We start from the raw sequence: 57,671 nt of genomic DNA, 5'->3' as shown, positions 1-57,671 counted from the left end.
ATCCCCAGTCGTACTTGAGCGGTTTATTATCAGGTTTGCTTTTTGCGCCGACCACCATCTTCGCTATGACCTGGGGCGTAGCCTTTTTTCAACAAGACCGGTCAATGTCATATCAGTCCGCTGTCTTTGTTTGTTCCATGGTACCGCTTGGATGGGTCATCGGCTGCCCACTGTTAGGATGGGTTTCAGATATGATCGGAAAGCGTAAAATAGTTCTTATAGGAGGTATTACCATCATGCTGTTGGCTTTTGGCCAGCTTGTCTATTTACCCGGAATGATCTTACCGGCTGCATCCATGATCATCTTCGGAGTAGCTTCGGGCGTCGCGATGATACCTTACACAATTATAAAAGAAGCGAATCCGGACCAGGTCAAAGGCAGTGCTACCGGAGCAATCAACTTTCTGACCTTCAGCATCACAGCGCTATTGGGGCCAATATTTTCCAGCAAATATGGAAAGTCGCTCATGCATACGCCTGAACATGCAAAGCACTTTCAGGCAGCTGGATTATTTATAATCGGTATCACCGTTTTTGCACTTTTTATCAGTCTGATCATCCGCGAGACCGGAACTGGTAAAAAAACTCCAGGCGCCTCCATCGGCCATTAACAGGATAGCTAAAACGAAGCAATATGAAAAAAATATGCACCACCGGATTGTTGTTTTGTTTCTTCTTAACTGGAGTAATTCCAGCTTTTGCGCAGGGCGGCTCTCCAAAGTATAAAGATGGCATGACTTTAAAGCTGGATAGTTCGGGCCATAAGTACATTCGTTTCTTTAGCTGGGCCACATTCTGGGCCAGGCAGACGAACGCAAATCCCGGGACCGCTGTGAACGGTGTAGCCAATAGCAATTACACGGATTTCAGTCTCCGACAGTTTCGGCTGGTAACTTTAAGCCAGTTATCGCCCCGTTACCTAATACTTGCAGACATCGGCATCGACAACCAGAGCTTCTCAAGTGGAGGAACAGCAGGAGGCGGAAATACCGGAAACGGAGGGCCCACCTTTGCGGGTACGCTTGGCAAAAAATCTGAACTTTATGTACATGATTTATGGAATGAGTACGCTATTTATCCTGATAAAGACCCAGTTACCGGCCAGGCTAATAATGCCACACTTTACATCGGCACAGGCCTGCATTATTGGAATGGCATCAGCCGCATGACAAGCTCGGGTTCCGCAAACTACCTGGCTGTGGATGTTCCCCTGTATAACTGGCCATTGGTTGATCTTTCCGATCAGTTTGCCCGGCAACTAGGTATATATCTGAAGGGTAATATCGGCCGGTTATCTTACCGTTGGGCGGTGAACAAGCCTTTTACTGTTTTGTCGACTCCCGCCGTATTTTCCACGACGATGCCAGACAGCGCTTTTGCTGTAGACGATAACGCAACGGGCAAGATGGCCACGACAGGTTACGCGGCATGGCAATTTTTCCAAAAAGAAAACAACCAGCTGCCTTATACCACGGGGACATATGTTGGAACCATGAAGGTTTTCAATATTGGTGCAGGGTATTACCATACACAGGACGGCACCGTTACTCAAAAAAACAACACCGTTAGCTCGACGCTGATTCGGCATCCGATCACTTTATGGGCAATAGACGCATTTGCAGATCTTCCGTTCGGAGGCGGCATGGCAAATTGGGCCATTACTGGTTATTCCGTTTATTATCACTATGATTTCGGACCGGATTATCTCCGCTATGGCTCAATTATGAACGAGAACGTAAGCATGGCACCAGGATTTACGGGAAGAGTATCCCAGGCTGGTTTCGGCAATTCAGCTCCAATTATCGGGAGCGGCTATTCATGGTTCAGCCAGGCAGGTTTGTTGCTTCCCAAAACACTTTTTGATGAAAAGATCCGTATTCAGCCGTTCGGGGAGTTCAGTTTACAGCAATTCGAACGTTTTGGGCCGACTAAATTTACTTACTGGAGTGCAGGAGGGAATATTTATCTTGACGGCCATCATGCCCGCATCTCTTTCAAATATCAAACGCGCCCGATCGTCATTAATAATTCACAGAATGGATCAAAAGGATCGTTTATCCTTGCGACGCAGGTCTATCTTTAGTAGCCTTATAGGTAAGAGATCCCGGGATCAAGTCGTTTTAAATATTATGTTCTTATATTTACGGCGGATATGTAAACCCGCGGCAAAATATCCCAACAGTTAAAATATGAAGAAAAAAATCCTGATCATTGAGGAGTCTGCGATTGAAACTGCCAGTCTGCAAGCGATACTGCAGGATCAGGGTTATGAAGTAACAGTCAGCACCTCTGCATTGGCCACTTTGATTTTGGGGGGCGAAAGAAAGCCTGATCTGTTATTGCTGCCGGTCTTTATTGCCAGTGATCCAAATGGATTGGAATTAGCCTGGGTCTGTAAAGACTTTTCGATTCCTTTTGTCTTTATATTACCGAACTCCGACCAGGAGACACTTGAATCCGCAAACAAAACCCAGCCTTACGGATTCATATCACGTCCGCTCCGTAAAAGGGATGTGGTCGCTACGATCGCTCTAGGCCTCTCGCTTCACCAGCACCATCAAAACTTCCAGTGCAATCTGAGTAAATGGCTAAATGGACTATTAGTCAGCATCATGAACTGTGCAGGTGATGATGAGCAAAGACTAATGTGGCTGATCAAGGCCTTCCAGCCCTTTATTCAATTTGATAATGTTATTGTTAACCTTGACCTAAAAAACGGAGGTAGGGACTCCGTTTACGCTTTTGAGCGGCTTGGATTAGATGAATATCGTCGCAAGGACCATATTTCTTATATCAGAAAAGCAAAATTGGAAGACCTGGATCTCCGTCTATACAGGAACAGGGCATTAGGAAAGGCTGGTGTATACGTTGAAAACGGCGAGCATTTTGATCAGGGCTGTCAACAGTTTCGCTTTGCGAGTAAACTCCGCGAATTTTACAAGATCAATTCTGAAATGACTATACCTCTAGTCAACGTAGAAAAAGAGCTCTATGCTTCCATCGGTTTTTACAGTACTGAAAATGCTCCGTTCACCCATGAGCAGGCGGATCTCTTAAGGTTGGCAGAACCATTCGTAAGCAACGCTATCGCGTGGATAAAAGAAAGTGGACTCGCACTGAACGCGACTCAAAAAGACGGCTACTCGATTGACCATGTCCGTGCGCCGGAAATTTTCAAAAAAATCGTGGGAAACAGTCTTAAGTTGCTGTCGGTACTGGACCAGGTAACACAAGTAGCCCCATTTGATACGACCGTTTTAATCACCGGGGAAACCGGAACCGGTAAGGAATTGCTTGTTGATGCGATTCACCAGCTCTCAACCAGAAATCAGCGCCCGCTTGTAAAAGTGAATTGTGCAGCCATCCCGGAGACGCTGATCGAGGCTGCATTTTTTGGTTACGAGCGGGGGGCATTCACTGACGCCAGTGAAAAAAAAATCGGATGGTTTGAAAAAGCGCATGGAGGCACAATATTTCTTGACGAGATTGGAGAACTGCCGATGCTGCTACAAAGTAAATTCCTGCGGGTTTTGCAGGAAAAGGAAATTCAAAGAATTGGCGGGACAGCAACTATAAAAGTGGATACACGAATAATAGTGGCCACCAATAAAAACTTGAGTGCTGAAGTCGCAGCCAAACATTTTAGGCCGGACCTTTATTTTCGTATTAACGTTTTCCCCATAGAGATTCCACCATTACGGGAACGGAAAGATGATATTCCACTTCTTGTAGCCCATTTCATTAATAAGTTCACTACTGAAAGAAACGTACCTTTTAAGACCGTAAGTCAGGAAGCGCTAAATGAACTGGTCAGTTATGAATGGCCCGGGAATATCAGAGAATTACAGTCTGTTGTTGAACGCACGGCATTAACAGTTCAGGGGACAGAAATCCAGGAATTCCTGCTTCCGGACAACACTCCGATGGATGATGAGCAGCGGGAGCAGGAGTACCTGGAAACTTACCAGGAAATGGAACGCAAACACATTCTCAAAGTTCTGAAAAGCTGTAAAGGCAAAATTAACGGCAAAGGCGGCGCAGCGGAAATCCTTAACCTGCCTCCCACTTCGTTGAGTGTAAAAATGAAGAAGCTCAAAATCAGCTGGCACCATACCTATTAATAAGGATAGCGATATATAACAGCCATTACAAGAAAAATCCCTTTATCATAAAGCAGGCAAACTCCATAGAAACGCATCTGCAATCACGCGACTTTCTACGCCACTTCCCTTCCGTGGTGTGTCTCATCTCTGCACGATTGCTGTTAAGGAAGATTATTCCGTTTCAATAACATTATAGAAAAACAATAGATCAGAGGGAATTGCTGTTGATCAAGCCTAACGTGTCTATAACAACATTCGTTTTACGCTATTTAGTATCTCTAGCAGTTGAAATACGAAATAAAGCAATAACAAACTCCCTGGACTTCAAATTAGTTATTGATTATCAGACCATTAATCGATGGCACTAAAATGGACTTTTATTGGAAAAAATGATTCAGTTGTCTGGTCCCCATTAGGCGGTTCGACGTGTATGTCTGATATAAAAGAACCAGACGCCGGTATATGCATCTCCAACACGGGGTAACGACTGATATTATACATCAATATTTTACAAATAAATAAAGTATCAATGACATATATGCAGATGTGGAAATGGCTGAAAATATCAGTGCTATCATTCGAAGAGCACGAGGAAATCATGCTAAAGCTACAGAGAAAAGCCTGACTGCTAACCTGGCCGTGATGAGCTTTGTTTGATCATGGTGTAAATTTTTCAGGCATGGAAACTTCGGGAATACCTGAATAACCGTCCCAAATCAATCATCGGAGTCTGAGCTTTCAGGTTCATTATTATCTCGAAATGAAAACGTTAACATTGATCTGCTTATTATTTTGCTTTAATCGGGTCTTCGCACAGGATACAGTAACCAGAGTGTTATCGCTAACGGAACTTTTTCAATTGACCGAAGCTAACAGTAAACAATTGCAGGCCTCGAAGCAGAACGTGGGCATTAATGAAGCCCGTACAGAAATTGCAAGGTTCCAGAGGCTGCCCGAAATTGTAACCTCGGCTGATGCAGGTTACCTTAGTACCATAGCCATCCTTAATCCAAATTTCTCCTGGTACACCAATGTAAAGACACCACATTTTACCAACAACTATTTTTTAGAAGCAAGTGAGACATTGTACAAGGGCGGGACTATCCGTTTGAATATCAAAAAAGGGCAGCTTAATGAACAACTGGCGGGACTTAATTTTGAAAAAGACCGGCAGGACATTAAGTTAGTGTTACTAGGCAGATACCTCGAACTTTTCCAGCAATATAATAACCAACGAATTTTCAATCAAAATATCCTCCTGGCCCAAAAAAGGCTTGATGACCTGACAAAACTTAAGCAACAGGGTCTGGTAACCCAAAACGATGTGATCAGAAATGAACTGCTAATTTCTGATTTTAAACTTGATCTTCACGAAACCGAAAATAATATCACCATCCTAAGCAAAGAACTACAGGTTGTACTTGGGCTACCCGGCGCGACACGTATATTGCCTGATACGACGGTAGCTGCCCAACCGGTCGAGGTGCGGAGCATCGAAGAATATAATACTTTAGCACAACACAATCAGCCAGCAATCGGTGCCAGCAGATTAAGTGAAAGAATTGCTGCCAAAAACATCGAATTAGAAAAAGCAACAAGACTTCCTGAAATTTCCTTATATGCCGGTGATGCCTTGCAGAGGCCATTTTTAAATACGCTTGAGCCTTTAAATATCTATTATAACGCGTATCAGGCCGGAATCAAAATCAAATATAATATATCGTCTATATATCATGCCAAAGATCGTATCCAGCTGGCCAGACTGGAACTGGAACAGCAGAAAACACAAACCATTTACCGGCAGCAGCAGGCAGAAATAGAAGTCACGACAGCTTTTACACGTTACCAGGAAGCAAGGGAACATTTTACAACTTTAAGTAAAAGCCTGGAACTTGCGAACGATAACTTTCGGGTGGTTCAAAAAAAATATATCAATCAGTTAGCGCAGGTTACCGATATACTGGACGCGAGTACAGCAAAGCTTTCAGCTGAGCTTCGTTTAAATAATGCAAGGATAAATATCATCAATCAGTGGTACAGATTACAAAAAGCATCCGGTAATTTTTAAAAATTTAACATACAGTAAATGGAAAATCCTGTCAACCAGCACGAATCGCCAGCAAAGCCTTCAGCCGCCGAATTAGCAAAAGAAAGAAAACGCAAACGCCGGATCATTCTGTTTAATATTATATCATTGATGATCGTTGTTTCCGCACTTGTGTGGGCAGCAGTTACCTATTTCCATCTGGACAATTCGGTTTTCACTGATGATGCCCAGGTCGAATCCTATATCAACCCAATTAACACCAGGATCACCGGTTATATAAAAGATATCAGATTTACGGAGCATCAACGTGTCAAAAAAGGCGATACCTTAGTGACAATTGATGATGGGGAATACAAAATACTGGTTGCCCAGGCCGAAGCAGTGCTTATGGACGCCAAAGCCGGTCGGCTGGTGGTTAACTCCTCTGAAGACGTCGCACGCAATGGAATAGATATTTCAACCGCTAATATATCAGAGATCAGGGCCAGGCTGACCAATGCAGAGGTCAATTATAAGCGATATGCCAGCCTAGTTGCAGACGACGTTGTATCGCAGTTTCAATTTGATCAGATTAAAACGGAGCGTGATGCTTTACGGGCGAAATACATTTCGTTACAAAGTGCACAGCAAAGTGCCCGTTTAACCACTAATGAGACACAAAAAAGATTTGCTGTAGCGGATGCTGCGGTTGCCAAAGCCAGCGCAGCTTTAGCATATACGAAACTAAATCTTACTTATACGGTGATAACTGCACCCTATGATGGCGTCGTTGGCCGGAAAACGATCGAAGAAGGCCAAGTGGTACAGCCCGGACAAACATTAGTCAGCATTGTACGCGGAAATGAGAAGTGGGTTACCGCCAATTATACAGAAACACAGCTGAGATACCTGAAAGTTGGACAATCAGTAGACATTAAAGTCGACGCCATTAAAGAAAAACATTTTAAAGGAGAAATCTTTTCTATGTCGGAAGCAACCGGAAGCCGTTACTCCGCTATACCTACCGACAACTCGACCGGAAACTTCGTGAAGGTCCAGCAACGATTTCCGGTCAAGATAAAATTATCATCAACTAACGACCCGGATGAGGTTGCCCGTTTAAAAACCGGCATGAACGCAGAAGTGGAATTGATCAAATGAAGAAAAATCATGCTGGAAAATAAGATCTTTTTTGAGTGGGTGCGAAAGGAATTGCATCTTTTATTGCTAGTTCTTTTGTTGATTCCGCTCGGCTTTACCGGTGGAATTGTCAGTAATGTTTCAGGATATATAACCGGAAGTCTCAGTGCCATACCAGCGGATATTACAATGGCCTCTTATGCACACACGATCGGTTTGATCATTGGCGTTCCGTTTGTCTTAAGTTTTAAGCAGATTATTACCAGCAAAAATCTGCTGCTGGGAGTTTTTTCAGGTCTAATCGTATTGAACCTGGTCATTCAATATACCGATCAACCGCTAATCCTCGTGATGGCCTCCTTCGTAGCCGGTTTTTTTAAGATCCTGGGACTGTTGGAAGTCTTTGCAACCCTGATACCGATACTTATGCCAAAGGGCGAACGTTACCGGCTTTACGCGGTTTATTACCCGGTTACGCTGATCGCGGCTCAGCTGACGACAATGTTCATGGCCTACGCTGCGGACCATCTGAACTGGCAATTTGGTCATTTCTTTTTGATGGTGCCATTGCTGGCCGGCATCGTACTCATATTGTTTTTCGTCCACCCCGAGTTCCCCGGTGAAAAAATACCACTTTATAACTTTGACTGGCTTGGCCTAGTGCTTTTTACGATCAGCATGCTCCTGCTAGATTACGTGCTTTCGTACGGACTCACTGAAGACTGGCTGAGATCCCGAAAGATCATCGTGGCTATTGTCGCCTGCTTGCTGACCATCACTTTATTACTTAGCCGAACGTATATTGTCCGCCAGCCTATGCTCAATCTTCACGTGCTACGCTACAAAAACGTACGCCTGGGGCTCGTAACGATGTTCATTTTAAGTTTGTTTTTTGCAGCCAGCAGCGTACAGAACAACATGATGAACCTTGTTTTCAAAGGAAATGCTGTCGAAATCACCCGGATTAATCTTTACATGATTCCGGGTTTTATTACAGCGACAATTATCGGTTACATGTATTATCGTAAATTTACCAGTTTCCGGTTCATGATCATTTTTGTCGTAGTTTGTTACACGATTTCTTTCGTCCAATTGTACTTTATCACGACACTTACAACAACATCTCAGGCCTTTTACTTGCCAATGTTCTTCCGGGGAACGGCGATTTTACTATCCTACATGGCAGTCGGAATCTACGTTGCCAACGGATTGCCGTTTCTGGAATTTTTTTCCGTAACCGTGTTTTATCTTGCCGTGAGAGTGTTTTTGGGGCCCGCAGTTTGTTCAGCTTACTTATCCTATTTTTATTACCACCGGCTAATACATAATGTCAACTTACTTTCTTCGAAAATGGATCAAACAGATCCATTGTTTGCGGCAGCCTATAGACCTGCCTATCATAGTGCTTTAACTGGCGGCCAGGCTTCTGATGAGGCTGTAAACTCAGGAATAAGGTCGGTTTTCACTAACGTGCAGAACCAGGCAGCGCTGTTGACCATACGGGAAACCTTCGGGATGATCATCGTCATTGCATGTCTTTTTATTGCAGCTCTTCTGATTATCAAAATATATCAGCGGACATCGGAAAACGGGAAAGAAGGGTTCACGCTAATCTGATTAATCCTGAGTTGTTCTTACCACCAATTACCTCCTTTTTAGAGCGATTTATCAAGAGGTAGTGCATCGCTTCAACAGTGTTCTGCTGATGATGTTCTTACCACCGGCACCTACTGGACGTTTTAAAAACACTGTGCTTTTAAAAGCCAGCCATTATCCCCTCACTGTAATATAGAGATTTATTAAGATCAGTTAATTTGTATAAAATAGAAAAGGCCCTCTGCATTACAGAGGGCACTGAAAAAGTCCCGTTAAATCGGATAAAAAAAGGGTTGTGCCATAAATCATGAACAACCCCTTTTCCTTACCCCAAAAGTGGGAATGACATAGCTCTGATTTGTATAAACGATTCTCAGAGCGTCAAATTGAATTTTTAACTGCCTTTTTCAAGCCTCAAATATTGAGGGGACTTTTTCAGTGCCCTCGCATTACCATGCGGCCTTTTTACTAGCTGAGTTGTTTTTATTTGGCTATTTTCTCAAGAATGATGGCCAGTGAATCAGGTTTCGCCAGGAAAGGTGAATGGCTTGTATTCAGCTGAAAGACGTTTTTAATACCAGCTGCCGCAACCATCCGCTTCTGCAGGTCATATGTGATCGCATGATCCTGTAAGGTATGGATATAATACTTTTGTACACTTCCGTAATTTGCCGCTGTGATAGTTGCAGGTTCTCCAAAAGGAATTCCGGGCTCTGTCCGATAGTTATTAAGGACTAAAGACTTCACTGCATCGGATCCGTCTTGGATAAAAATATCAGTGATCCTGCCATGAGGAAGATCAAGTATTATCCCGCCATCAACCTTTTCAATGCTCGGACCTAACAGAGACCCGGCATCAGTATTAGCAAGGTCTAACAGGCTTTGGTTATTAGCGGGAAGAAATGCGTTAACATAAACCATTTTTTCAATTTTTGAGGGGATCTTTTCAGCAACCTCTGTTATAACCATACCACCCATGCTATGGCCACAAAGAATTACTTTCGTGTTTAAACTATCGATTACATGGATTACCCTGTCCCTGTAAGTATCCAGGTGGATCGTGTTGAATGCAGTCTTGTCAGACCCGTGCCCTGCCAATTGTACGACCACTACTTTTTGGCCCTGGGCTTCCAGCTTACTTTTTACAGATTCCCATGCGTAGGGTGCAGACCAGGCACCGTGAACAATAACGAATGTTTTGACATCTACCGGTGGATTGGCATCATCATCTTTGGAACAACCTGAAAAGGTTAGTAATAAAATTGCTGCAAGAAATACAGCTGCTAGTGATTTTTTCATCTTGATGATTTTTAAATAAATAATTGAACATTTGCTTACGCCAGCTTACTTCAGTAGCATTTTAAACGCGTTAGATACACTCACCTTGCGAAACTAATGCCGAACAACAACTATTTGATTTACAGATTATTAATCCGAGACAAGGCGTTTAGCAGATACTTTATTTCATAAATCGACTATTCTTTATAACCGAATTCCCTGCATTGCGATCTTGCAGGCTCCCCGGGTCGCCATCGTGGCATAGTTTTTTTTTCTGGGCCCCACACCAGGAATAGACCGCCTTTTGCCAGTTGATCAACTCTTCATTTGAATTAGTATGTTTTGCCTTGCGGGAACGGAGAGGTTTTATACCCCAATTACAATCGATATATCGGGAGGCGTTTGCATCATAACGGATAGGAAAATAAACCGACATTCTTTTTGACAAAACTATTCAGGGAAATCGGTTTTCGACCGGTGATTTTCTCAACCCAGTCACTGGTTCCGGCAAGTATTCCATCCTGAATATCAATAAGGATAGCGAACATATGCTGTATAAAGTATGGTGAACATTGTGAATTTTCCATCAGGGTAATAAATGTTTTTCCGTCAATCGGTTTATAGGATATCTTCCGGTGAAGGTTATTACACAAGATCTCTGCCATTTCAATATGAGACAATTCAACGGGGCCGAAAAGCGGATAAATCTGGCCCATATGTGGTTCAGGATTCAATAATATAGCGGCGATCACCCTTCCCACGTCTTCCCCGGCTATAGGCGCATAACGGCAATCCCCAAATGGAGAAATAAATTGATTTTTTGACGTTAAATTATGATTGAGGAAACTCAGCCATTCGGCATATAAGATTGGTCTAAGGTGCGTAACAGGAGTTCCGGAGCGGTCAAAGATCCGTTCTGCAAACCAACGGTCTTTAGCCGCATTGCTTTTAGCCATTCTTCTGGAAGTGCATTGTGACAGGTTAACAATTAAGCGCACGTTTTCTTCCAGCGCCGCTTGTGCGAAGTAAACGGAAGCCTGCAGCAATCCTGGAGACTGAATGGGATATATAAATAAGGCAGCATCAACTCCTCTTAGCGCAATACTCAAGTTGTCGAAATTAGATAAATCGCCTTCAATGATCTCAACGCCGCGTTCGGCCAGGGCATCGGACCTGACATCAATCTTATGCACCATCGCCCTGACCGGTTCATTCAGTTCCAGTAAGCGGTCAATCGCATTCATGCCAGTTACGCCTGTCGCCCCGGTAATTAAAACTTTAGCGTCCATAATTTATGCTATTATCGTTAGCACAATGTGCAACTACCTCTTTTTTTTTTGCGTATGCGGCTGGTTAGCAATTAAAGCGAACATGCTACTATTTTTTGATAATTGATACAGCTCATTGCAGCACCATATGCATTGAAAACCGGCCTGCTTATAAACATGTTGATCACTGCGTTTTGACCTGACAGTTTGCTGCACCATGGCAGCCCGGAGCCGAAAAGCCGAATAATTAAAAGCTATATTCATATTCGTTTGTTAAGGTTTACGAAGCTAGCCGGAGGCCCGGCTGGTTTCCAGATATATCCAACATGATGCCAACAAGATAAATGACTAATTGACAATACCTTAGGTAAAAAATAAGGAAATACTACTTACTTTATATCATATTTAAACATTTGAAATATGATATAAAGTGAAAGAGACAGGAAAACTGCATTCGGTTCCATGATCAAAAGCCTGACTTGATGGACAAGATATTTAATCGAATCAACAGGCAACACCCTGGTGGCAGCTGCCATCTGGGAGCTCTTCCTCCAGGGAATTAATGGGTGGAAAGATGATCTTTACTGTGGTACCCTGGTTAACGGTGATACTCAGATCTCCACCCAGCTGACTTGACAATCCATACATCAAATTCATGCCCAGGGTATGCCCTGAATCACCCATAAAATTTTCAGGTATACCGCATCCGTCATCCGATATAGACAGGCAAATATTTCCCTTCTCGTTAAGATATACCTGCAAGCTGATGAACCCTTCTTCTTTAATCAAAAAGGCATGCTTAAAACAATTAGACATCGCTTCATTGATCAGCAAACCTAGAGGTACAGCCTGGGCTACATCAATTTCAATATGTTCAATTGCCAGTATGAGGCGAATTTTTTTGTCCGGGCTAATATTATCCTGCAAATAGCCGCCCAGCTCAGCAATATATGAACCGATATTGATATAGCACAAACCTTCAGATTGATATAATTGCTGATGTATAAGAGAGATGGAATACATTCTGCGTCTGCTGTTGCTAATAGCCTCCTGCGCCTGATGATTTGAGATATAAAAGGATTGCATATTTAGCAAGCTCATGGTAACCTGAAGATTATTCTTTACCCGATGATGAATTTCTTTAAGTAACCATTCTTTTTCTTTAAGTAACAGCGTAAGATCTTCAGCAGAGGTCATTAACTTTTTATGCTGATTATCAATTTCCAGTTGCTGGGATTGGAGGAGCAGATTACTTTCCTGTTTAAGCCGGTAGCGATTGTAACCAATGCCTGAAACGATCAGCAACATTATTGCGACACCAATCGTAAGGTTGCGTTTGACTTTCTCCTGCCTGAGGGTGGTGCGCTGCAATAGAGATTGGCGAGCGAGCATTTGGATATTCTTATTTTTCAGTAAGATGTTTTTATCTTTTTTCTGAGTTTCATACTGAATGTTCAGTAAGGATATTTCCCGGCTATTAGATTCGTTAAGCAAAGAGTCCTCGCCGCGTTTATAATTCTGGTAATGTTTTATGGCCGACAGATAGTTCCCTAATAAGGAGTCCGTTTTGAAAAGCCAATTTTCATGTTCTTTATTAAATATTTTAAGATTATTCTTTTTACAGAGATACTGATAAGCTTTGACAGCTCTAAAAGCAGCCTTGCTTTGTCCTGTCAAGTTATCGTAACGGATAATTCCGTTTAAAGCATCAAGCTGGTCAGTGAGTGCCAGTTCTTTTGATGCTGATAAATGGCTGAGTTCGAGAAAATAGGTCTCGGCACCTTTAACATCGTTCATATCCAGACATGTGTGAATCGATGTCGAAGCAAGCTTTTCACGGATATTGACAGGCAATTTAACATTTTTGTATTTTTTAAGCGTATTCAGAAGCCCCAGCGCTTTTTCCAGCTGGCCACTCTTGTTGCTGCGACGCAATTCACCAGCCGTATACATTCCATATTCAACCATGGTAACTGTATCTTTTAATTGTCCGATGCATTTAATTAAAGCTACGGCCTCGTCAAATTTATGATCGAACAGATAAGACATACCCATGTTAAAAGTTATTTCTAACATGGCAGACGTATCTTTCTGCATATAAGCCAGCCGTCTTGCTTTCACGTAATATGTATGAGCAGTGTTATAATTCAGGACCCGGTGATAGGCCATGGCCGTGGCATAAAAGATATTTCTTAGTACCGGGGAGGACGTATCACCGGATGCTTCGATATTTTTAATTGCGAGCAAGCTGTATTTTAATTCATTTACAAAATCACCTGTTCTGCTAAGGGCTCTACTGATCAGATAGTAAACTGAGCCCAGGTCTTTATCGTGCACAGATTCATACAATTTCAATGATGTTCTTAGGTTTTCGAGGGCCTCCTTGTTTTTACCGGCCAATAACTGGTTTTCACCAATATCTTTAAATGCATCGCCCGCACGCCTGACTGTTCCCGACTTCATAAATGCATCTGCTGCATTTCTGAAACATTCGATTTTCCGCTCAAAGCTTGCCGGCCGGTCATCGTATCGTTGCCCCATAAGGATATAGGTTTCACCAATGTCTAAGAAATCACTGGCCTCCATGAAGCATTTTAAAGCTTTGCGGGTTAACTGCAGAGCTTCCTGATTCTTTTTATTTTTAATTGCAATAAGTGCGGATCCAAGAACTGAACGGCCATAGCCTATCTTATATCCCTTCACATTACTCAACTTTTCCGCCTGTTCGACAAAATAAATTGCGCTGTCCACATTTGTCTTTTCGTTCCCTGGCTTATCCAGATATAATTTACCCAGCGTCAAAAAGACATTAACTTTTGCGGTATCAGCCTTAGCTTTACTTAACCCTATCCTTTGAACACCAATCTTATCGTTTTGAATCCCCTGACTAAAGGCGGTTTGCCAACAACCGAACAAAAACAAACAAGCGATTAAGGCTATTTTTTGATTCATGATAACAAGTTTATAAAGACCAAGTAATTCCATTGCCAAATCATGGTTAGTTAAAAATGCTGACCATCAAAACTTGCTTGTGTCAGGCGGTGAATTTTTTTACGATGCCTAGCTTGTTCATCTTTGAAATCAGGGTCGTAGGTGCCAGATCGAGCATTTCGGCTGCGCCCCCCGGACCGCCAATCCTTCCGCCGCATTTCTTCAGTACCGAAAAAATGTAGTCCTTTTCCATCTCCTTAAAAGTTTTAATGGGCGTATCGCTTGCATTTGCTGCAGCTTCCTGTAGTGTTTTTTCAGGCAGGTCAACGCGTGTGAGTACCGGGCCACTTGTAAGTAGTATACCACGTTCAATAATATTTTCCAACTCCCGGATATTTCCCGGCCATTCGTAAGCTTGTAAAGCGTAGCCGACCTGATCAGACATCGAAGTAACATTTTTACCCATTTTCTTGGACAGGTTTTTTAGGAAGTGTGCAGATAACTCAGCTATATCTTCTTTGCGTTTGCGTAAAGGAGGCAAAGTCAGTGGAAAAACGTTCAGGCGGTAATACAGGTCAAGCCGAAAACGACCTTCCGCTACCTCTTTCTCCAGATTGCGGTTAGTTGCGGCGATTACACGCACATCAGTTTTGATGATCTGGTTGCCACCCACACGAACAATTTCCTTTTCCTGTAATACACAAAGTAGTTTCACTTGCAGATCAAGCGGTAATTCGCCTATTTCATCCAGAAAAATAGTCCCGCCTATCGCCTCTTCAAACTTTCCTATCCGTCGGTTTATAGCGCTTGTAAACGCACCTTTTTCATGTCCGAAAAGTTCAGATTCCATGAGCGCAGCAGGTATGGCTGCGCAATTTACTTTTACCAAAGGTTTTGCTTTCCGGTCAGAGAGCCGATGGATAGCTTGCGCAACTCTTTCTTTTCCGGTCCCGCTTTCTCCGAGGATAAGTACAGAGATATCAAACGGAGCGACCACGCTCAGCTGTTCTTTTATATTATCAAAGGCGTCACTCGATCCTACCAAACCAAATTCTTCACTTTTTAACGAAGTCTCTACTGCAGGGACCAGCACTTCGTATACTGTGTCGTTCACCTGCTGAACCTCGGCGACTGGAGCATTAGTATGATAACTCAATAATTTGTCCCCCACCTGGATCAACAGGAGCTGCAACCGTTCCAACCAGGCTACATGTTCCTGTTTAAAGGCATGGCTGTCCCTGTTATAAAAAGAGCAAAGAAATTTTCTTTTTTTTGGCAGTTCAACGGGTTGCATTAATACCGATCCTAACTCGAATTCGCGGGCGATTATCTTTCTGAACGGATTTTGGTTCAGCATATATTCGAAGTCGTTACCCCCGTAATAAACTGCTTCCTCCGGAAAAACGCCACTTGCTTTTGCAGCGTAAAGCTCTTGCTCGGTCTTACCCACGCGTACAGCCAGCTCTTCAACTGACAGGAATTCAAAGCTGCCTCCGTCGTCCTTCAGGAAGGCAATCTCATTTTTGCCATGATTTTCATCTTCCCAGCAAACGGCGAAATAATCGAATGTAATGTGACGATGGAAAGCGGCCATTATTGCCGACATTTGGGATCGCCAATCATTTGAACTCTCCATAACCTGCAGGACCTCGGACTGCAGGGCAACCTCTTTGACCAATTTAGCTTCCAGGTTATTTTCGTGGCGATAAATTGCTATATCCAGTGCTACAAGGACATCTTTCTCTCTAAATGGCTTTACCATAAAGCCATATGGTTTTGTAGCTTTGGCAAGCTCCAAAACACTTTGATTAGAATTCGCAGATACGTAGATAAAAGGAATTTCAAGTTCGTTCAGCGATACGGCCAAATCAAGTCCTGTTAATTTTCCTGTTAATTGAATATCGACAAAAACCCAGGCGGGACGTTTCAGCTTTATAATTTCCAAAGCTTTGGGTACAGAAGGCGCGATCCCGCTGATCTCATAGCCAGCCTTTTCCAAAATTTTTCTGAGATCTTCAGCAATGATGAACTCATCTTCAACGATTAGTATTTTTCCGTTCATTTTAATATATCTTAAATTGATTATCTTTTCGTTCTAAGCTTGTATTAATTCATCCTTTTCCTTATTCACAGGTTTATTCGGGAACTTAGCATCCTGAAAAACCACGTCGATTTTAGTTCCCCGTTCACTGCAAATGCAAAATTCACCTTCGATCTGTGCTGAGAGACCTGACATCAAATTCATCCCCAAAGAGGCCGAAACCTGATGATCAAAGTCGGCTGGCAAACCTATCCCATCATCCCAAATTGACAGGATGATGCGATGATCGTCATCATTTTTCAAGGAAATTGAAATGTTTCCTGCTTGGTTATCTTTAAACGCATACTTCATTGCATTGGTAATAGCCTCGTTCAATATGAGGCCTAAAGGAATTGCTTGCGAAATATCCAAAGCCGTTGGGGAAACACTTATTAAAAACCGCATATTATCCTCTTTTCCAAAGCATTCTTTCAGATAGTTCACCAGTTCCGGTATATAGGTAGACATATCTATTTCGGTAGGTGTTTCCGACTGGTATAATTTCTGATGGATGAGCGACATGGCATGTATACGGCGTTGACTATCTTGAATCGCATCCCTGGCCATTTCATTATCAAGGTAAGAACATTGAATATTCAGCAGACTCATCGTAACCTGCAAATTGTTCTTTACCCGGTGGTGAACTTCCCTAAGCAGCCATTCTTTTTCTTTTAACAGTGTTGATTGTTTGGAATTAAAATTCTGAAGAGTAAGATTTTGCTCATTGATCTCCGTTTGCTGAGCACGCAGAAGCAGGTTGCTGCGCTGTTTGAGGCGGAACCTATTATAACCGACAATCAGGACAAGCAGCAATAAGCTACTGCCGCAGATCACGATATTACGAATAGAGCGTTGTTGCTCTAATTTGGTTTGCTGTAAATTTGCCTGCTTAATCAGTAATTGAATATTTTTGGCTTTGAGTACGATATCTTTATCCTTCTTGTCTGATTCGTACTGCACATTAAGAAGAGCCGTTTGCCGGCTGTTTTTCTCCTTCAGGATAGAATCATCAACATTTTTTAATTCCTGATAATGTTTGATAGCAGAAATATAGTTGTGCGTGGCAGAGTCGGCTTTAAACAACCAAAGCTGGTCCTGCGACATAAATATTTTAAAATTATTTTTCACACAGAAGCGCTGATGCTCTGCGATATAAGAATAAGACCTATTGTATTGACCGGTAAACTGGTAATAGGATATGATGCCCCGTAACGCTTTTTCATGAATTTCTCCCTGAACATTCCCTTGCCTGGCCAGCACCTTCAGTTTATCAAAATAGCTTTTAGCTTTGTCAAATTGTTTCAGATACAGGTAATTCGTCATAAACAAGTAGGCCAGCTCTACGCCCAGGCCCGGACTGCGGGTTGAGGCATTAAGCTTTGTCAGTTGTCTCATCAGTGGAATAACATCGATAAACTTAGCCAGCTTCATCAGCGTGTATGCTTTGTTTAAGGTCATGGTAACAATTGCCGATGTATCTTTGAATTTGTAAACATTGCGTAAGCCTTTATCGATATAATGGTCCGCGGCTACATACTGCTTGGTCATGTAAAAGGAAAATCCGGCACGGTAATAAATGGTCCCGAGCTGGGCGGAGGTGTCATTAACTGATTCAGCAGTTTTGACGGCGAGCAGACTATATTTCAGGGCATCTACAAAATCCCCCATTTTGGCTAAGTCATATCCCAGGAGATCATAAACGCCTTGCATGTTTTTATACCCTGTAGAAAGATAAATGGATACAGCCGTTCTGAGATTTATGAGTGCTTCGTTATTCTGGTTTGCAATGATCTGAAAATCGGCAAGATCCTTTAAGGTTGTTGCCATTCTGTTACGTGCCCCGGCCTGATGAAAAAAAGCAATGGCCCTTTTATAATATTCCATCTTCTTACTCAGTCCGGGCTCATCATTATTATAATACTGCCCGATTATAATCAGTGCTTCTGCGATATCTGATTTCAGGTTGAGCTCCGTGGACAAGCGCAGAGCCTCTCTGGAGAAATACAAGCCCTTTTCTTTGAGTCCCTGATAATTATAAATCATTCCGGAAAGCAAAGCAATCCGGGCCTCGCCGCGCCTGTCGTGAAGTTTCCCATTCAAGTTGGATGCTTCCCGTAAAAACAAAAATGCACTGTCTGCATCTTTCTGCGTGCCAGAAGGCTTGAAAAGATAGGAGCGGCTTAAAGACATCAAAAAGTTAAATTTAACGGTGTCCTGCCTGGCCCTTTTAGTTTGTTGCTTAAGTGCCGGAACACCCAGTTCATTCAGAGGCTGCACATTCACATTCAGGCACCCGAAAACCAGGTTTACTGTTAAAAATAATGCAGCTAACTTCCTCTGAATGATCATTCGGCACCAAGTCAATTTGACTTATGTTATAGCCAACGATGTGCCATCACTTAAAACATTGTATATCAGAGCGTTAATATACATATTGGCAAACTATATCACTTTATTTCGTAAAAAAACAAAGTCAGCTATGATATAAAGTGCTCAATCTTCCCTAATAAGAAAACAGCCAGCGTGACCTGCTGCAACATTGCTAAAATTGTAAAAGCACAAATACCCTGATACCGTGCCTTGCTACTTCGGGATGATTCAGATAACTAAACCTTGTAACATAATCGAGGCGAAGCACTTTAAATATATTTCCTATCCCGATGCTGCCTTCCTGGTATGGTCCGTCATTGAGTGCATAGGTGAAAGGTGCACCATTTCTTAAAGGAAACGTTAACAGATCAGGATGCTTGGCCGGGTCGTTCTGGTCCCGGATACCTCCCCATAATATTTTATAGGAAACAATTTCTCTTAATTTTAATTTCTCCAAAAAAGGTATCTTATTGAAGATGAATCCATTGAAATTCTGATCAATATTTATGGCTGCATAATGATCGCTCACAAATTCCTGAAAATTCATCAGGTTATAAGATTGGATTTGCAGGGCGTAACTTTGATTCGCATGGGCGATATCCAGTAGAGGAAAAGGCACCTTACCGGCTATGTAACCGCCCTCTGTACTTACATCAGCATAACCGAGTTGAGAAAGGTAGAACCGTTTTGTGATATTACCTGTAAAGTTTTCATACCTGTACTGACCGCCCAAAACACCTTTGAAGCCCTGCTGAAAACGAAGGGTATAAACGGGGTATTTATCCGGGATCGGCGTACGGTAAAGCTTGCCCTGGTAGAACTTTTCGGAAGGTGCAAAGCGTAACTGAAAATTCAGCTGTACATCTTTGACGTTTTCCACCAGATTATTTGAACCGTCTGCTGAATTTTGATAGTATAGAGCACCTCCGACATCGGGGCCGGCCGCCTCCTGGGTCCATTTTTTAAACCCGATCTGATACGAAACATGGTTTAGGAATTCCTGAACGTAATCAAGTTTAAATACATCGTTATTGGTTAGAATATCGTTATAACCACGCTTGAAAGACAGCAAAAAGTTACTTTCCTGTACGAATTGCAGTTCCTGCCCTGGTATTTTGGTATCGTGCTGGTAACTGACCCGAACAAAGCTTTGCGGAAATGCATAGATAGATTTATTGTTAAGGGAATAGGTACCGCTCAAAAAGTATTTCCATTTTTGATCCTTAAAACCATATGCCCCGTAAACTTCAGAATAATAACGCTTGCTAAGCGCTGTCGTTGTGCGGCCACCGAGCCTGAGCCGGAAACCCTCGATGGGGTTGAAGCTATAAAATGTATTCAGCGGACCAACTTCGAACTTTCCGAAACTTTTATAGCCGGCCAATACCAGGGTGGCAATATCCATCGTCCGTCTAAACGATGGAATGGTTTGGAGGCTGTCAATGTTTTTATACACATCGCTTTCGGCCTGCTTCAGCGTGTCAGGCCTGTTTTTGACCCAATAATCCTCGCTTTTATCTTCCGCATCCGGCATAATAACCTCAGCCGGACCCTGATAATTAACAGATGGCCGGGGTTTATTTATGATGAAATCACTGAGCATTACCACTCGCTCACCCAGTATGCCGCCGCCTTTTTTCTTATTCAGGCCGAATTCTATCTTCAGATCACTTTGATTAAGATGATAACGACCGTCGCTTGCTGTTTCAAAAGCGAGAATAGCCTGCATTTGCCGCACAAAATTCAAGTTGATGTTTTTGTTAACCGATAGAACCGCCTTTTCGACGGCATAATTCCCGTCCATGGTAACATATAACCGCCCCTCAAATAAAAGATCTGTCCCGTTTCGGGGCGTAAAGCTTAATTCTATCAATTTCGGTGAAACATCTTTCAGGGTATCTGTTATGAAGAATTTATAGAAACCAGGCGAAGAATCTGCTATGGGGCTTAACAATTGATTTCCAAGCATGGATATATTATTGTCATATATATTAATATCTTGGTACATTCTGTTAAAGAATGAGCTCAAACCCTGGTTATCGACAAAGTTTTCATCATATTTAACCTGTTTGCTCGCTTCGATATATTGCTTTTTAACAAATGGTTGCTTGCGAAAGAAATTGTGAGAAAGCTTTTCCTCCATGTATATCGGAAGAAGGTTTTGTCCCCCAATGTCGGTCGAGTCTTGTTTCCGGAATAGAAATTGGTAGTTTTTAAATATGCCTTTTCGCATAAACTTGTCTGACAAATTACTTAGGGCGAAGATCATTTTTTCATATTGATGGTATTCGGCGTAATTATAATTTTCGACACGATTACTCTCCTTGTGCGCGATGACTTGCCGGATAAGCTCAACCGCTGGATTTCCTTTGTTGCGGTACTTTATCTTTTTTCCTGATCGTACGACAACTTCCTTGAGCAAGTTTTCGTCTTCTGTCATACTTATATTAACTACCTGAGACTGGCCAGGAACCACCTCCTTTATAACAGATCGGTAACCAATGAAGGAGAATTTTACTTTGCTGAATTCACCGTTACCTCTTATGGTATAATGCCCGTTATTGTCCGCGCTTGTTCCTATCGTAGTACCTACCAGAGTGATGGTAACAGCAGGCATGCTTTCCTTTGACTTTGCGTCAACAATATTTCCGCTTATAATAGTTGGGGACTGAGCATTTGAAGCCTGTGCAAATCCTGCAAAGAATAAAACTGCAAGAAAAAAGCTATTTTTAAAAAAGTTGTTTTCCATCGGGTGTCGATTTATACATGGACAATTTGATCGTCTGACATGGCAGTCAGAGTAACCCAACTATTTCTCCAAACATCAACTTTCTGCAAATCAACACCTTACAAAATTTCCGAGGAAATTAAATTGTGATATATCGTAAATAAATGAGCAGATTAACGATTCAGCCCGTAATCTGCAATTGACCCGGATAATCTGCAGGTAGCATTTAAGGTGAGCAGGCGAACGCTATCAAAATAAGGAAAACGTGCTCCATAAGCTAAGAATGATCGATAACCGAACAGCGGGGCGGCGCTGAAGTCAGCAAAGGCCGATACTTTAAGTTGTAAACAATACCTTTTATAAAAACTCAGATTGATGAAAGCGGATGCCAGCGATGGTTGGATTACGAAATAAAGCATCAAACCTGAAATAAAAAATCAATAAATAGTTACAAATGAAATAGTTAGACTACGGCATGTAATTGGGAAAGTAAATAGCAACACTTTTAACTCCCATTACGCCAATGAGCAATCTAAGACAAAATTTTCTGATATTTATCGTGATACTGGCGGCCATTATGGAGCTTATAGACACGTCTATAGTCAATGTGGCATTAAATTACATGAGTGGTAATCTTGGGTCGACTTTAGAAGATACCTCCTGGGTTATTACATCGTATGCAATTGCCAATGTAATCATTATACCCATAACAAGTTTTTTAACTACCAAGCTTGGCCGTAGAAACTACTACATCGGATCAATAATCTTATTTACTTTTTGTTCCATGATGTGCGGGCAGGCGGGAAATATCTGGACCCTGGTCTTTTTCAGGTTCATACAGGGTTTGGGCGGAGGTGCACTGCTATCTGTTTCCCAAGTAATCGTATTTGAAATTTTTCCTAAAGAAAAGCAAGGTGTTGCAAGCGCATTATTTGGTGTAGGCGTTTTTGTAGGTCCCACTATAGGACCGACATTAGGTGGTTTCATCACTGAAAATTATTCATGGCCATGGATATTTTATATAAATGTCCCGTTGGGCGCCCTTGCCGCCATATCTTGCTTCTTTCTTTTGTCTGAACCAATAGTGAAGCAGACCATTAAGAGGGTTGATTGGACAGGGATAGGTTTGCTGGCTGTCGGCATAGGCTCTCTGCAGACCGTGTTAGAACGTGGTGAAACAGATGATTGGTTTGCTGCAAATTATATTATATGGCTCACAGTTACCGCCATCATTTGTCTTACTTCTTTTGTTCTCTGGGAACTGAAGATAAAAGATCCCGTGGTAAACCTACGTGTGTTGAAGAGCAAAACGCTGAGTGTCGCCGCTGTCCTTACATTTGTAACCGGCTTGGGATTGTTCACCTCTGTATATCTGACGCCGGTCGTTGCACAACGACTGTTAGGCTTTACGCCGTCCCAAACCGGGCTACTACTGCTTCCTGGCGCTATAATCGCCATCTTCGGGCTGATCATTTCCGCACGCCTGTTGCAAAAAGGCTTATCACCGATCATCATTATCATTGTCGGATTCGCATTGTTTATTTATTTCAATTGGCGAATGTCCGGCCTGACCTTGGAGACATCCGGTGGGGAAATCACATTTACCCTGATATTCCGGGCAGTGGGCCTCGCCTTGCTGACCGTTCCTTTGACAGCGCTCGCCGTTTCCTCGCTTGAAGACAAAGATATCCCCCAAGGCGCAGCTTTGAATAATATGATGCGACAGCTGGGGGGATCCTTTGGCATATCCATTTTTAACACTTACCTGGCCAGAAGAATAGCATTGCACAGGGTTGATCTGATCTCCCAAATTACACTTACCGACCCCCAAACCGTATTAAGGCTCCAGAGTTACACATCTTATTTTCATAACAAAGGCTACAGCATTTTTGACGCACAATCCAAAGCGCTGAAATTAATTGACCAGGTCGTTATCCGGCAATCTACATTATTGAGTTATAATAATGCTTTTTTCCTCTTGGGTTTAATCTTCGTTGCAGCATTACCGTTGTTATTAATAGCAGTCGGCCAGGCGAAAAGAAAAGGCGGTCCGGTTATTCTTTCCGATCATTGAAGATAAGTCTCAAGAAGGTTGCTCAATTGCTAATAACATATGCAAGTTAAAAATGGTACAGGTCACAGATATGCAGATAATGTAGGACGTTCCCTAATAATCTCCCCAAAATCCCGGACAGACGGAAAAAATTCAGTAAAAAATGGTGCAATCTCCTGCTGCATATTATTCAGGCTGTCACTTTGTGTTGTTATGGCGTAATAAGTAATGCCGTAAACATCATATTTATTCTTTATTAGTTTCGCTCGCCGGCAAAAAGCAAGTTATTTAAGTTCTCAGGCTTTAAGGTTTGCTTTTCAAAAGGTTTGGCAACGGGATTCAGGGAGTAGAAATAGGGCATGTTTTTGGGCCAGCGTTTCCACACCAGAACGACAGCTTTATAGGCGGTGTCAGGTGTGGACAGAAACAAATTGTCGCCGAGACTATAAAATGTTCCCTGGTAAACCACCGGTCGAAACAACTCGTTCGGCCTTGCCCGTTTTTCATCTACCAAAAGTTTGCCATCTATTTCATAATGGATGGAGGCTACCCCGCTTTTAGCGTGAAAGGCTTTGATCTTCCGGGCCAGCGGATCAATCAAAATACGGTCTCCCCTGCCAGCAGTCACCCGGCTGATGATGTCCAATATATTATGCTGGCCACCTAATTCGGGACGACCATAATAAAAAACGGTACTATCTTTTGTGTGTGTGGAAAGTAAGTTAGGTCCACACTTATTCTTGTGGAGCTAACGTCCCAGCCCAGTTGGTTGCGTAGCTCACTCCTATCCTCCGGAGATCGGGAAAACGATACTTTGTTACAACACAGCAGAAACACAATTAACTCGGCGCAGCGGAAGAATTTTATTATTATTTGGTGGTATTTCAAGATATGAAAATTAGCGTACATAATTTTTTGGCTTTTGGCAGGCACAATTATTCGCCGTGACGGGATTTTCCAGGTGATAAGAATGCTTTTAATCCATTATTTCTAGTGAGATATGGTGAACATCAACCAAATCATTTCGCAAACGGCTTTCGGCGTCTTTTCCCCCTTGTAACAGCTTAACTGCTGATGCATACCTGACCAGATCGACTGGTTCATAGGCAAGACTCCACCTGATTCCTTCCATAATCATGGGCAACAAATCAATACTCCTTTCTGTCAAACCATAGATAAATCCCTGTTTATGAGCAGGGTCGCGTTTCTTGGTTAGCATGCCCTGCTGTTCAAGCATGTTCAATCTGTCCGTTAAAATATTCGAAGCAATTTTTTCCTCCATTTGTAGAAATTGCCTGAAATGTCGTTTGTTTTCAAACATTATTTCGCTCAAAATGAGCAAGCTCCACTTATCGCCAACGATCTCAACCATAAGATTGAGCGGACAAAAGGATCTGTTATTTTTCATTATTTGTGATTTTATTTTAAAACCAGTTGCAAATTAAAATTATATATCTACATTTGCATTGGTTTTCTTTTGCAACTGCTTGCAAATATAGTCCATATTTCAATTATATCAAAATCATAGCTTTAAAGATGGCTGTCAGCTGACGCCTCGGGAATAAGCAATTTGGGAGAGAATAAGTTAAAAGGGGACAGAGAGCAGACGAAAAGGACAACATTTAAAATATTTAGAAAATAACAACATGAAAAGTAAAGTATTGGTTACCGGAGCAACAGGAATTACAGGCAATTATGCCGCAAAACGCCTGTTAGAGTTAAATGTGCCTGTAAGGGCGATGGTTCGTCAGCATGACGACCGTTCGGAAAAATTAAAGTCATTAGGCGCAGAAATCGTAGCCGGGGATTTTAACGATCTGGATTCATTAACTGCCGCCATGAATGGTATTGGCGGTGCATATTTTGTTTATCCGGTCGCACCCGGGCTTTTGGAGGCGACCGCATTATTCGCCGAGGCTGCCAGAGAGGCAAAAATTGGTCATATCGTTAATGTTTCCCAGCGTACGGCATTGAGACATGCACCAAGCCATTCTGCACAAGCCCATTGGGTGGCTGAACGCTTGCTTGACCGTTCCGGTGTTCCTGTTACACATTTGCAACCCACATTATTTATGGACTGGCTTGCTTATTTTGGACAGGAAATAAAAGAAAATAACAGGCTGATCTCACCTTATGGAGGCACCGTTAAATATGCTTCTATTAACAGCGAAGATATTGGCAGAGTTGGTGCCGCCATATTAGCAGATCCGGAGGGGCACGCGGGTAAAACCTACCCGCTTTATGGACCGGCAGAATTAGACCAGGAAGAAGTAGCAGCAATTTTATCTGAAGTACTGGGACGCAATATTAACTACCTGTCTTTTGAACCCGATGAATTTTCGGATATTATCCGCTCAAGTAATTCTCCTTACAACACAGCATTCAACATCCAGCACATTGCCGCGATCGGCCACATGTTTAGGTCAGGAGAAATGGCCGGCCACAACAATCATGTGCAGGAAATTACTGGAACCAAACCACTTTCCTTCAGTGACTACATAAACAATAACATCGAGTTATTTAAATAATCCAATTACTAATAAATATATAATATGAAAACTTTAGAAATCGGGGATAATGTGCCCAAATTCACCCTGCTTGACCAAGACGGTAAGATCTTTAACATTGATGATCATTTAAAATATCAAAAGGTGGTTATTTACTTTTACCCAAAGGATGAAAGCGCCGTGTGCACCGCAGAAGCATGTGCTTTCCGGGACAGTTTTGCCGACTTTGTTGAAAAGGGTGCCCTTGTGATCGGAATAAATGATGGGAGCGTCGCGAGTCACAAAAAATTTGCAGAGAAAAACCGGTTGACATTTTCTTTATTAAGCGATACGCAGAATGCCGTCAGGGAAGCTTTTGGTGTGAAACCCTGGTTGTTTTTAAAAGGACGGGAAACTTTTGTTATAGGAACAGATGGAAAAGTAGCGTTCAAGTTCAGGGCTTTTCTTAACGGCGAAGCACATTCACAGAAAGTGTTAGACTTTTTATCATCTGAGCTCGTTGAAGCCTGATGCCTAAACAAATCCGTAAGTTACTCTATATCATTTGCGCTCTGCGTATTTATGATATAAAGTAACATTTAAATATTCAAAAATGGTTAATCAATTGTTAATGAATTAATTGCAAACTGGATGTTTAATTGATTAATAGCTACTACATTCAAAACACTTCAAATTCAAAAAAAAATGAACCTACAGATTCCAAGTTATTTAGCCATAGCATTTGGTCTAACAACACTCGCAACATATTTGATGTACATTGTGATCATACAAAGGTCAACTTATTTAAGTCCGAAAGGCAAAACGCTCGTTTATTTGGCCATGTTTATTTGGTTGGTCATACAGGGGGTTCTGGCGGGCAGGGATGTTTATAGCACTAACCTCCAAGGCTTTCCACCAAAGCTATTTGTTATGGGAATCATGCCTGCCATACTGCTGATCATCATATTGATGGTTACCAGGAATGGCCGGCAGTTTATAGATAGCTTGCCTTTAAAAGAAATTACTTATCTGAACACCGTCAGAATCTTTGTAGAGCTGGTTCTTTTTGCACTCTTTATCAACAAAGCCGTTCCGAAATTAATGACTTTCGAAGGTGGCAATCTTGATATCCTTTCTGGTCTAAGTGCCCCTGTGATCGCTTACCTTGTGTTTTCCAAAAAGCCTTTTAAACCCCGGTTATTGTTAGCCTGGAACATCATTTGTCTGCTGCTTTTAATCAATGTGGTATCCAAGGCTTTGTTAGCCGCGCCGCTTCCTATTCAAAAGCTTGCTTTTGACCAACCAAATTGGGCGATCCTGATGTTTCCATTTGTTTGGCTGCCGACATTTATTGTACCGTTAGTATTATTCGGCCATGTTATTTCTTTAAGAAGACTAATCGGAAAACACGAATTGCCCGGGAAATAATAACCTTCAAAAGGTGTAATTTTAGCTATAAGCTTAAATTACACCTTTTGAAGGATCCTGAAAGAAAGACTACTCCTGCATATATTCCTTCTTGATGCCGAGCCTTTTCATCTTGGAATTTAATGTAGTTGACGGAATTTTAAGCGCATCTGCAGCGCCGCCGGGCCCGGCAACTTTTCCTTTACAAGCCTTCAAGACCTGAATAATGTGTTCCCTTTCAACGTCATCTATTGTTCTAAAATCCCCGGTAGAAAAATAAGACTCTAAACCATCCTTTTCAGGTGACGGAATTTGCAGCTGCGTAATGAGTTGCTGTGAGGTTAACAGTATACTCCGCTCGATTAAATGTTCGAGTTCCCTTACATTACCCGGCCAGTTGTAGGCTGCGAGTGCTTTGATAACTTTCGCCGAAAATCCGACTACTTTTTTACCTGCTTTCTTTGAATGCTTAACCAAAAAATGAGCAGCTAAAAGCGGAATATCTTCTCTGCGCTCCCGGAGAGGCGGAATGAAAACAGGGAACACATTCAGCCTGTAAAACAAATCACTCCTGAAATTACCCAGTGAAACTTCTTTTTCCAGGTCGCGGTTGGTTGCAGCGATGATACGGACATCCGTTTTAATCACCGTCCGGCCGCCAACCCGTTCTATTTCCTTTTCCTGAAGTGCCCGGAGCAATTTTACCTGGAGTTCAAGTGGCATTTCCCCGATTTCATCCAGGAACAAGGTACTGTTATTGGCCAGCTCAAACTTTCCTATCCTTTTGTCAGTGGCACCTGTAAAGCTTCCTTTTTCGTGTCCGAAGAGTTCACTTTCAATCAGGTTCGCGGGTAATGTTGCACAATTCACTTTCACCATTAATTTCCCTTTTCTGGACGAGGAATTATGAATAGCCCTTGCAATAAGCTCTTTACCCGTGCCCGTTTCTCCCAGAATCAACACGGAACTGCTTGTTGGCGCTACACTGGTAACCAGCCTGAATACGTCACGAAGTGCAGTACTGTTACCGACGATTTCGCTGTAATTGTTTGTGGTTTGTATTTCTTCCTGCAGATAAAGGTTTTCAACTTCCAGCTGTTTTTTGAAATTAGAAATTTCGAGTACCTGCTGCTCTATTTTTTCATTGGCAAGAATATTGGCAACTGCTGTAGCCAGTTGGGAGGATATTCCGTGAAGTAAATTCAAGGGTTCCACTTTGATGGTACTGGGATCGTCAGTAAAGATTCCCAGCATTCCTGTCCTCCTTTGCCCGTTGGTCAAACCAATCAGCACCATTTCTTTGATGCCGCTGCTATAACTCATTTTGACATGACCTGGAAGGTCATTTCGGTTGATGATATCTGTAAGGTTGTAAATAACGGGTCGGCCGGTATCAAAAGCCGTACTGAAAAAACCGTCGTTTACCGGGATTTTGGAAGCTGCAAAGTCCTGGTAATCTGGATGGATCTTGTTTTTTGATTTCGGATCCAAAATGAGAGATTCCAATGAATTTCCATCATCTGTCACTTTCGCAAGCATAAAGTGACTGTAATTGAAAAGACTGCGCAAGCGCTGGTCAAGGACTTTGTAAAGTTCCGCAGCAGTACGCACACCGGCCAGATCATTACTCATGGAAAGCAAAACTGACTTTTCGTGATCTCTTTGTATAATCTTTTCATCGGCAACGATATTGGCGACAGCATTAGACATCTGATAAGACAAGCCACGAATTAACTCCAGCTGCTGGGCATTGAAACTGTTCTTCAGATCAGAAAGCAGGAAAAGGAAACCGATGAGGCTATTCCCGGAATGCAACTGCGCTATTACGACTTCACGCATGCCGCAGTCGTAATTCATGTGGAGATAAGCTGGGCAGTCCTTAAGGAGTATAAGATTTGCGAGATCGAAAACCTTTGGCGCATCAGAAATTAAAACCCGCTGAATGATAGTGTCATCCATTGGATATTCGTTTTCCGCAATGCTAACATAGTCGGGATGTTCTGTGCATTTAGAATTCGGATCAAAAATATATCCTGTATAAACATTCCTCCCTTCATCAATCAACGCGATAGTGCCATGATCAAAATAGAAGATAGACTTCAGTCTTTTATGCAAAACTTTCAGAAGATCATTTTTAACGCGAATACTTGCCAGGTCGTTACTAATATTAAGCAGGATACCTTTCTCCTCTTCTTTGCTCAACAGCTCTTCATAAGCCAAAATGTTGGATATGGTTATAGCAAGCTGGTTGGCAACCCCTTGAATCAGGTCAAATTGCTTAGGATGATAAGTATTGTAATGTTCAGAAAAGATATAAAGCCCACCAAAAATCCCGTCCTTGTTATACATGGAAGTACCGACAAATTCAACGATACCTGTTTTGTTATAAAAATCTATGTACCTGGAGGGATTAGGAGAATTAACCAACTCCTCCACCCGAAATATCACCGGTTTGTCGTTTGCGAGTGTCTGGTCCACAACAGAATCATTAATAGGAGAATGTACCTTTGAGGCTTCACGAAATTCCGGGTGCTCTGAGCGCCTTTTTTCCGCAGAAAGGAGGTATCCGAAGTGTCTTTTATTTTGAAAATCGTAAAGGGTGACTGATATATCGTTAAATGGGATCAGCTTCCTGATCGTTCCTTTCACAATTTCGAGTAATTGTTTCTGATCACGGATACCGGCTATTTCCCCGCTAAGTGCGAGCAGGGCTGATTTCTCAGATTCCTTTTCCTTGAGATTTTCAGACAATTGCATACTGGTAATTGCCAAGGACAGGCGCCCAGCCATGGTGCGGAGAATTCTCATCTGATGGCCTGAAAAGGGAAAGCTAGATTCCGTGGCCAGGTATATACCTCCAAAACTTGACTTCCCGTCTTTCAATGGTACCGCTAAGAATTGTTTGATACCTGTCTTTTGGAATAAATCAGATATATGATTAGCTAGCCCGATGTCTGCAAGGACGTCACATTCAAAAGTTACGGGGTTGGTCTGTGATGATATTATATTGATCATCCGGTTCGCCTGGGTAAACACGGCAGAAACAAAGTCATCGTAGAAGGGATGATGGCGGCGTTTTTCTTCCAGATAACTATCTAAAAGATGGTATGATTTTTTATCCGCACTTACACAGGTAATCCAAATATCTTCAAAGGGTACGAGAAACTTAAGGCGCTCGTATATGGTAGGCAAGAGTGTTTTTTTGTCTTTCACACCATTGATGTCATCTAAAAGCGTGAGCAAGATTTCCTTTTCGTAGTCAAGGCGTCTGTTGTCATCTTTAAGTGTTAATATCCTCAGACAATTTGAAAAAGCGGGACCGAGTTCTCTGATTTCATTCCCTTTCTTTAAAAAAGATGTTGGACTTTCCGCAAAGAATAACAGCACTTCAGCCAGTTCGCCTTCATCAAATAAGGGAAACACCGCTATTTCAGTACCTGGTATGGTAAGCACTACCCGCGATGGATTGGAAAATTCCAATGATTGTTTAAAGTCTTCCCTGGACAAAACTAGTGGGCCATCATCCACGGTAAATGATTTCAGAAAAGGATCTCCGATTGGTAAGTTTATCCGCATTTCCTGTAGCATTTCGTCAGCCAGATAGATATCAAAAAAATTGCCCAAGGGATTTTTTTTCAGCAAAATATATGCGCTGTAGGCAAGCAGTTTCTGTAAAGCGCCGTCAAGGAAAGACTTAAAATCTTTTTTACTTTTCACTTCCAAAATATAAGGAACAGCCAGATTCAGCAGACTATTGAGTGTGCTACCCGACATTGTGGACGCTTGTTTCGTCTCTACGTGTTCTAAATTTTTCATGCAAGAGTTTTATTTTTTCATACGCCTGTTGTCGTACCGGAATTTCTAAACGGCCGAAATACGGGCCGTATATACTACCTGCATCCTGCTAATTCCATTCCAAAGTACAAGTTACTGATAACCAACGAATAATAAACAATTCACACCAATGAAATTACTTTATTTAGTAAATAAACAAATTGGATACGATATATGGTAATGCGTTAACACCATTTTATTTTCCTAGAAGCATAAAAGTTGAAATAAACCCGGGACATTGTTTTAGCAATCCTTCCTTAAAGAACAAATGGGTCAACTTGCATTAATATTTTAAGTTAATCAATATAAACAATGAAAGAGACAGATTTCAATTAATTTTTGCAATCACCAAAAGGAATACGTCATATCATTTTCAATATCGAGTAAATATGAAATATCGTAACAATTCAAAATATAAATATTTATAAATAATTGATAATTAGCACTTTAATCAATGGCATCAATATAGACAAGTCAATGATGCGGCATTAAAAATTTACCGCCGCATAAATTGACCAAAAATGAAAACAACAGCATTATCTGTACTACTATTAATTTCAGTAGTCTTTGGCTCATGGGCAGCCAAAAACCCGAAACATTTAAAAGAAAAAACGAACAAAACATTTGTCCTCGTGCATGGTGCATGGATGGCGCCCTATGCTTGGGAGAATGTGACAAAATTGTTAAAAAAAGCAGGTGCACAAGTGATTGTAGTTGAATTACCAGGCCACGGAAGTGACACGACTGCTCCCCAGACGCTAAGCTTGGATGTTTACAAAAGTAAAGTCGCGGATGCTATTAACAGTACCGATGGTAAAGTAATATTAGTTGGGCACAGCCTGGCAGGCATGATCATTTCAGCAGTCGCTGAATCTTATCCGGATAAAATTGAAAAACTTATTTACGTAGGGGCGTATCTTCCGACTAATGGTCAGTCTTTGCTTGCAATTGCATCAACTGATGCCAAATCGTTGCTTGGTCCCTCACTCATCCCATCTGCAGACAAGCTCACGCTTGATGTAAAACACGAAAACATCATCAACATATTTTGCGCCGATTCGTCTCCTGCAGTTCAGGCCTTGGTTTTAAAGAACTATAAGGTTGAGCCGGCTATTCCTTTTACTAATCCAATATCGTTAACCAGCGCAAATTTCGGAAAAGTGGATAAGGCATATGTCCATACTTTACAGGATCATGTAATCAGCATGGACGTTCAGAACCAGATGGTGACCGCCAATGGATTGAAAGAAGTTTATTCCCTTGACAGTAGCCATACCCCATTTCTTTCGATGCCGGATAAACTGGCAAGTCTGCTGGTGAAAATAGCTAAATAAACCCTTTGGGTTTTAATAAATTAAATCATGGAAAAGAAAATTTTGATAACCGGAGCCACTGGTGCTACGGGCAGTATTGCCGCCGCAAAGTTACTTGACAAACAAATACCGGTTCGCGCTTTGGTACACCAATCTGACGAACGATCTGAACAGTTGAAAGGACTTGGCGCGGAAATCGTCGAAGGCGATCTGACTGACTTGGACTCGGTAAGCCGGGCCATGGAGGGTATTTCCGCCGCTTATTTTGTGTATCCCATACAGGTTCCTGGTATACTTGACGCAACAGCATACTTTATTCAAGCGGCGCTCGAGGCAAATGTGGGGCATATTGTTAATATGTCACAACGCACATCAAGGAGAACATCACCTAGTCATGGCGCACAAAACCATTGGATTTCCGAACGGATGTTTGACCACAGCGGAATTCCTGTGACCCATTTACGACCAACCCTTTTCGCTGAATGGCTAATGTATTTCGCGCCGGAGATTAAGCATAATCACAGATTGTTGACCCCTTTCCACAACTCCAGGTATGCGCCAATAGCGGGAGAAGATACCGGAAGAGTCATTGCTACTGTTATGGCTAACCTGGTGGAACATGCAGGACAAACCTATGAACTTTACGGACCCGAAGAGCTGACCCAGCTCGAAGTGGCTGAAATCCTTTCTCAAGAATTAGGACGGAACATCAGCTACGTACCAATGGAAGCACAGCCTTTTGGTGAAGTGTTGAAAGCGAATCATTTCACACCATATTTTATACAGCATATAGAAGGAATCACCAAAGATTTCAACAGTGGAGAAACGGATGGGATGAATAATAACGTAGAGAAAATCACGGGTGTCAAGCCAATATCCATCAGAGATTATATTAAAAAGAATCTTAATTTATTTTCATAAGCTATGATCACGAAGGGTGGAAAAACCATCCTTCGTGATCATTTACGACACCTTCTTGAATATTTCTGAATATTCAAACACCAAAGTAGCGGTTGTTCCCAAATGACTTTCCATTGATAACTTCCCATCTAAATCCTCTGTAAGGCCCCGGATCAACGTTATTCCAAAAGATTTGGTAGTTGAATTATTGAAATCCCCGGGCAAACCTCTACCGTTGTCCGCAATGATGAGTGTAATTTCACGCTCTGCTGATTTGAAAAAGGATATAGTGATGCGGTTTTGTCCTTCAGTTGGAAAAGCATATTTGATCGCGTTTGTCACCAGTTCATTAAGGATCAAACCTACCGGGACCGCAAAGCTGATATCGAGCCTTAGCGGTTCAATTTGTTGTTCAAAATAGATCTTAGTCTTGGTTTCATAGCTTTCCTGGAGATATTCCACTACGGTTTTTATATAGTCACTCATCTCAATGCTGGATACGTTTTCTGAGCTATATAACGTTTGATGTATCAGTGACATCGCCAGCACACGGTGCTTGCTTTCCAGTACCGCCTTCATAGCGGACTCGTCTTTAAGATAGTTTGTCTGAGAGTTTAATAAGCTCATTACCAATTGCAGATTATTTTTTACCCGGTGATGAACTTCCTTTAACAACCATTCCTTTGAAATCAAAAGATCGTCTTTTTCCCTTATAACCGTTTCCAACAAACTGTTTTTCTTATTGATCTCGTCCTTTTGCAGGCTTAACTGGCGATTACTTTTTTGTTTACTGATGAACCGGGCCAGGACAAAACAAATAATGATAAAAAGACTGGCAAATCCGATATACATCACCCTGCTGGAAGCTTTGGCTTGTTGCTGTTGCAGCAGATTTTTGGCCTTGTACATTGCCAGGTCCTTTTGTTTCTGCAATGTCTGGTACCTTACATTCAATTCTTCGAGTTGAAAATCTTTTTTATTAGTGTACATTTTGTCACGTAATTCCACATATCTATATAGGTTTTTCATCGCATCAAACTTACCCTGCGCTGAATCGATTTTAAATAATGCCCGGTAGACATCAACCTCATAGATCCATTCCGGTCCCCGCCCCTTATTTTTGGAAAGATACTTTGATATGTAAAACTTCGCTTTCGTATAGTTATGTATGTGAATATAAAAGTCAGCAATTATACTATATAAATGCCCTCTCGCTTTGTTACCTTCAGAGATATCATTCGCTACCGTAAGTGACTCCGCGCTCAGGTAGTACTTTTCAGCAAGCTTATATTCACCTATGTCTTCATAGCAAGCGCCAAACAATACAAATAGATCCTGTCTTTGAATAGAATTGCGCGGTGGATAATTTTTTAACATATCTTGTAATAGTCCGAGCAGCTTTTTACTTCCCCCGAAACCAGAAATAACATATTCCTGATTAGCGAAAAGCCGGTAAAGAGAGGCATCGCCTCTATATTTTATGAACTCGCCCAAGGATTTGTTGTACCAGATATTACTTTCAGCAACGTGATTGCCTACGATAGTGTAAGAAGCACCAACACGCATATAAAAATAGGGTAAGCCGACGCTATCCCGTGTAACTTCCGCGGTTCTAACCGTTTCCAGGGCGATAGCCAGCTGCTGGGGATAATTAGCCCGCACCATAGCGAGAAAACTTAACAGGTCTGTTGAGTAGTGTGTATAAGGAAATTTAATCGAGCGCTGAATAGCAAGCGCATTTCCTACCGCAGCAGCTGTTTTATCCGGTTGACCTGATGCGAAATTCAGGTAACCAATATTCTGTAAAATATTGACCTGACTGATCACATCTTTCAATTCCTGATAGATCTTTAATGCAGAATCAAGCATCCCCAGCCGTAGCTTTGAAGTTGTAGGCAAATAAGGGTAATAAGTGCCTGCATAGGTATATGCCTTGGCAAGTAACCGCTTATTTCCGGCTAGCTGCTTATCGCCGGTGATCGATTTCAAATACCGATTGGCGGCGATGGTATCACCTTTTTTTAAATAGCATTTGGCAATCAGGATGAGACAATGGGCTGTCAGGTTTGTTAGCCTGAGCCCTTCCAGTTCTGACCGGGCCTGATTGAGATTCTTTATAGCCCGGTCATTATATGATGTATTCAGGCCCGGGCAGAATGCGAAATATGCGCCAAGCAGGAATAAACTCTGTGCATGTCGCCTGCCGGTTTGTTGCTGGCTTTTTTTTTCAAAAAGGACCGGATTTCGTTGATCCATCCATTTCAGGTCCTCCTGGAAATATTTCGGATCTATACCCTCTAAAATTATCGGGATCCGGCTTATCCCACTATACTTGCTGGCAAATACAAGGGAACTATCCAGATCGACACTTGCGTCTTTAACAACAGTTATGAACCCCGAACAAAGCTGGATTCGCAATGCGTTTCTGGCCGTTCCGTTCTGATCTTCCTGGCCGAAGACCAGAACGGAATTTGTTAATAATGCGCAAATAATCAGCAGATTATAACGGATTTTCCGAACACCTTCAAATTTCCCCCTGCAAAAACACCTGCGCATAATCTCAATTTTTAGTGAAGCCTAAACTATTAAACATCAGTTGGTATTGTCATGAAAATAATGCCATCCTATACCAAGCTTTTTCATTTTATAACGCAAAGTTGCCACCGGGATCTGGAGGATCTCGGCTGCTCCGCCGTGACCCGCTATTTTCCCGTTACAATTCTTTATTGCGGCCATAATGTGTGATTTCTCGACTTCATCTATACTTTGAAAACCTTTTGCAAAAGGCAAAGGAGTAGGCGGAACATCCATTTCAACTTTCGGGATATCCAGGCCGGATATGATATCTCCTTTTGTCATAATGGCAAACCGCTCGATCAGATGCTTTAATTCCCTCACGTTTCCCGGCCAGGAATACTCAATAAATCTATCCGTCATTTCAGTGTCTAATGTTTTTTCCGCTTCTCCCCTAGCTTTTGCATGTTCCCGCAAGAAATGCTGAACAAGCACCGGAATATCTTCCCGGCGTTCACGGAGAGACGGAACTATGATCGGGAAAACATTCAACCTGTAATAGAGGTCAATCCTGAAAAAGCCCAGCGCGACTTCCTTATCCAAATTCCTGTTGGTCGCCGCAATGATTCTGATATCTGTTTTTATCGTCTGGCGTCCGCCCAGCCGTTCAATTTCTTTTTCCTGTATGACCCTTAAAAGTTTGGATTGTATATCAAGTGGCAGTTCTCCGATCTCATCAAGAAAAATAGTACCACCATGGGCTTGTTCAAACTTGCCGATGCGGCGCTCTACCGCACCTGTAAAAGCCCCCCGCTCGTGGCCAAAAAGTTCAGATTCAACCATCGTCTCTGGAATTGCTGCGCAATTGATTTTGATGAATGGTTTATTTTTACGGGGAGATAAATGATGGATAATGTTCACAATACCTTCTTTTCCGGCGCCGGTTTCTCCCAAAACCAAAACGGATGTCTCGTGCTGCGCCACCTGAACAGCCTGATCAAGGGCATGCAACAATTTGGGGCTCTTGCCAATTACCTGCATATTCCAGGGCCTTGAAGACACCAGATCTGACAGGCGGCCTGGCCTGGAGCTGCTTTTTGTTTTAGAAGATACTTTTTGAATATTTTTTGTGAACAAGCTAAGTTCCGGAAGTACGCTGATAATCAACTTAACGTGCTCGTGATTAAAAGCGCTGGCAGATGAACTAAAAAATGAGATATAAGCCGGTACTTCTTTGGCTGTATCCGGACGAACAATCAATTCAGATTTCAGCTTAAATTTGGTAACAATTTGCTTTAGAATTTTGACACTCCGGCTGGCTTCTTCGAAATGAAAACCATTGCGATAGTAAATCTGCTGACCTGACAGGTAGGAACGTCGAAATTCATGAAGATCCTTAACAGATACTGGCTGACCCAAAGATTTGATAACCTCGATGGCTTCGTACTGGTCGAAACTTACCCGGTTGAATCCCAGAACAGGCATATTCAAAGAGTTGAAATCAACTATTACAAACTCGAAAGGGATGAAAGGCTGGAATACCTGAATGGCTTGCTTTAACTTTTCTTCCGGTGATGTTTCTTTAGCGCAAATATCTGTAAGCAGGGTGTTAAGCCAGCTGGAATGGCGCTCCAGCATATCTCTTTTAAATTTATAGCGGTATGTTGCGATTTCAAGCGCAATCAAAATGTCTTTTTTACGAAACGGCTTAACCAGGAATCCATCCGGCTGCGTTTGTTTTGCTTCAATGAAGGTAGAATTATTTGAATTGGCCGAAAGGTAAATAAAAGGGATATTTTGGGACATAATTTGCCTTGCCAAGTCAATTCCGGTTGGTACCCCCTGCAATAATATATCAATAATGATAATGTCAGGTGACTTACTTTTAATTATCTCCAATGCCTTGGCAACAGAACGAGCGATGCCGCAGACTGAATACCCCTCATTCTCCAGGATCGACTTTAGGTCATTGGCTTCGATGAACTGGTCCTCAACTATTAAAATATTTTCTTTCATTTAGAGCGACTTAGTGGCTGATAACAGCGTTCAAAAGAGTATTTCAAGTTACAAAAAAAATGCCCTCTGAATTAATTAAAATTTACGCTCACCAATTATAGCTCAACTGCAAAAAGCCGGTCTATTGGTTAGCCGATAAATAGAGCAGCGGGTACCATTTTTATGTCGCTATTTAATCATTGTCAACGCCGCAAAGGCGCTTATTCTTGACCGTCATATCTCGTGGCCGCGCCACCTGGCATGATAAATAATAAAACAGATAAGACAACCAGCGCACCAAGTTCACAAAACGCTGCAACCTTAAAAGCGTGAAGATAGTGCACGGTATCCCCATGTTTACCAATTGCACTAAAGAAAATGCCGCCAATCAGTGAAACGCCCAGCGCAGATGAGGTCTGTTGAAATGTAGAATACAAACCTGATGCGGCACCGGCAAATTGCGAAGGCACACTTTTCAGGGTGAGATTCAGCGTTGAAGGGATGGTAACGCCCATTCCTGCGCCGTGGATAAAAAGGACTAAGGCAATAAATAATTGAGAATGATAAGCGGGTGTAAAGAAGTAAACTTGCAGGCCAATAGACATAAATAGGAATAAGACGCCTGCCAATACCACTTTTTTTCCATAGCGGCTGATTAATTTACCAGAATAAATGGAAGATACGGTGCTTCCAATTCCAAACACGACGAATAGTTTTCCAGCCTGGAAGGGATCGTAATGAAAGCCATTTTGAAACAAGAGCGTACTGATCAATAAATAAGCATTATGAAATACAAAAAGGCAGAACACACAAAGTAACCCGATATCAAAATCCCTGAACTTTAACAGATCGGTATTTATTAGCGGGGATTTACCTTTGAGGCGCTTAGTCTTCTGATCTTTAAAAAAACTAAAAAAAAGTATTGCAGAAATGCCTATCGCGGTATAACTCCACCATGGCCAGTTGTACTCCCGCCCTTGAATCAATGGTATAATGAGGCAAAATAAAGAAATTGTCAGGATGATCACACCTGAAACATCAAACTTATTTCCAGCATTAGTTTCCGTTTCCTTAAGAAATTTTATCGCTCCGCTCAAAGCAAGCAAGCCAAGAGGTAGATTGATGAAAAATATTAGTCGCCAACCAGGCATGAAAAAATGAAAATAGGTCAGAAAGCCGCCGAGAAACTGTCCCATAATACTGGCTATCCCTAGGGTAAAGCCGAACCACCCCACCGCCTTCGCGCGGTCTTTAGGGCTTGGAAAAAGGATCTGAATATAGGACAATGTCTGCGGAACCATTAGGGCCGCGCTCACACCTTGAAAAAACCTGGCAATGTTCAGCTCCAAGGGTGAATGGGACAGGCCACACCAGCATGACGTTGCAGTAAAGAGGAGCATTCCCGCCACGTAAATTATTTTCCGGCCAAAATGGTCCCCAAGTCTTCCGCCGGTAATCAGGAAGGCTGCGTAGCCTATCAGGTAACTCGCGATTACCAATTGCACCTCTCCCTCTGTGGCATGTATGCCCTGCCGAATGGCTGGTATTGCTATATTGATAATGAATACATCTATTACCGAAAGCAATGGCGCAAATAAGACTACAGTTAAGGCGATCCACCTCGAATTATTTTCTGGCATGTTTTATTAAAATTTAAAAAGGCATGAGGGACATAGAATCCTTCATGCCTTACGCCGATAATCAGCCCGGGTTAAGACAGATCCTGAGCTGAATGATTGATGAGTTTTTCAATTTTCTCATCCAGTCCCAGTCCAACCGTTTTTACCTTTTCATCAAAAAGGCTGAAATAGGTAGATGGTTTATCATACTCGACAAACAGTTCCTTCTCATCGTTCTCATAAACTATCATCCGGAAAGGTGCATATAATGCCACACCGATGCTCATTTTAACGAGGTTGCCAGCCATCAGCGGATTGCCCCATGCGTATTGTTTAACGCGAAATGTTCCACCTTGAAGCCGTAACATTTGCCCCGGGTCACCTGTCGGGAACATGTACATATTTTCCATCCCAGCCTTGGCTTTAATTGTCTCAATGGTACCTTCAGGGTCACTGTCTACAGATTCATCTGTTGGTACAATAAAACGGCCGATAGCTGCTTCGAAATTTTTTGTAAAGTTCTCAAATGTTGAGTCAACTTTTTGCGTCACTTTGGTGACTGAAAATGATCTTTCCATAAGTTATTTAGTGATGATATATTAACAAAAGTCTGTGGTTCCTAAGTCAGCAAAAATAATAAGGTTATATAGCTTTTTATCAAGCGCCAGTCCAACTTTACTTATTTCATTACCGAAATGACTGAAAAATGATGACGGTTGGTCATATTCGACTTTCAGGGCCTGTCCTTTTTCCTGGTATACCATTACCCTGATCGGGGCATAAAGGCCGGCTGCAATATCGATTTGTGTCATGGATCCGGCCACAAGGGGATTGCCGATACTGTAAACGAAAGATTTCGTTTTGATACCGTAAAGTTTCAATAATTGTCCATGATCCAAACGGGAGAAAATCATTAAACCTTCACGGCCGGCCATCGCTTCCATTTTTGATCTTGCCAGTTCAGGATCTGCATCTATTTCCAGCAGAACCGGCTCATCAAACTTTCCAGCGGCCAGTTCCAGATTTTGAGTAAATTCGTCAAAGGTGGAAATTAACTCAAATACTAAATGATTAACAGAATTGACTTTTTCCATAATAGCAATTATTGATATTCGCTTGGTGTCAGTTATAACACCATAAAGATGCCAGCTTTTAATCATCTATCTTATAGCTCATTAGCTATAAAAAAATTGTTTATTTTTTACTTTATTTCGTATTTACACCACATAAATACTTTATTCGGTAGCATCTGCGCCCCCGGCCAATGGCTTGATAGATTCTGACTGGCAGCTACAAATGAAATAAGCTACTCCAGTTGGGCCACAAGAATATCTATCGATGCCAAAACAAAGTTCATTGACAAGGGGTCGCCGGTAAGCTGAGCGATCATCAGACCGCCCTCAACAAGCGAAATAATGGAGACAGCCGTTTGTTTGACGGCTGCATCTTCTTTAAACTCACCTGCCGCAATACCCTCCTCCATAATTTCTTGCAATTTCCGCTGCCATTTTTCGAGATTGCCGGCAGTTATAGTTTTAAGCCTGCGATTATTAGCCTCGGTCGCCGTGCTGAGTTTCAAACAGGCGCTGGTTTCAATACGGTGTTTTGTAAACTTTTCATAAACCTTTGCATAAGCAATAAGGCGCGCACGATGATTTTTGGCAAAGCTAACTTCCGTTTCAAACTGCTGGGACATTTTCTGAAAGCTGTATTCGAAGGCGGCCAGCGCAATCTCTTCTTTATTTTCAAAATTGCCATAGATGCACCCCTTACTCAGACCGGTTACAGCCATAATATCTGCCAGGGAAGTAACTGTATATCCTTTACTGTTAAACAGGGCAGCGGACTTTTCAATTATAAACGCTTTTGTGCGTTCCGCTTTTGACTTTTCAATTTTCACAGCACAAATATACCAATCGGTATATTATAATTACCAGAACTTTTCCTATTTTACTTTTGGATGGCAACGCCAGTTGTCATGGATACTTACAAATTATTTACTGCTTTGTAATAAGGCAGAATTTTAAAAAAAGTCACGGCTGCTGATAGTCCCTGTATCAAAGCCAGGACATAGGCTTTTGTACTTAAGGCAAGTACAATGCCGGCGCCGGTTCCGGCAAAGCAAAGAAACAACATGAGTATATAGCCTTCGGACAATTTTCTCTTTTTTACAAAATAAAATCCTGCTATACCGGCGATGGACAGAAACAGGTTGTAAAAGCCCTGGTTAACAAAAAGATTTTTCAATGTTGCAGCCTGGGTTCGAAAGTCAATACTCACCGGATTGTTGAGCAGCGTGATGAGTGGTTGATTTACGATAGGAAAGGTCCACAATAATGCTTCCAGCAGAAAGAACATGAGGTGGACAACAATTACGAACATTACAAAGGCTTTATCGAGAGATTTCATGCTATTATTTATATCGGTTGAGGTCTGTTTTTTATAAAATCCTGTAACAAAAATGCCCGCTGTTGTGATATAACACGCAATTTATGCCCGGCCGTGATTGATGATTCATATTTATTATAAGGGATGGTTGGTCTGCACTAAGTCATAAAACGATTAAACGGGCTCAATAATTTCAAAGATATTGTTTTTCGAACAGTGTTCAATTATCTTTGTGCAGTATTTTGAAAATGTCGATCAACGAGAGAAAAGTCAGGGAAAAAGAGGAAATGCGGAAGCTCATATTAGATGGTGCCCGTAAAGTATTCTTGCGAAAAGGGTATGAATCGGCCAGTATTAGAAATATCGCTGAAGAAATCAATTATAGTCCGAGCAGCATTTATTTTTATTTTAAGGAAAAAGGCGAGATTTTTCAGGAGCTTCATGAAGAGGGTTTTCGTTTATTATTAAGGAATATGAGTTTGCTTGAACACGTTATTGATCCTTTTGAGCGTTTGAAAGCGATGGGCGGAGTATTTATAGAGTTTGCGATACATAATAAAGATTTCTACAACCTGATGTTCATTGTTGAAGAACCTTTAAAAAACAGAGAGGCTGATGAGCCGGTGAGAATGGGCATCAGAACGTTGAATTATTTGATTAGTGTTGTCGAGGAATGCATTGCTGCGGGTAAGTTCGCTGGAATGAACGCGGAAAATCTTTCTTTTACAATCTTATCAGCATTGCACGGGATGTGTGCCTTATTTTGCAAAGACAGGGCAAGCACATTCACAGACCGCACTTCGGAGCAGTTGATCCGTGAGGGGCATCAAACTTTAATAATGATGATGGAAAGATTGTAGTTTTTTTGAGAAATAATCGAACACTGTTCTATTTCAGAACAGTGGTTTCTAAATTTAATAGGACGTATTCCATGATATAAAGCAAATTGCAGGTTTTATTATGAAATATCGCTTTTTATAAAGCATTTACACATTATAAATAACTGATAAACAATATATTATGCAACGGCACTGTCTTGGCATTAAATAAGAAAAATAAAATAAATATTTGAAAATCATGAAAAATAGAATTTTAGTAACAGGCGGAACCGGTAATACCGGTGGACATGTCATCAAGAACCTGCTGGACAAGAATATTCCTGTAAGAGCGTTAGTGCGCAAAATTGACGACCGTTCTGCTGCGTTGAGCGCCTTAGGCGTCGAGATTGTTGAGGGGGATCTGACGGATCTGGATTCGGTGAGTGCTGCCATGAAGGATATTCAAAGTGCCTTTTTTGTGTATACTATTCGCGAACCCGGAATATTGGATGCTACCGCTTACTTTGCACAAGCCGCTTTTGAAAACCAGGTAGAGGCCATTGTTAACCTGTCCCAATTTGGTGCTAACCGGAATGTTAAAAGCCACGCTGCACAAAATCATTGGATCGCTGAACGGATCTTTGATCGCGCTCCTGTTCCGGTAACACATTTGCGTCCGACATTGTTCGCCGAATGGTTCATGTATCAGGCAATGATCATCAAGTCCGAAAGCAAATATTATTTGCCTTTCGGAGATGCTAAGTTTGCGCCGATTGCAACTGAAGATATTGGTCGAGTAGCAGCAGCAGTGCTGGCAAACCCCGGATCACATGCGGGACAACGTTACGATTTGTTTGGCCCGAAAATTTTGGGGATGGCTGAAATTGCGGAAATCTTTACCGAGGTATTAGGCAGATCGATTTCCTATGTACCCATTGATACCGAAACATTCGTCGGCATTTTAAAAAAGTTCCTGAATGCAAGCCCATATTTTATTCAACATGTCACCTCACTTGGTCAGGACCTGAAAGATGGCCGAGAAGCTGGAATGAACAACCTGGTTGAAGAACTGACAGGTGAGAAACCACTTGCGATGGCGGATTATATTCATAAAAATAAAGTTGCATTCGCTTAATCCACCACTCGTATAATGATGTCGCTTATATATTAAGCGCATCATTACTTAAAAAAACGCTACTAACCATGCTGCATTATCTTAATCAACTAGAAGAGAACAGGAAATTATTACTGAATCATACAGCACATCTGAACGAGCATCAGTACAACCTGGTGCCTCTTGGTTACAATAACAATATCATTTGGAATATGGGCCATTTACTGGTGGTCAGTGAAAATATTTTATATAAAGATTCACCTTATCATCGCCCCGTCCAGGAATTAATTAAACCAAAATTTCAGAGGGGATCGCAACCTGAAGATGTTGTGAGCGATGATGAAATATTACTGATCCGTCATTCATTGATGCAGACAGCCGGATTTTATATAAAAACAATGGGGATTGGTGAGGCAATTGAAGAGTTTCGTGCCAGTTCAAATAGCATCGTTCCGTTAGTAAGTGAAGAACGTATCCAGTTCTTGTTATTTCATGAGCAAATACATTATAACAGGATCAACAAGCTCATGCAGCTCGTGACACAAAACAGTTGACCGATTTCAGATCGGTTTAAAGCCCGGTGAAGGCATTTAACGGCCATACCGGTATCGCATAATTATATAAAAGAAAAAATGAAAAAAAAAGTGCTTATAACCGGTGCAACCGGGGTTACAGGAAAACATACAATCGCTAATCTTTTAAAGATGAACATTCCTGTCAGGGCTTTAGTGCACCGATTAGACGAACGTTCAGCAGCATTGGAAACACAGGGTGTTGAAGTGGTGGAAGGCGACCTGTCAGACTTTAACAAAATAGGTGAAGTCTTAAAAGATATCAGAGCCGCTTACTATCTTTTCCCGATCCAGGTGCCAGGTATCATTGAGTCAACCGCATATTTTGCCCAGGCGGCTTTAGAAAATGGCGTGGAAGCTATTGTCAATATGTCTCAGGTGCCTGCAAGACGTACTTCTGTAAGCCACGGATCGCAAAATCACTGGGTCGCTGAGAGGGTATTTGACAAATTCGGGGTTCCGGTGACACATTTGAAACCGACGTTTTTCGCAGAGTGGCTATTATACTCCATTCGTTCGATCAAAACGCAGGATGCGCTTATATATCCTTTCGGAGATGTTGCATATGCACCAATAACCGGCGATGATCAGGGACGGGTAATTGCCTCCATCCTGGCCAACCCAGCGCCGCATGCCGGCAAAACATATCCGCTTTATGGCCTGGAAGAACTGACGCAATATCAAATCGCGGAAATGGTGTCAGAGGTGATCGGACGTAAGATCACTTACAAACCTGTAGAAATTCATGAATTTGAGCCAATACTCAGAACTGCCATGAAAGGCAACGACTATTTTACCCAGCATATTCTCGCCGTTGCACAGGATTGCCGTGATGGTTATTTCTCAGGGACAAATTCTCACGTGGAGGATATTACCGGTCAAAAACCGATGAGTATGATGGATTTTATAGTGAAGTACAAATCAGCCCTGGTATAAGATCAGGTGGTTAAATGAGCGTAAAATCATATCGCTAATCAGGGCGGAGTACTAGAAACTACTCCGCCCTTCCTATTCAAACCAGCAGTCATGAATTATAAATCCGCGTTGATCGCATCGCTTTTTGTTCTTACGGGTGTAGACCTGCATGCTCAAATGGTCCCCTCATGTGCCGATCTTTTGAAGCAAGCTGATACGCTTGCCATCAATCAAAAGTATCCGCAAGCGGCATTATTATATTTCAAAGCTTTTAAAGAGTCTCCCTCCTGTAAAACCAATAGTAATATTCTCCGGGCTTCAAAAATCTGCCTGAGAGCGGGAACGTTGGCCAGCATGTCCCGCTGTTTATCAATTATTACTAAACAACAGTGGATCAAATCGACGACAGCGGCGTAAATTCGATGACTTTCCTATTCTGGAAGCTGAGCTTAAAAGATCAAAAGCTTTATTATCCCATGATTGCAACAGCATTTAAAAACGGCACATTCGATCACGAAAGGTTTGCCGTTATAGCGGATAAGATTGCATTTGCAGACAAAGGTTCTCAAATCTATGGCACACAGCTGGCAAATGATGGAGCGTTGATGCTGGTTGAAAACATCGACAGCCTAGATTACAGACGCCTACGTATCGGTTTATTACCAGTTCAAAAACATATCAAATGCTGGTAAGTGTTTATCTTACGTGCCTTGCCTTCCGGCTTTATTCCGAATTAGTTTGGTTGATTTACGAAATCAAATAAGATAATAATTCTAAAATAAGTTTAATTTACTATTATTCAGTATCTTACAAACTGGCATTGTTGTAGCTATTTGGTTTCGGTCTGACGAAATCAGGCCTTAAAGATTACATTATGCTGCCATTTGAGGTACCAACCTATGTAGAGGTTCCCGAAGCCCTGGAGAATGTCTACCAAAAATTTCAGAAAACGATAGGATTCATTCCAAATCTGTACGCTACTATCGGCTATTCACCTAATGCGCTTAATGCTTATGCGGCATTCACCGCTGAACAAAGCCGTGGTTCCTTCCACGCAAAGGACCGCGAGGGAATTTACCTTATTGTTTCTCAATTAAATAAATGCCATTACTGCCTGGCCTCACATACACAGTCCGCAATTAAAAATGGCTGGAAAGAAGAAGATACGTTACTGATCAGGACAGGGTTGACTCCCGACTTAAAATGGCAGGTGTTGTACCATTTTATAAGATCAGTAATTGAAAACAAAGGTGCCGTACAAAAAGATCTGCTTGAGAAATTTTACGGCCTCGGTTATCATGAAGCTGCAGTCATTGACCTGCTCTCTTTAATTGTGGTCATGACTTTTACCAATTATGTCTTTCGACTAACACAGATACCTATTGACTATCCGCCGGCACAAGAAATTTGAATCCCTTTAGCAATTAACTTTTAAATACATAACTAATCTTAAAAACATGAAAATTACAGTAAAGGACGGTACCGAGATTTATTACAAAGACTGGGGCTCTGGTCAACCCTTGTTCTTCCACCATGGCTGGCCATTAACCAGTGACGACTGGGACGCACAAATGATGTTTTTTGCAGAAAAAGGTTTTCGCGTTATTGCTCATGACCGCAGAGGACACGGCCGTTCCACACAAACAGCTATGGGCAATGACATGGATACCTATGCAGCCGACGTAGCGGAATTGACATCGTTCCTTGACCTAAAGAATGCCATACATATAGGCCATTCCACCGGTGGTGGGGAAGTGATTCGTTATGTAGCAAAATATGGCCAGGACCGCGTTTCCAAAGCAGTGTTGATCAGCTCGGTTACGCCGCTTATGTTACAAAGTGAAAGTAATCCGGTGGGAGCTCCGATGGCAATATTTGACGAGATCCGACTGAATACGGCAACACGAAGACAAGAATACTTTAAAGAATTTACCATCCCCTTTTTTGGGTATAACCGCGACGGGGCGAAAATATCGCAGGGTATTCAGGATAATTGGTGGCGCCAGGGAATGATGGGGGGTATAAAAGCCCAATATGACTGCATTAAAGCGTTTTCAGAAACTGATTTCACAGAGGACCTGAAAGGCGTAGAGGTACCTGTTCTGGTTATGCATGGCGAAGACGATCAGATAGTCCCCTTTCCGATCTCGGGGCAAAAAACTATAAATTTACTTAAGCGCGGGACGTTAATTTCCAACCCGGGATTTCCGCATGGTATGCCAACTACGGAATCTGCGACGATAAACGCTGACTTACTGAGCTTTATTAATTCTTAAGCCTGCAGCTGCCAACAGCAAATAAAGTGTTCATCTGAAATGCCTTGGCGTATTGCTAAGGCATTTTTGCTGACATTGAAGGCGAAAGGCAGCATACAGGTTCAAACCGAAAAGGTCACAACCGAGTTCGCCTGTTATAAAATCAGTACTCATCTCAGGAAATCGGGCCTGGCATGACGGTTCAAATATAAACTTCCGAATGGTGTTGATTTTTAAACTATTTTTACAATAGTCAAGAATGATCCAAATTACTCCTGATAATCAGGCAGTTTATTTTAATATATCTTTTTTTTGCAAAATCAAGCTAATAGGAAGCGCATGCCAGATCACTACCCCTTAAAGGACAGAGAATCTAATGCATTTGATTCCGGCATGAACTGAGAGCCTTTCGATCGAACGGCAGTAAAAAGAAAAGCCAGCGGTGCATTTGCATCAATATAAAGTATGATGGGTAAAAGTAAAAAAATAGCTTTAATCTTCGTTTTAGAATTGCTTGTGTGGCAGACTTTCACATCAAGGGTGCGAGCAACGTCTTTAAGTCATATTGCAATACAACAGCGCTATTCAGATACCATTCATATTAAATCATTGCTCCGGTTAGGCCAGCAATACATTGAACGCCCCGGTTCTCAAAAACGTGACCTTGACAGTAGTTTGATATTCATTAAGCAGGCAATGCAACAGGCCATCGCACTTCATTCTGACAAATGGAGACTGGAAGCATTAAAATGGATGGGAGACAGTTATCTGGAAGGGAATAACTGGGAAGCTGGAAAAACGTGTTTTATGGAGGTTGTGAATTACTACAGGGCGAGGAATGATCACGTTAATGAGCAGGCTACCTGGGATCGGTTCACGCGGTGCATACCTGTTGATAAGCCCGGATTCCAGGCAGAACTGATTAAGTTGTGTCAGCAGGATACCAATAAGGTCAGGTTGATGTTAAGGCTAGGCCAATCATACATTGAACGCCCCGGCTCAGATCCAAAAGACCTGGACAGCGGCGCTTATTTTATACGACAAGCGAAAACATTATCTATTGCATTGCACGCAGACGACTGGCGAATGGAAGCTTTAAAGTGGTTGGGCGATTTTTACCTGGAAGGAGGAAATTGGCAGCAGGGAAGGTCCAGTTTTATGGAAGTCGTGAACTATTACCAGAAGAAACAGGACAGGCCCAACGTTTTAAGAACATTGATCAGATTTTCCCAGTGTTTACCGTACAGGCCAGAGACAGGGACAATAAAGGAGGAAATCTATAAAAACCTGATTCAGAATTACAAGGCAGTCGGTGATCGGAACAATGCCATGAATATGCTTAAAGAATTAGCCTATATACACCTGACCGCCGGCCGGTTAAGCCTGGCTGAAAATGAAATGTCAGAGGTACTTTCAGTGTATAAGGCTATAAAATATCCGAAAATGTACGAAATTTATAATCTGATATCCATGCTTCATCGTCAAAAGGGCAATATCGATAAAGAATTATATTATGATCTTGAAGCACTCAAAAATGCGGAAGCCTCAGGTGATACCCTGAATGCCGTTCAATTTTATTTTAACCTGGGGCAATTTTATAAAGACCAGCAAATGAATCGCCAGTCCTTATACTATTTCAGGCGTACCTTGAATTGCATGCGTACCCTGAAAAATTTCGATCAGTATGATATGCTCACTGCACATTGTGCGGTGATATTAATACATATGGATCAACCCAAACAAGCATTGAGCTTTATCACCAGATCATTTAGTTTGTCACCACCTGATGGTGCTTTTAAAAGGTATGCGCAATCGACTGCATTTGGTCTTTGTTTTGACAAGCTAAAACAGTACAAAAAGGCTGAAGCTCAGTACCTGGAAATGCTAACGCAGGTAACGGGACTTTACGAACGCGGGAAGGTGACACCCGAAGACTATTTTCTAAAGTATAAGATCGTCTTATCATTTTATGTTAATTCCGGCCAGTACAACAAGGCGCCTCCCTACCTGAAGAAAGTTTTGGCAGCTCCCCCCGGAGTTCTTAATCCTTCTGTGCTGCCGCAAGTACATCTTATGGAGTACAAGGTGGACTCTGCAGCCGGCAGAGTAACCGCAGCGTTAAAACATTATATACTTTATAAAGCACTGGAAGACTCTCTATTTACTAAAGATAGAGTCAAGGAAATTCAAGACATTAATATTAAGTACCAGACCGCTCAAAAGCAAAAGGATCTTGAACTGTTACAGGCGACTGACAAGTTACATCAGCAAGCATTATCAGAGGCGATAAGGTCCAGGAAATTTTATGTATCCGGACTTATAATGTCATTAATGATTATCGGATTTGTATACAACCGATACCTTATAAAACAAAAAAACAATCAGAAGCTAAAAGTAAAACAGACGGAGATCCTGACAAAGAACATCGCTCTTGAGCGTTTACTGAAAGATAATGAATGGCTGTTAAAAGAAGTTCACCACCGGGTAAAGAATAATTTGCAGATCGTAATGAGTTTGTTAAACTCCCAATCCACTTACCTTCAGGATGAAGAAGCACTAAATGCCAATATTGACAGTCAAACCAGAGTACAGGCAATGTCGCTCATTCATCAAAAACTATACAGGGATAATAACCTGACTAGTATTTATATGCCTGATTACATCAACGAACTGGTAGACTATTTGAAAGATACTTACAAAACGAAACACCATGTGATTTTTGACAAGCAAGTAGTTGCAGTGCATTTGGATGTTCAACAAGCAATACCGATCGGTTTGATACTTAATGAAGCGATTACCAATTCCATCAAGTATGCGTTCAAAAACCATTCAGATGCCATAATTTCAGTCAGTCTAAAGGTAGCCGGAGAAAATGAAATCATCTTGGTCGTTTCCGACAATGGTATTGGCCTTCCAGCGGGATTTGATGCACTTAACTCCCATTCATTTGGAATGACCATGATGAAGGGCTTGACAGAGGACCTGGAAGGCTTGTTTGAACTTAGCAGCGTGGGCGGAACAGAAATAAAGGTAACCTTTACATTAAAAGATGACCACCCTTACCGTGCAGCTTAGGCAATAGCAGAGCCGATGGCGTTTCAACGGCAGTATCAAAAAAGTTTAAGGTCCACTGATTCATTGTCCACCCATATAGCCACTACCTCAATTGGTGACATTTCTTAACCTGAAATATAATGAGTCAAAATCACGATGTCATGATAGCTCAATTGAAATATCATGCTATATAATTCCCTTGGCCGGAGCTCTCCCGGTTGGAGTTGAAACCTTTCATCTTCACGTTTCCTATCCAGTACGGTTTCCCACCAAGTATGCCTTATTATCAGGCTTATTCCGTTTAATCGTTTGAATTGAAATTGTCATTACACCATATGGATGTAAACCCGTTATGTCGAATATTTTCGGTTGAATTACGACATCACATAATATGCCACCAGCATAAAAACTACAACTTACTATATTTCAAATAGTTAACAAATGGTATTATTATAGCAGTCTGAGTTCCGCCCGGGCTGCTGTAAAAAGAACAGCAACTATTTTTATCAAACTATTAAATACATGGCCAGGCAAATGAAGATTGTCATAGAAATAACAAATTAAAAAACCGATTGTTATTTGCAACTGGTTTTTTTTTACATTTGGTGTATCAAATAAGCAATTAAAATAGATGATTATGAAAGTTAATGAGAACATCAACCATTTTGATCCAAACAGAAAACTTGTTTCGCCTTATACTGCCATTAGAGATAATGGTCAAGAAAGGCAAGTAAGCATCGAAGCTGAAGACTGGCAAGCACAGTATGATCAATACCAACAGGCTATCCGAAGCGGCTTGCCTAATCATCCCACTGTTTCACTTACGTTATCAGAAGCGGCGATGCTTGATTTCAGCGCATAGAGTTTTATCATGGAAAGCGAAATTGACACACCCAAAAACGGCCTATTGCTAAGGCAGCGAAACAAAGACGATCGAATGCGTAAAAATATCATTGATGCAGCTATGAACATTTGCCTTAAAGAGGGTTGGCAAGCTATGAGCATGAGAAAAATTAGCTTGAAGATACACGCTACAGCACCGGTGATTTATCAATATTTCCATAATAAGGAAGCTATAACAGCAGAGTTATCTGCCATCGGTTTTAGACGTTTGCAACAAACGATGGTAATGGCACAAACAGATGCTAAGGATGCTGAACATAAACTTAAAGAAATCGGGCTGGCTTACTGGGTGTTTACCATAAAGTACACGCCGTTATACCAATTGATGTTTGGCATCGGCGCCAACATCAGTGCAACGACATCCCCGCATTTAGTAATTCAACCCTTGGTCGAACATATTGGTGAAACGATGAGCCACCTGCCTCAAAACTATCGGGCAAATGAGCCTGCATTATTTAAAAAGGCCTATTTATTATGGGCATTTATTCACGGTTTAGCCTCTTTGAGAATAACTAACAACTCTTTAACAGAAAACGAATACCTGTCAATACTTACAGACAATATCTTAATATTCAGCAGTATAAATAATTAAAGAACATAATCAGCCAATCAAAACGACTTAAAATTTAAAAAATCCATCTCATGAAACAAGACGTAACAACATTTAAAGGATCGGTTCCTCAAAACTATGAAGACTACCTCGGACCATTTTTATTTGAGGGCTTTGCACAAGACCTGGCGGCAAGAATAAGCGGCGCGGAGATTAACCGGGTACTTGAGTTAGCAAGCGGAACGGGAAGGTTAACCCGTCAATTACTACAAATACTGCCGGCAACTACAAAGATTATTGCCAGCGACTTGAATCCAGACATGCTGGAAGTTGCCAAATCGAAAATAGCAGGTAATAACCTCGCCTGGCAGACGGTAGACATGCTGAACATTCCTTATGCTGACGAATCTTTCGACATGATCGTTTGCCAGTTCGGGGTTATGTTGGTTCCTGACCCGGAACGCGCATTGCGGGAAATATACAGAGTATTAAAAAAGGGTGGAAAATTGATCTTTAGTGTTTGGGGCGACCTTAACGAAAACGGAATCTGGAAAATTGGCGCTGACACTATCAAAGCATTCCTGGGAATCGACCCGATCAGGCAGTCACCAGGACCTTTCTCCATGCAGAATGACCAGGAGGTTTTAAACCTGATGGAAAACATCGGCTTTACGGACGCTATAGTTAACGGAGTTCAGTTAACAGGAGAAATCGGCCAGGCCGTACTTGCGGCAAAAGGATTTATTCAGGGCTTACCGGTATATATGATCATTAATCAGCGTGACCCGTCCGCGATATCAAAAATAGAAGCTGCACTGACGGAGGAACTTATCAAACAGTTGGGCGACGCCCCGATGCGTTCTCCGCTTTATACCCTTGTCTTTGAAGCAACAAAATAACAACAAAGCCCAAACAGTATTAACCGTGCTGTTTGGCATTTATATCCAATTTAACATTAATTACTCCTGCTAACTTACAAAATGGCGATTTTTTACAAAATTTAGATAAATGAGATGGAAAATCACAGGTCGTTTTCTCCTGTTAACCTTACCGTGGAGATTATAGGTGACAAGTGGGCTTTATTAATTCTGAGGGATATTATCTTTGAGAATAAACAATATTTCAGGGAATTACTCTCCTCAGCAGAAAAGGTTGCCTCCAACATACTTTCCAAACGGCTTCTTAAGCTGGAAGCAGATGGTCTCCTTGTAAAACAGATAAGCCCTGCAAATAAATATAAAACCCGCTACCGGCTGACCCAAAAAAGCATTGATCTGCTGCCGCTTATAGTTGAATCCATGGCGTGGAGTCTGAAATATGAGCCTGTAGACACAGATCGCTACCAATCGGCTGTCCAGATCGCGCTCAATGAAGATGCACGCGAAGAATTACGACAGCAGTTGATCAAAGATCATCTACATCCTGAAATTTAAGGCGATGTAGGGATACCATCCTTCGCTGGAGTGCCCGGCCAGAAACTGTACTACCGTTAACCCTGCCGGCGCAAAGTAGATGCCGCCGCCCGTGCCGTGATGCCAGGTATTAGATTGTTCTGTACTTACCCAGACCCGTCCCGTATCAAAAAAGCCCGCCAATCCGATTTGGCCCGGTAAAATGTAGCTGGCTATATCTGCAATTTTAACCCTCATTTGCAGATTGTTATATAACATATTTTGTCCGGAGAAACGGTTCTGTAGATAACCCAGCAGGTTTCCTTGCCCGCCTAAGAATAAAGATTGGTAGAATGTCGGTTTCCCGATAGTAAGGCCTCCGCCGATTCGATCAGATAAAACCACACTTCCATTGCTGTTAAGTTTTTGATAGAGGGTAAATTCCGGCAAAATCCGAACGAACGATTTGGCATACGAATCCAGTCCGAAATATTCCTGAACCTTTAAGGAAAACTGGTACCCCCCGGCAGGTAAAATTTTGTTCCTCCGTTTGTCAGATTCCAGTTTTAATGTAACTCCAAGATGTGCTTTATTCCGGGTAACCGAAACACTGTCATAATTATGGATCAAGTTTGGCTCATTAATAAACCGCCCAATATTAGCATCCGGAGCAGTATGATATTGCTGAAAGGATGGCCCGGCAGTGAAAGTCGTACCCTGTCCCAGTTTCCAGCGAAATCCTGCATCTAACTGATACAGATCAAATCTCGCCCGGTAAAACCTATGGAAATCCCCGGCTTTATTCAGGATCGTATTATTACCTCTGCCAAAGAAATTCATGGTATTATCCGGCGCCTGAAGCAACGCCTGAAGAACCAGATCAGTCTTTCCAAGCACCTGCAACCATTCTCCATCATATTTTAACCGAAAAGCTTCCGTACTGAATGAATGAGTGATCATTAATGATTGACAAGTGGAATAAGGAACTTTACGAAAGCCGTCCACTCCGGTGTACCGAATACCCAGTCCCAGGAGAAATCCATCATCTGCATTACCGCCAGCATTTACTAATGGCATCCAGATGTTATATAAATTAGTTGGTATAACCTTTCCGGCTGCGGTGTTTTTTTGAGTCAGATCGCGCATTTTATGATGTGGATCGATTAAATTCATAGACTCGTGTAGGCCATACAGGCGAAATAACACCGGAGAGTCCTTTATCTCATAGGACTTTTTACCGGTACTGTCAACAAAACGTAGCTTAATTGGAGAGTTTTTGTTGTCAACGATAATCTGATCGTCTCCACCGGCAGTATATATTCTCAGTTCACTGGTCGTATCAGGGTCAAAGACCCGATCCATCAACAAACCGGAAAACTGCCCGGAGGCTGTTATTCCATGTATTTTGACCCGTAAAGCCTTGTCCGGCATGCTTGTTAAGGTAATCTGCTCACGGGCATCGGTAGTTCGAATGTCGACGATGCGATTGATGAACAGGTAATAACGGGACATCGCCGCAGGAATGTTACCCCTGCGTTTTTTCAATTTTTCAATCAGCATATCATGTCTTAGGCGATAATCCTCAATGGGAAGACGTCTTAATGCAGCCTCTAAAACGTCGTCGGATTCGGACTGTATGAATTCATCAACTATACGGATCCAGTCGTTGTAGGATAATTGCGGATCTGAAAAGTTCTTTAAAAACCGGGTTTTGAACAAAGAATATTTAACGCTCGGTATCTCCCCGTCAAAATTTTCCAAAACCGGATCGAGCCACGGAAGGGATGCAATTGAAGGAAACACACCCTGGATGACATGAAAAACCTGGTCTCGATCACGAGGCACGGCGACATATTCTTTTCCCTCGGATGTTTTGTTGACTTTCCAGCGCCACTGGTCTTCATGCCTGTCCCAGTCCCCCAGCAATAAGTCCAGCATCCGGGCCCGAAGAAAAAGCTCGGCATTCAGGCGATTCTTATGGTCTCTTTTAAGTTCATCAACCATTTTCTGGGAATTTTCGGAGTGACCTGCGGGCTCGCGCTGTTCTAATAAACAAACCATCCCTGTAAATACCTTATTGTATTTGCCCAGAATAGTATCTGCCGCGACGACGCCAATGACAGGGTCGGCGTGCGGCACCTCCGCTGCCTGAGCGAGCGGGGGTACTATTAATGCAGAAAAAGGATGTTGGCCGCTCAATTCATCGTCAATCCAGTCCACCACGAATGTTCCCTGAAAATTATCAGGAAGTAATTTTTCAGGAGTCTTTTCAACGCTTCGCAACACCCATTCCTTACCGGAAGGGTCTCTTAAACGCAAGGTTTTGGATTCCATACCACCGCCTTCACGAATGGGCCTTAATCCTCCAAAGAGCTCAGAGAGCCGGATTACCGGGAGTTTAACCGCCATTGCCCAGTCTTTCCGGTAGTTTTCGCCAAAAAGGATCCTGTGAATTTTTCCGACATTATTGTATTTTGAATGAACGCGTACAGTGACACTATCTTTCAGCGCTGGAAACGCTTGGATGGGATTAACCTGGCCGGACACTTTTTGCAGGATGGCCATTAGCAGTATGAAAAGGCAGTTTTTAATAAATTTCATAGATTATACAATCAGGGAAAGGTGCGCTGTCGCTTTTAAAAGCTCTACGATGCGGAAATAGTGGTAGTCATCGTGGAATAGCAGAAATTCCATTGAACCGGCCATTGTGCCGGAAATATCTGCGGTGCCCAACACCGCGATGCTTTTCTGTTCATACACGGCAACTGAATGAAGCAATTCATATCTGATCGCTTGAATTGCGGGCTGATCAAAAACAAATGACGGTCTGGTACCCCTGGCGAAAAGACCGGGATCGATCGCATGATCAGGGGGTGAAAACCCGTGCTCACGTTCAAGCCGGCGATCACTGACGGTTAAAACATGTCCCATATTCCATATCACGTTATTATTAAAGCCTGGGGGAACAAAGTTGTATTGATCGGGAGTTAACCCGGATGTGGAGTCCAGAAGCCTGGACCGTTTGAGTCGTAGATTGTTAAAGTATTCGTTCATTATCTTAGGTTGTCATTAAATTGATGTAGGTGAAAACTATCGAGGTACGAGCCAAATAATCCTGTATTAACGGCATACTTTGGACTATACCTCGCCTACGCAGCGTGTAGATGCTGCCCAATTACATGCCACTATTTATATATTTAGTTTTCAGTACTTTACAGATTTAAGCCCATTTCGCCATGACGATATTTCGTATATCGGCAATGAAACATTCGGAAATTTTAATTAAGAAGGCTCATAGCACTAATAAAAGCCCCGTTCTAAAGATGTATAATGAGGCAGCAGCTCATGTTAATTCGTTTTACAAGTTGACTATTAACGAAATATCGTAGATCAATTAGTAACGAAGCAATCTTATCCTATTGATTTACAGATAAATAAAACTTGGCATCAGATTGGCGATGATTGCAACATTGAATGTTGGGTAACATTGCTTGTTTATTAATCTGAATCATGGTCGAAGAGTTAAAAAAAGAATTACCGGTCTGGCCCGCTTTTTTACAGGCCAAATGTCCGAGGTGCCGTCAGGGAAATATGTTCTCCAACAGTATGTATGGTTTTCACGGACAGCATATGAACACGGCATGCCCTCATTGTAACCTGATTTTTGAGGTTGAGCCTGGATACTTTTATGTAGCTATGCTATTAAGCTATGCCTTTAATGTTGCGGAAATGGTCACCATTGCCGTTTCTGTTTCCATTCTGTCAGGAAGTGCGAACCCCTGGCTTTACACGATTATTATTTTGACCGTTGCAATTATACTTTCCCCTTTTAATTTCCGATATTCAAGAGTGGTGTTATTATTTTGGTTAACACCCGGAATACATTACGTCCCCGGTTCTAGTGCAGACAAAATTGAACGTAAAATCGCGGATGAAGATGCTTTTATGAAATAGTCCTTTTAATTGCTAACGTGCTTTTAGGCATTCAATCCGAAACTTATGGAAAACAAATTTGGACGATCATCTCCGGATTTTTTAAATGCTCCCTAATCACTTTCTTTTTTAATAAA

General features: G+C 42.0%; 44 protein-coding genes (1 of these 44 running past the window's edge). 26 read left to right on the top strand and 18 right to left on the bottom strand.

Features of this window, described 5'->3' with window-relative positions:
- The 6 genes from AC1D0K_RS08140 to AC1D0K_RS08115 form a co-directional block, all read left to right on the top strand.
- Positions 1 to 611, top strand: partial view of an MFS transporter gene (locus tag AC1D0K_RS08140; RefSeq protein ID WP_477394617.1) — the final stretch only. It extends 658 nt beyond the left edge of the window; 611 of the gene's 1,269 nt are visible here — the last part of the coding sequence; its start codon lies beyond the left edge, outside the window; the stop codon is at positions 609 to 611.
- A 23-nt stretch (positions 612 to 634) separates the two neighbouring features.
- Complete coding sequence (locus tag AC1D0K_RS08135) at positions 635 to 2,083, top strand: hypothetical protein (RefSeq protein ID WP_477394619.1); 1,449 nt, start codon at positions 635 to 637, stop codon at positions 2,081 to 2,083.
- A 106-nt stretch (positions 2,084 to 2,189) separates the two neighbouring features.
- Complete coding sequence (locus AC1D0K_RS08130) at positions 2,190 to 4,121, top strand: sigma-54 dependent transcriptional regulator (RefSeq protein ID WP_477394621.1); 1,932 nt, start codon at positions 2,190 to 2,192, stop codon at positions 4,119 to 4,121.
- Between the two features lie 742 nt (positions 4,122 to 4,863).
- Positions 4,864 to 6,171 carry a TolC family protein gene (locus AC1D0K_RS08125; protein ID WP_477394623.1) on the top strand — a complete coding sequence of 436 codons (1,308 nt, stop codon included), beginning with the start codon at positions 4,864 to 4,866 and terminating at the stop codon, positions 6,169 to 6,171.
- 18 nt (positions 6,172 to 6,189) lie between these two features.
- Entirely contained in the window at positions 6,190 to 7,290 is a 1,101-nt protein-coding gene (locus AC1D0K_RS08120) for an HlyD family secretion protein (protein ID WP_477394625.1), read from the top strand.
- A gap of 9 nt (positions 7,291 to 7,299) precedes the next feature.
- Positions 7,300 to 8,886, top strand: coding sequence for an efflux MFS transporter permease (locus AC1D0K_RS08115; RefSeq protein ID WP_477394627.1), 1,587 nt, complete (start codon positions 7,300 to 7,302; stop codon positions 8,884 to 8,886).
- Between the two features lie 462 nt (positions 8,887 to 9,348).
- Here the strand turns inward: AC1D0K_RS08115 and AC1D0K_RS08110 are convergent, their stop codons facing one another.
- The 6 genes from AC1D0K_RS08110 to AC1D0K_RS08085 all read right to left on the bottom strand — a co-directional run bounded on the left by AC1D0K_RS08110 (position 9,349) and on the right by AC1D0K_RS08085 (position 21,541).
- A complete protein-coding gene (locus tag AC1D0K_RS08110; RefSeq protein ID WP_477394629.1) occupies positions 9,349 to 10,164 on the bottom strand; it encodes an alpha/beta fold hydrolase in 816 nt (271 codons plus the stop codon).
- Between the two features lie 386 nt (positions 10,165 to 10,550).
- Positions 10,551 to 11,432: an NmrA family NAD(P)-binding protein gene (locus AC1D0K_RS08105; protein ID WP_477394631.1), complete on the bottom strand. Its 882-nt coding sequence runs from the start codon at positions 11,430 to 11,432 to the stop codon at positions 10,551 to 10,553.
- 483 nt (positions 11,433 to 11,915) lie between these two features.
- A complete protein-coding gene (locus AC1D0K_RS08100; RefSeq protein WP_477394633.1) occupies positions 11,916 to 14,363 on the bottom strand; it encodes a histidine kinase dimerization/phosphoacceptor domain -containing protein in 2,448 nt (815 codons plus the stop codon).
- Positions 14,364 to 14,445: 82 nt separating this feature from the next.
- The gene (locus AC1D0K_RS08095; protein ID WP_477394635.1) at positions 14,446 to 16,404 is read right to left on the bottom strand and encodes a sigma 54-interacting transcriptional regulator; all 1,959 of its coding nucleotides are present in this window, start codon (positions 16,402 to 16,404) and stop codon (positions 14,446 to 14,448) included.
- A gap of 33 nt (positions 16,405 to 16,437) precedes the next feature.
- The gene (locus AC1D0K_RS08090; RefSeq protein WP_477441308.1) at positions 16,438 to 18,771 is read right to left on the bottom strand and encodes a sensor histidine kinase; all 2,334 of its coding nucleotides are present in this window, start codon (positions 18,769 to 18,771) and stop codon (positions 16,438 to 16,440) included.
- Between the two features lie 193 nt (positions 18,772 to 18,964).
- Complete coding sequence (locus AC1D0K_RS08085) at positions 18,965 to 21,541, bottom strand: DUF5686 and carboxypeptidase-like regulatory domain-containing protein (RefSeq protein WP_477394642.1); 2,577 nt, start codon at positions 21,539 to 21,541, stop codon at positions 18,965 to 18,967.
- 502 nt (positions 21,542 to 22,043) lie between these two features.
- Between AC1D0K_RS08085 and AC1D0K_RS08080 the strand changes: the two genes are divergently transcribed.
- Positions 22,044 to 23,594: a DHA2 family efflux MFS transporter permease subunit gene (locus AC1D0K_RS08080; protein ID WP_477394644.1), complete on the top strand. Its 1,551-nt coding sequence runs from the start codon at positions 22,044 to 22,046 to the stop codon at positions 23,592 to 23,594.
- 235 nt (positions 23,595 to 23,829) lie between these two features.
- Here AC1D0K_RS08080 and AC1D0K_RS08075 read toward each other — a convergent pair whose 3' ends face one another.
- Both AC1D0K_RS08075 and AC1D0K_RS08070 read right to left on the bottom strand, forming a co-directional pair.
- Entirely contained in the window at positions 23,830 to 24,219 is a 390-nt protein-coding gene (locus tag AC1D0K_RS08075) for a hypothetical protein (protein WP_477390080.1), read from the bottom strand.
- Positions 24,220 to 24,549: 330 nt separating this feature from the next.
- A complete protein-coding gene (locus tag AC1D0K_RS08070) occupies positions 24,550 to 24,981 on the bottom strand; it encodes a winged helix-turn-helix transcriptional regulator (RefSeq protein ID WP_477390082.1) in 432 nt (143 codons plus the stop codon).
- Between the two features lie 238 nt (positions 24,982 to 25,219).
- Here AC1D0K_RS08070 and AC1D0K_RS08065 point away from each other — a divergent pair, with 238 nt between their 5' ends.
- From AC1D0K_RS08065 to AC1D0K_RS08055, 3 genes are all read left to right on the top strand, one after another.
- Positions 25,220 to 26,101 (top strand): NmrA family NAD(P)-binding protein, encoded by an 882-nt coding sequence (locus AC1D0K_RS08065; protein WP_477390084.1) that lies wholly within the window; start codon positions 25,220 to 25,222, stop codon positions 26,099 to 26,101.
- 24 nt (positions 26,102 to 26,125) lie between these two features.
- A complete protein-coding gene (locus AC1D0K_RS08060) occupies positions 26,126 to 26,590 on the top strand; it encodes a peroxiredoxin (protein ID WP_477390086.1) in 465 nt (154 codons plus the stop codon).
- 174 nt (positions 26,591 to 26,764) lie between these two features.
- Positions 26,765 to 27,487 (top strand): hypothetical protein, encoded by a 723-nt coding sequence (locus AC1D0K_RS08055; protein ID WP_477390088.1) that lies wholly within the window; start codon positions 26,765 to 26,767, stop codon positions 27,485 to 27,487.
- A gap of 69 nt (positions 27,488 to 27,556) precedes the next feature.
- Here AC1D0K_RS08055 and AC1D0K_RS08050 read toward each other — a convergent pair whose 3' ends face one another.
- The gene (locus tag AC1D0K_RS08050) at positions 27,557 to 31,282 is read right to left on the bottom strand and encodes a sigma-54-dependent Fis family transcriptional regulator (protein WP_477390090.1); all 3,726 of its coding nucleotides are present in this window, start codon (positions 31,280 to 31,282) and stop codon (positions 27,557 to 27,559) included.
- A gap of 539 nt (positions 31,283 to 31,821) precedes the next feature.
- Between AC1D0K_RS08050 and AC1D0K_RS08045 the strand changes: the two genes are divergently transcribed.
- Both AC1D0K_RS08045 and AC1D0K_RS08040 read left to right on the top strand, forming a co-directional pair.
- On the top strand, positions 31,822 to 32,634 hold the full coding sequence (locus tag AC1D0K_RS08045) for an alpha/beta fold hydrolase (RefSeq protein ID WP_477390092.1): 813 nt from the start codon (positions 31,822 to 31,824) through the stop codon (positions 32,632 to 32,634).
- Between the two features lie 27 nt (positions 32,635 to 32,661).
- Entirely contained in the window at positions 32,662 to 33,534 is an 873-nt protein-coding gene (locus AC1D0K_RS08040) for an NmrA family NAD(P)-binding protein (RefSeq protein WP_477390094.1), read from the top strand.
- Positions 33,535 to 33,576: 42 nt separating this feature from the next.
- Here AC1D0K_RS08040 and AC1D0K_RS08035 read toward each other — a convergent pair whose 3' ends face one another.
- The 7 genes from AC1D0K_RS08035 to AC1D0K_RS08005 all read right to left on the bottom strand — a co-directional run bounded on the left by AC1D0K_RS08035 (position 33,577) and on the right by AC1D0K_RS08005 (position 42,050).
- The gene (locus tag AC1D0K_RS08035; protein WP_477390096.1) at positions 33,577 to 36,069 is read right to left on the bottom strand and encodes a tetratricopeptide repeat-containing sensor histidine kinase; all 2,493 of its coding nucleotides are present in this window, start codon (positions 36,067 to 36,069) and stop codon (positions 33,577 to 33,579) included.
- Between the two features lie 36 nt (positions 36,070 to 36,105).
- The gene (locus AC1D0K_RS08030; protein WP_477390098.1) at positions 36,106 to 38,043 is read right to left on the bottom strand and encodes a sigma-54 dependent transcriptional regulator; all 1,938 of its coding nucleotides are present in this window, start codon (positions 38,041 to 38,043) and stop codon (positions 36,106 to 36,108) included.
- 200 nt (positions 38,044 to 38,243) lie between these two features.
- A complete protein-coding gene (locus tag AC1D0K_RS08025; RefSeq protein WP_477390100.1) occupies positions 38,244 to 39,662 on the bottom strand; it encodes an MFS transporter in 1,419 nt (472 codons plus the stop codon).
- A gap of 71 nt (positions 39,663 to 39,733) precedes the next feature.
- Positions 39,734 to 40,219 carry a DUF302 domain-containing protein gene (locus tag AC1D0K_RS08020; protein WP_477390102.1) on the bottom strand — a complete coding sequence of 162 codons (486 nt, stop codon included), beginning with the start codon at positions 40,217 to 40,219 and terminating at the stop codon, positions 39,734 to 39,736.
- 21 nt (positions 40,220 to 40,240) lie between these two features.
- Positions 40,241 to 40,735, bottom strand: coding sequence for a DUF302 domain-containing protein (locus tag AC1D0K_RS08015; RefSeq protein WP_477390104.1), 495 nt, complete (start codon positions 40,733 to 40,735; stop codon positions 40,241 to 40,243).
- A gap of 212 nt (positions 40,736 to 40,947) precedes the next feature.
- Positions 40,948 to 41,541, bottom strand: coding sequence for a TetR/AcrR family transcriptional regulator (locus tag AC1D0K_RS08010; protein ID WP_477390106.1), 594 nt, complete (start codon positions 41,539 to 41,541; stop codon positions 40,948 to 40,950).
- An 86-nt stretch (positions 41,542 to 41,627) separates the two neighbouring features.
- The gene (locus AC1D0K_RS08005; protein WP_477390108.1) at positions 41,628 to 42,050 is read right to left on the bottom strand and encodes a DUF1304 family protein; all 423 of its coding nucleotides are present in this window, start codon (positions 42,048 to 42,050) and stop codon (positions 41,628 to 41,630) included.
- Positions 42,051 to 42,277: 227 nt separating this feature from the next.
- Between AC1D0K_RS08005 and AC1D0K_RS08000 the strand changes: the two genes are divergently transcribed.
- The 13 genes from AC1D0K_RS08000 (at position 42,278) to AC1D0K_RS07940 (ending at position 53,643) form a co-directional block, all read left to right on the top strand.
- Positions 42,278 to 42,889, top strand: coding sequence for a TetR/AcrR family transcriptional regulator (locus AC1D0K_RS08000; RefSeq protein ID WP_477390110.1), 612 nt, complete (start codon positions 42,278 to 42,280; stop codon positions 42,887 to 42,889).
- A 217-nt stretch (positions 42,890 to 43,106) separates the two neighbouring features.
- Positions 43,107 to 43,982 (top strand): NmrA family NAD(P)-binding protein, encoded by an 876-nt coding sequence (locus tag AC1D0K_RS07995; protein WP_477390112.1) that lies wholly within the window; start codon positions 43,107 to 43,109, stop codon positions 43,980 to 43,982.
- A 68-nt stretch (positions 43,983 to 44,050) separates the two neighbouring features.
- On the top strand, positions 44,051 to 44,515 hold the full coding sequence (locus tag AC1D0K_RS07990) for a DinB family protein (RefSeq protein WP_477390114.1): 465 nt from the start codon (positions 44,051 to 44,053) through the stop codon (positions 44,513 to 44,515).
- A gap of 78 nt (positions 44,516 to 44,593) precedes the next feature.
- A complete protein-coding gene (locus AC1D0K_RS07985) occupies positions 44,594 to 45,469 on the top strand; it encodes an NmrA family NAD(P)-binding protein (RefSeq protein WP_477390116.1) in 876 nt (291 codons plus the stop codon).
- Positions 45,470 to 45,559: 90 nt separating this feature from the next.
- Complete coding sequence (locus AC1D0K_RS07980; protein ID WP_477390118.1) at positions 45,560 to 45,865, top strand: hypothetical protein; 306 nt, start codon at positions 45,560 to 45,562, stop codon at positions 45,863 to 45,865.
- Between the two features lie 5 nt (positions 45,866 to 45,870).
- Positions 45,871 to 46,140, top strand: coding sequence for a DUF6624 domain-containing protein (locus AC1D0K_RS07975; RefSeq protein WP_477390120.1), 270 nt, complete (start codon positions 45,871 to 45,873; stop codon positions 46,138 to 46,140).
- Positions 46,141 to 46,322: 182 nt separating this feature from the next.
- On the top strand, positions 46,323 to 46,859 hold the full coding sequence (locus tag AC1D0K_RS07970; RefSeq protein WP_477390122.1) for a carboxymuconolactone decarboxylase family protein: 537 nt from the start codon (positions 46,323 to 46,325) through the stop codon (positions 46,857 to 46,859).
- Positions 46,860 to 46,905: 46 nt separating this feature from the next.
- The gene (locus AC1D0K_RS07965) at positions 46,906 to 47,724 is read left to right on the top strand and encodes an alpha/beta fold hydrolase (protein WP_477390124.1); all 819 of its coding nucleotides are present in this window, start codon (positions 46,906 to 46,908) and stop codon (positions 47,722 to 47,724) included.
- Between the two features lie 444 nt (positions 47,725 to 48,168).
- Positions 48,169 to 50,778, top strand: coding sequence for a tetratricopeptide repeat-containing sensor histidine kinase (locus AC1D0K_RS07960; protein WP_477390126.1), 2,610 nt, complete (start codon positions 48,169 to 48,171; stop codon positions 50,776 to 50,778).
- A gap of 616 nt (positions 50,779 to 51,394) precedes the next feature.
- The gene (locus AC1D0K_RS07955) at positions 51,395 to 51,619 is read left to right on the top strand and encodes a hypothetical protein (protein WP_477390128.1); all 225 of its coding nucleotides are present in this window, start codon (positions 51,395 to 51,397) and stop codon (positions 51,617 to 51,619) included.
- A 9-nt stretch (positions 51,620 to 51,628) separates the two neighbouring features.
- On the top strand, positions 51,629 to 52,252 hold the full coding sequence (locus tag AC1D0K_RS07950; protein WP_477441310.1) for a TetR/AcrR family transcriptional regulator: 624 nt from the start codon (positions 51,629 to 51,631) through the stop codon (positions 52,250 to 52,252).
- A 50-nt stretch (positions 52,253 to 52,302) separates the two neighbouring features.
- Entirely contained in the window at positions 52,303 to 53,109 is an 807-nt protein-coding gene (locus AC1D0K_RS07945; RefSeq protein WP_477390132.1) for a class I SAM-dependent methyltransferase, read from the top strand.
- Between the two features lie 114 nt (positions 53,110 to 53,223).
- Entirely contained in the window at positions 53,224 to 53,643 is a 420-nt protein-coding gene (locus AC1D0K_RS07940) for a winged helix-turn-helix transcriptional regulator (RefSeq protein ID WP_477390134.1), read from the top strand.
- On the opposite strand, the gene AC1D0K_RS07935 is transcribed toward AC1D0K_RS07940, so the two are convergent.
- Positions 53,626 to 56,202: a BamA/TamA family outer membrane protein gene (locus tag AC1D0K_RS07935; RefSeq protein ID WP_477390136.1), complete on the bottom strand. Its 2,577-nt coding sequence runs from the start codon at positions 56,200 to 56,202 to the stop codon at positions 53,626 to 53,628. The genes AC1D0K_RS07940 and AC1D0K_RS07935 overlap by 18 nt on opposite strands.
- Before the next feature lie 3 nt (positions 56,203 to 56,205).
- The gene (locus AC1D0K_RS07930; protein WP_477390138.1) at positions 56,206 to 56,655 is read right to left on the bottom strand and encodes a DinB family protein; all 450 of its coding nucleotides are present in this window, start codon (positions 56,653 to 56,655) and stop codon (positions 56,206 to 56,208) included.
- 456 nt (positions 56,656 to 57,111) lie between these two features.
- Here AC1D0K_RS07930 and AC1D0K_RS07925 point away from each other — a divergent pair, with 456 nt between their 5' ends.
- The gene (locus tag AC1D0K_RS07925; protein ID WP_477390140.1) at positions 57,112 to 57,555 is read left to right on the top strand and encodes a DUF983 domain-containing protein; all 444 of its coding nucleotides are present in this window, start codon (positions 57,112 to 57,114) and stop codon (positions 57,553 to 57,555) included.
- Positions 57,556 to 57,671 lie beyond the last annotated feature (116 nt).

Source organism: Mucilaginibacter sp. P1_A3 (assembly GCF_056406855.1).
Note: the sequence above shows the minus strand (reverse complement) of the source record. Positions and strands in the feature narration are given on the sequence as shown.

Coding starts and splice junctions, on each gene's coding strand:
- AC1D0K_RS08055 (WP_477390088.1), top strand. CDS start 26,765: ATGAACCTACAGATTCCAAGTTATTTAGCCATAGCATTTGGTCTAACA.
- AC1D0K_RS08110 (WP_477394629.1), bottom strand. CDS start 10,164: ATGAAAAAATCACTAGCAGCTGTATTTCTTGCAGCAATTTTATTACTA.
- AC1D0K_RS07935 (WP_477390136.1), bottom strand. CDS start 56,202: ATGAAATTTATTAAAAACTGCCTTTTCATACTGCTAATGGCCATCCTG.
- AC1D0K_RS08130 (WP_477394621.1), top strand. CDS start 2,190: ATGAAGAAAAAAATCCTGATCATTGAGGAGTCTGCGATTGAAACTGCC.
- AC1D0K_RS08060 (WP_477390086.1), top strand. CDS start 26,126: ATGAAAACTTTAGAAATCGGGGATAATGTGCCCAAATTCACCCTGCTT.
- AC1D0K_RS08045 (WP_477390092.1), top strand. CDS start 31,822: ATGAAAACAACAGCATTATCTGTACTACTATTAATTTCAGTAGTCTTT.
- AC1D0K_RS07925 (WP_477390140.1), top strand. CDS start 57,112: ATGGTCGAAGAGTTAAAAAAAGAATTACCGGTCTGGCCCGCTTTTTTA.
- AC1D0K_RS07945 (WP_477390132.1), top strand. CDS start 52,303: ATGAAACAAGACGTAACAACATTTAAAGGATCGGTTCCTCAAAACTAT.
- AC1D0K_RS08120 (WP_477394625.1), top strand. CDS start 6,190: ATGGAAAATCCTGTCAACCAGCACGAATCGCCAGCAAAGCCTTCAGCC.
- AC1D0K_RS08050 (WP_477390090.1), bottom strand. CDS start 31,282: ATGAAAAATTTAGAACACGTAGAGACGAAACAAGCGTCCACAATGTCG.
- AC1D0K_RS08100 (WP_477394633.1), bottom strand. CDS start 14,363: ATGAATCAAAAAATAGCCTTAATCGCTTGTTTGTTTTTGTTCGGTTGT.
- AC1D0K_RS07940 (WP_477390134.1), top strand. CDS start 53,224: ATGGAAAATCACAGGTCGTTTTCTCCTGTTAACCTTACCGTGGAGATT.
- AC1D0K_RS08035 (WP_477390096.1), bottom strand. CDS start 36,069: ATGCGCAGGTGTTTTTGCAGGGGGAAATTTGAAGGTGTTCGGAAAATC.
- AC1D0K_RS08085 (WP_477394642.1), bottom strand. CDS start 21,541: ATGGAAAACAACTTTTTTAAAAATAGCTTTTTTCTTGCAGTTTTATTC.
- AC1D0K_RS08040 (WP_477390094.1), top strand. CDS start 32,662: ATGGAAAAGAAAATTTTGATAACCGGAGCCACTGGTGCTACGGGCAGT.
- AC1D0K_RS08025 (WP_477390100.1), bottom strand. CDS start 39,662: ATGCCAGAAAATAATTCGAGGTGGATCGCCTTAACTGTAGTCTTATTT.
- AC1D0K_RS08030 (WP_477390098.1), bottom strand. CDS start 38,043: ATGAAAGAAAATATTTTAATAGTTGAGGACCAGTTCATCGAAGCCAAT.
- AC1D0K_RS07990 (WP_477390114.1), top strand. CDS start 44,051: ATGCTGCATTATCTTAATCAACTAGAAGAGAACAGGAAATTATTACTG.
- AC1D0K_RS08000 (WP_477390110.1), top strand. CDS start 42,278: ATGTCGATCAACGAGAGAAAAGTCAGGGAAAAAGAGGAAATGCGGAAG.
- AC1D0K_RS08080 (WP_477394644.1), top strand. CDS start 22,044: ATGAGCAATCTAAGACAAAATTTTCTGATATTTATCGTGATACTGGCG.
- AC1D0K_RS08095 (WP_477394635.1), bottom strand. CDS start 16,404: ATGAACGGAAAAATACTAATCGTTGAAGATGAGTTCATCATTGCTGAA.
- AC1D0K_RS08065 (WP_477390084.1), top strand. CDS start 25,220: ATGAAAAGTAAAGTATTGGTTACCGGAGCAACAGGAATTACAGGCAAT.
- AC1D0K_RS08015 (WP_477390104.1), bottom strand. CDS start 40,735: ATGGAAAAAGTCAATTCTGTTAATCATTTAGTATTTGAGTTAATTTCC.
- AC1D0K_RS08105 (WP_477394631.1), bottom strand. CDS start 11,432: ATGGACGCTAAAGTTTTAATTACCGGGGCGACAGGCGTAACTGGCATG.
- AC1D0K_RS07965 (WP_477390124.1), top strand. CDS start 46,906: ATGAAAATTACAGTAAAGGACGGTACCGAGATTTATTACAAAGACTGG.
- AC1D0K_RS07960 (WP_477390126.1), top strand. CDS start 48,169: ATGATGGGTAAAAGTAAAAAAATAGCTTTAATCTTCGTTTTAGAATTG.
- AC1D0K_RS07970 (WP_477390122.1), top strand. CDS start 46,323: ATGCTGCCATTTGAGGTACCAACCTATGTAGAGGTTCCCGAAGCCCTG.
- AC1D0K_RS07985 (WP_477390116.1), top strand. CDS start 44,594: ATGAAAAAAAAAGTGCTTATAACCGGTGCAACCGGGGTTACAGGAAAA.
- AC1D0K_RS07930 (WP_477390138.1), bottom strand. CDS start 56,655: ATGAACGAATACTTTAACAATCTACGACTCAAACGGTCCAGGCTTCTG.
- AC1D0K_RS08125 (WP_477394623.1), top strand. CDS start 4,864: ATGAAAACGTTAACATTGATCTGCTTATTATTTTGCTTTAATCGGGTC.
- AC1D0K_RS08005 (WP_477390108.1), bottom strand. CDS start 42,050: ATGAAATCTCTCGATAAAGCCTTTGTAATGTTCGTAATTGTTGTCCAC.
- AC1D0K_RS08090 (WP_477441308.1), bottom strand. CDS start 18,771: ATGATCATTCAGAGGAAGTTAGCTGCATTATTTTTAACAGTAAACCTG.
- AC1D0K_RS07950 (WP_477441310.1), top strand. CDS start 51,629: ATGGAAAGCGAAATTGACACACCCAAAAACGGCCTATTGCTAAGGCAG.
- AC1D0K_RS07995 (WP_477390112.1), top strand. CDS start 43,107: ATGAAAAATAGAATTTTAGTAACAGGCGGAACCGGTAATACCGGTGGA.
- AC1D0K_RS08070 (WP_477390082.1), bottom strand. CDS start 24,981: ATGAAAAATAACAGATCCTTTTGTCCGCTCAATCTTATGGTTGAGATC.
- AC1D0K_RS07980 (WP_477390118.1), top strand. CDS start 45,560: ATGAATTATAAATCCGCGTTGATCGCATCGCTTTTTGTTCTTACGGGT.
- AC1D0K_RS08020 (WP_477390102.1), bottom strand. CDS start 40,219: ATGGAAAGATCATTTTCAGTCACCAAAGTGACGCAAAAAGTTGACTCA.
- AC1D0K_RS07975 (WP_477390120.1), top strand. CDS start 45,871: ATGACTTTCCTATTCTGGAAGCTGAGCTTAAAAGATCAAAAGCTTTAT.
- AC1D0K_RS08115 (WP_477394627.1), top strand. CDS start 7,300: ATGCTGGAAAATAAGATCTTTTTTGAGTGGGTGCGAAAGGAATTGCAT.
- AC1D0K_RS07955 (WP_477390128.1), top strand. CDS start 51,395: ATGAAAGTTAATGAGAACATCAACCATTTTGATCCAAACAGAAAACTT.
- AC1D0K_RS08135 (WP_477394619.1), top strand. CDS start 635: ATGAAAAAAATATGCACCACCGGATTGTTGTTTTGTTTCTTCTTAACT.